Here is a 57671-nt window from a genome sequence, read left to right as displayed (position 1 = left end):
AAAGCGCTTGGCGAAAATTACAGCCGCTAAATGCCGAACAACGTGCCGAAGTCGCTGCAACAGCTGCAAAAAATGGTGGAACGACCATCCTACCTGCTTTTGATCCGACCAAATACCCGGAGGGTCTAGTGACCAAAACAAACTGGATGGATGAAGTTTTTAGAAATGCAGCACTACAGGATTACAATGCTGCAATTAATGGTGGTAGCGAAAAATCTAGTTTTTACCTCAGTTTCAATTACCGCAACGCCGAAGGTATTGTCCTAAATACGAAAACCAAGCGTTATAACTTCCGTATAAATTCAGAACATCAACTTACCCCCTGGTTGAAAGTTGGTGAAAACTTATCCTACAGCAGTACCAATGGAAATGGTGCCAATACGAGCAGCGATTATACAGGAGCGCTATTATCGGCCATCTATTATCCAACCAATGGAACCCCTTACAATGCTGATGGCAGCTTTGCCGGTCTACCAGGGCCATTCCCGGGCGATTACGGTGATATCATTAACCCTGTTGCCGAACTGATGCGCATCGACATCAACAATCCGGTCAATGTCCTTGTTGTCAATCCTTATGCGAGCATCCAATTGGCAAAAGGCTTAACATTCAGATCCAACTTAAGTATTACTAAATCAAACGCTAGATATAAAAGTTTTACACCACGACGTCCGGAAATAGGCAAACCCGTTTTGAGCAATAGTCTGGTTGAACGAGCTGATGATGCAAACGATATCCTAGCAGAACAAGTTTTAAATTACAAAACTTCTTTCGACAAGCATCAACTTGACCTAACCGGTGGTTATACCTTTCAAAAGACAAAAAACACCTATCTATATACTTCCGGAGCAGGTTTTGACGATGAGTCCAAACAATACCGTTATTTAACAAATGCCAATACCATTCAACCTTCAGAAAGTGGCTACGCTTCAACAGCAATATCCTCGCTATTCTTACGAGCAAACTACAGTTACAATGATAAATATTTATTATCGTTGATTGGTAGACGCGATGGGTCATCCATGTTGACAAAGGAAAATAGATTTAAAAACTACGCTTCTGCATCAGCAGGATGGGTAATCAGCAAAGAAGAGTTTTTAAAATCAGTAACCTGGTTAGATCAATTAAAATTACGCGGTAGCTATGGTATTTTAGGTAATCTCGGTAGTTTGTCAGCTGCAGCTGTCAACCCGCTACTAGCATCGACACAAAGTTATTTCGGTCAAACACCGACCTTACAAAAAGGATACGTACAAACGATTCTGGCCAACAAGAACCTCACTTGGGCTGAAAGTAAACAGACTAATATAGGTTTAGATTTGGGAATTTTCAACCATTTTAACTTAGTCGCCGATTATTTTATTAAGGAAACAAATAAAATGATCTTAACCCGTTCACTACCAGGTACAGCAGGCTTAAATAGTCAAACGATCAACGCGGGTTTAGTCAAAGACAGGGGTATCGAGCTAGGATTGACCTATAATAGTTCAAGAAATTCCGACTTTACATATTCCATCAATGCAACCTTAACCAAATTAAACAACAAGGTTGAAGAATTAGCACCGGGCTTGAACACCATTGCTGTGGGTACTAATTTCAGAAATGAATTGGCTCCGCTCTCTATTACCGTCGGTCAACCGCTCTACAGCTACTATGTGCTCAAAACAGATGGTATCTTCCAGAGTCAGGCCGAAGCTGATAATTACAAAAACGCCAATGGACAAAAAATTCAGCCGAATGCAAAAGCAGGAGATTTCAAATTTGTAGACATCGATGGCAATGGTTCAATCGGACCTGAAGATCGTTATTTTGCGGGCAGTGCATACCCGGATTTCTCCTATGGATTGAGCTTTAATGCGAATTATAAGGATTTTGATTTCAATATTTTTGCTCAGGGCGTTCAAGGCAACAAGCTTTTCAACGCTATCAAAAGAACAACGTATAGTGCAAGTGGCCCTTCTTACAATAAGTTAACGGGTATTTTGGACGCCTGGTCTCCAGAAAATCCAAATGGTAAAGTGCCAATCATTTCCACCTCAGATGCGAACGGAAACTTCAATGCATCCGATTTTTACATTGAAAACGGTTCTTACCTCCGCATTCGTAACGTTACATTAGGCTACACTTTACCAAAATCAATTGCAAGCAAATTTAAGACGGGTAACGTACGCATTTATGCAACAGCCAATAATCTGTTCACCATTACAAAATATACAGGTTTTGACCCAGAAATTGGGATGGATAACAATGGTCTTGATGTCGGCCGTTATCCACAAGCCCGAAGCTTTATTGTCGGTTTAAATGTCAATTTCTAATCTTAAAACAATGCAGATGAGTTATACTTATCAGCCCTAAAAAATAAAAAAAAATGAAAACGAATATAAAATACCTTGCAATAGCTGCACTAGCATTTTTTGCATCGTGCAACAAACAGTTAGATATAACGCCAGAGGGCTCCCCGTCTGCACAGAATTTCTGGAAAACGGAACAAGATGCGATCAAAGCAGAAGCTGGTATGTATGAAAAGTACAACGAAGAGGATTATTATGGCCGTGGAATGTTCTGGTTTATTAATGCCAGTGACGACATGGTGACCGGACGTAACAAACCCGAAGCGGACAATATCAAAAATTTCAACCGCAATTACATCGGTGGCGGTTATACAGAATCGCAATGGAGCATGCGTTATGCGATTATAAAAAGGGCCAACGATATTATTATCAATGTTCCCAATATCTCCATGGATGAAGCTCGAAAAAAACAAATCATTGGTGACGCCTATTTCAATGCAGGCCTGGTTTATTTTCAGCTGGCAGCAAACTATGGTAACGACAAGGCAGGTGTGCCTATTGTTACGCCTGAAACAGATGCTTCCGTTCCGGTAGCCAGAGCAAACAACGTTAACGAAAACTACGATTACATCATTTCACTGCTATTAAAAGCGGCCGACAACCTTCCTTATTTTTCTGAGATGAAGGATACCGATTATGGTAAAGCCCACAAAACAGCTGCATGGGCCTATTTATCAAAAGTATATCTGTACAAAAAAGATTATACCAATGCAGCGAAGTACGCGGATATGGTGATCAGTTCGGGCAAACATGAATTATTGACCAACTTTGTGGATGTGTTTAAAGCCGCCAACAACTGGTCCAAAGAATATATCTGGTCGGTGGTCTGTACGCCAAATGGTGGTGGTACTGGCTGGGGCAGCAAACTTCCAGGTGTGATGTTGACCAACAAAGCTTGGGGAATTTACAACGGCTGGGGTTACTATCTGCCGACAAAAGAACTTTACGATTCTTTTGAAACAGGTGACTTGCGTCGTGAAGCAACAATCTTGAAACCAGGAGACAAATTCCAGTTTTTTGGCGCAGAACGTACATTTACTAAAGACGGTGGCGCGACTTCGAACTATCAGTTCAAAAAGTACATGGAACCATTTTCATATGCCAACCCTATTCCAACACATGTCAATCCAAATGGTGACAACGGCACTACAGACCTCAATGTACCCTTGATGCGTTATGCCGAAGTATTATTGATTAAAGCTGAGGCGGCCATTAATTTAAATGGCGCTGGTGCTGGTGATACCGAATTAAATAAAATTAGAAAAAGAGCTGGTTTAATCGCAAAAAGCGGAATGACCCTCGTAGACCTAAAACGTGAGCGCCGCAATGAGCTTGCTGGTGAATGGGCAGACCGTCACCGCGATTTGGTCAGATGGGGCGATGCGCAAGCTACCTATGCCAAACCGCTACACGATTTTGATGGTGCTGTAATTTGGCCGGCTAGAAATTTCAATCCGCAAGTACATGATGTCTGGGCTGTTCCACAACGCGAGATCGACAACAGTTCCGGTGTCATTAAACAAAACGCAGGATGGTAAAAAACACTAAATTAATGTGGCTGTTATTTGCCGGCCTAAGCATTCAGTCAGTTTCTGCACAACAGAAACTGACTGCCAATGCAGGTCATAGCCACAATGATTACAAACAACAAATCCCGCTGTTGGAGGCTTACTATGCTGGAATGGGCTCTATCGAAGCGGACGTCTTCTACCGCAATGGGGAGCTTTACGTTGCCCATGAAAGCAGCGAAATCAAACCAGGGAAGACGTTGAAAAAACTTTACATCGACCCTTTAATTGCTTTCTTTAAGGAGAACGGCAATAAACCTTATGCCAAACCTGAGCAAACCTTGCAGCTTGTGATTGATATTAAGGAAAATTACGAACAGGTATTGTCTAAATTGTTAGCCGATTTGAAGGGCAACGAATCTGTATTCGACCAGCAGAAAAATCCTTCCGCCATTAAAATTGTCGTCAGCGGTGAAATCCCACCGCCCGAAAAGTTCGACAATTATCCATCGATGATTTATTTTGATGGTAGGCCGGAAAAAGACTATACGCCGGCACAGCTCAAACATATTGGGATGATCAGTCAGGATATTAAGCAGTATTCTGTCTGGAATGGCAAAGGAACTCCCACTCCGCCCGACCTTGAAAAGATGAAATCTGTAATAGACAAAGCGCATAAATTAGGTAAACCCTTTCGTTTTTGGGCTACGAAAGATAGTCCCAATAGTTGGAAAGAGCTTGGTCACATGGGGGTAGACTGGATCAATACAGACCACCCTACTGCACTTAAGAATTTCTATTTAAACAACGCTAAAGTCGAATACGCAAATCCAAAGGCCTACATTCCCTATCAGCCAACCTATAAAAATGATGGTGCAACGAGCAAGGTCAAGAATGTTATTTTACTCATTGGTGATGGAATGGGCTTAGCCCAAATACAAGCAGGTTTAAGTGCCAATTTTGGTCAGTCCAATATCATCAATATGAAACATATTGGTCTTTCGCGCACCGAAGCATCCAACTCGGATTTTACAGACTCCGCTGCGGGTGGGACAGCTTTGGCTACTGGACATAAAACCAATAACCGTTACATTGGCGTGGATGCAGACGGTAAATTGTTGAGCGCTATTCCTGATACACTTGCTCAACACGGGATCAAAAGCGGTATAATCAGTGCGGGAGATATTACAGATGCCACTCCGGCTGCATTTTACGCACATCAGATCGATCGGACCATGTCACAGGAAATTGCGGCAGATTTCAAAAATAGCCATGTGGATATTCTCGTTGGATCCCGTCGCGAAAGCTTCCTCAACAACAAGGATAACACGCTGATGAAACAACTGACGGCAAAAGGTTATCAGCTTCAGCAAAATTTAAGTGATTTTGAAAAAGCGACATCAGGCAAACAGCTCGTACTCCTGGCGGATTCTGCGACAAGAAGAATACTCGATGGACGGGGAGAAATGCTAAAAACTTCCCTCTCAAAAACGATTGAGCTTTTGTCTAAAAATAAAAATGGCTTCTTTATCATGGCCGAGGGTGCACAAATTGACTATGGAGCCCATGCCAACGATCTTCCCTATGTTGTTACCGAACAACATGACTTTGATCGGCTTGTCGGGGAAGCCCTAAAATTTGCGGACCAAGATGGTGAAACACTCGTCATTGTCACTGCAGATCACGAAACTGGCGGACTTTCCGTGTTGGATGCCAATTATAAAAAGGGAACTGTTAGGGGCAATTTCAGTAGCGATGACCATACCAATATTATGGTACCTGTCTTTGCTTATGGACCAGGTGCGCAAAATTTTATTGGCATCTACAACAATACAGCAGTTTTTAAAAAGATTATCCAGGCCTTTAACTTGAAATAATCGCGTTAAAGCTTCATACTAAACAAAGACCCTTCGTTTAAATACGAGGGGTTTTCTCTTTTTTACAGACGACATTTTATCCTTCACAGCCACTTCAAAACCCAATTTAAGGATCGATATTCGATTTTTTGCCTATCTTGTAAGTCAAAAAACAGAACAACCTTTATGATACCATCAATCAAGCGACTACTGATTCTGTCATTATTGCTATTCAGTATTTCAGCCAAACTATTTGCACAAACTTCTGAAAAAGCCTCATGGTTTAAAGATGCCCGCTTTGGCATGTTCATTCATTGGGGGCTGTACAGTGCAGCTGAAGGCATGTGGAAGGGCGAACCTTTGCGTTATATGAATAACTATGCCGAGTGGTTAAGATATCGCAACCGCGTCTCCAAAGAAGAATACGGTACCTTGGCAAAACGTTTCGACTGGAGTAAAATAGATCCTGAGCAATGGGTTCTTCTAGCAAAAGAAGCTGGGATGAAATACATTATCATCACCGCCAAACATCACGATGGTGTTGCTCTTTGGGACACAAAAGTTGGTCATTATAGCCTTCCACAATTGAGTGGTTCCAATCGGGATGTCATCAAAGATATTGCAGTAGCCTGTAGAAAGCACGGTATGAAATTGGGTTTTTATTATTCACATTGGATTGACTGGGAACATCCATACGGCTGGAACCATCAACAGGAGCTGTCGGGACATGTTACCGATGCCCAATACAATCAATATTGGCAAGAAAAAGTCATCCCTCAACTGCGCGAACTGATGACCAATTATGGCGACATTGCCTTGATATGGTTCGACATGTGGATCCCTTATCAAAAATCTATTATTAAAAAAGAACAATTACTTCAGGTTGTCAAACTTATCCGTGAACTACAACCTAATTGCTTGATTAATTCACGTCTAGGTCTTCCTACGGATGCTGAAAATGTGGATTTCGAAACATTAGGTGACAACCAATTTGGTAGCAATTACATTAACCATCCCTGGGAAACCCCTGGAACAATTGCCCATTCTTGGGGTTACAATGGTCAGGAAAATGAGTGGAAGTCAACCAGTCAAATTTTCCAGTCCTTAATCTCCAATGTAAGTCTCAACGGCGGGTTCACCTTAAATATCGGGCCACGTGCCAATGGAACAGTGCCCTACGAAAGTGTCAGTCGTCTGCACGAAGTCGGAAATTGGCTAAACACATACGGAGAGGGCATCTACGGCAGCACCGGCCTTGATCTAAAAAACAACCAGTTCGATTGGGGTTACCTGACAACTAAAAAGGAAGGGCAAAAAACACTCGTGTATGCACACGTCTTTAATTGGCCCTTAGACCATACACTTCGGATTACAGGAATCAAATCGACACCAGAACAGGTTTCCCTGATGAAGGGAAGTGTATCAACGGCACTAAAATTTGATCAAAGTCTCAGTTTAATCCATATCCAATTGCCTGACGCGCAGCCGGATCATTATGTTTCAGAAGTTAAATTAACCTTTAATGGGCCGGTGGAACTAGACAAAAATACGGTCCCAGAATCAACCTTTGGTGGCTTTTCATTGAAATCAACCAATAGCCTCAACCAAGGACTCAAAATTGTACGCTATAACGGCAAAAACCCAACGCATGCGATCCTGACGGGGGATACGAAGATCGATTGGGAGGTAACCATCCCTGAAGCGGGCATCTACTCACTCGATTTTTCAGCACATAATCCCAATAAAGAAAACAGTGTTTTTGAAGTCAGTACGACCAATCAGCGGTTGGAAGGAAGTTTTGCTTCGACCAACAAAATGGTGGTCGAGCCCAATGAAAACAATTATACAGAAGAATTTGTCGAAAACCGCATCGGCAAATTTAAATTCGATAAGCCCGGAAAGTATATCATAACCTTTAATAGTAAACAAGTACAACCACTTTGGTTCAACTGGATGTGGCTAGAAAAAATTAAGAATTAGACAGAAGGTCTTAGGCACAGAAGAGGTAAAATACTAGTAGGTATATTGTTATGCATACATAACAATATACCTGCTAGTATTTTATATAAAAAGTTACATATTTTAATATTTATTTATTATTTTGGGGTAAAAGTTACCAATTTTGCAAATTAAGTACTCAATGAGTTGCTTATACTTTTAAATGAGAAAATTAACCCTAAATATGGTTGAATAATGCATCAGCAGCGGGACTCTTTATCTATGCTTTTTGATCAAACTGTAAATACAAGGTTGGAGGGAACAATCACGACCACAGATGATGGCACTATTCTACTATTCAACAAAAGGGCTCAAGAACTTTTAGACTTCGATAGTACGGCAGATAGCTACAAAATACAGGAATTAATAACGTTTTACACAGCAGATGATCTTTCGGTATTGTCGCCTACAGAAACGCCATTTTTTACAGCTCTTTCCAAAAACCAAGACCAAAATGAAATTATCCTAGGAAGAAAAAAGGATCAAGAGTTTAAATGGTATCAATTCGATGTTCATGTTATGATAAAAGACAATAAAAAAGGTCTTTTAATTTCATTTATGGATGTATCGAAATTGGTCAATAAAAACCGCGTCCTGGAAGATAAACAACACCAACTTCAATTGCTTGTTGCCTCATTGAATGATCTCGTATTTGAAGTAACCGATGCTGGTGTATTTAAAAACTACTGGACCAACAATCCAGATCTCTTGTTCTACAGTCCCGAAGAATTTCTAAACAAGAGTCTCACAGAACTCTTTCCGCCGGATCTTGCTGTACCCACTGTCCAATTGATACAAAATTCATTAAAATTGGACCGCGAACTTAAGATGGATTTTCAATCCAATTTAAACGAGCACAAGGACAAATGGTATCGTTTACAGATTAAACCTATACATAGGGCTCAGAACCGGGTAGCCCTGGTTATTTCCGACATTACAAAACAAGTCGAGTCCAATGAAAAAAGTAAATTCAATGAACACAAGTTTAATCAAGCATTTTATTTATCAGGTCTGGGAATTTCATTGACGAGTCTCGAAGGCTACTCCATAGAATCCAATAATATGTTAACCAAAATTCTTGGTTATTCTCACGAAGAAATGTCGAAAACCAAGTTTACTGATAGAACGCACCCCGACGATATAAACAAAGATGTTGAACTTAGAGAAAAACTTGTCAGGGGTGAAATCGACGCATTTACGCTTCAAAAACGCTATATACATAAATTAGGACATTTTGTCTGGTGTTCTGTAACGGTTGCGGCAGTTTTTGATAATACCAATACCGCACAATTTCTCATCGTCCAGGTGCAGGATATTTCCGAATCAAAAAAGAATATCGAAATCCTAAAACGGCAAAAAATTGAATCGGATTTAGTCAAAATAGATCTTGAAACCAAAATACGGCAACTGGAAGAATTTGCGAACATACTTGCTCATGATCTAAAAGGCCCACTCAGCAATATACAGATGCTTATTGCTGAAATTAAGTTAACACATGATGAAAAAATAAAGGCTGATTTTGTGAACCTGCTGCATACGAGCAGTGACGATCTGACTGAAACGTTACATAATTTGGACGGAATACTTGATATTAAATCAAACAATTCACTGATTTATGAACAATGTAATTTTTTAGATATATTCAAAAAAGTGCAGCAGCAATTTATGGAAGAAATACAGCAAAAAAATGCAACTATTTCCATCGAATTCAATGTAAAAGACATCTATTATCCTAAGATTTATCTGGAAAGTATTTTCAGCAACCTCATCAGTAATGCGCTCCGATTTACAGCGACAGACCGAGCCCCTAAGATCGAAATACATACACATCAGGAACAAGAAGGAACGTTATTAACGGTTAGAGACAACGGGCTGGGCATTAACCTGCCAAAATACAAATCGGAGCTGTTTATGTTCAAAAAGGTTTTTCACCGTGGATTTGAGAGTAAAGGTGTCGGATTGTTTCTCATTAGATATCAGATCGAATCATTGGGTGGAAAAATCGATGTACAAAGTAAAATCGATTCGGGTAGCACCTTTTATGTCAAATTTTTAGAAAAAGCATATACAGATCCGCTGATACAGCTATAATAAAAAAATCAGCGTTCAATCCTGAAGCAGAAAATAACTGCTACAATCCTGGACAGCGTGATCTCATAAATAAAAGAGTGAAAGAAAAACTGCGCTGTCAATCAAAACCAAGATGAGGGTTATTGACACGATGAAAACAATTATTAATCAAAAAGACCATGACTCCTGAAACCAAAAGAACGATCATTCTCATTGATGATAATGCCATTTTACGGACTATTTTCGCCCATATGCTACAGGGATTTACCGAATATGAAATTGACTATCATTCTTTCAAAAATGCACTGGATGCATTGGATTATTTGGAGAACAATGACATCAGCCAGTCGTTGATGCCAGCAATACTCTTTGTGGATATCAATATGCCATTTATGACTGGTTGGGAGTTAATGGATGTACTTGAAAACCGGACCGATTTCATCAAGCAAACCAAGATTTTTATCGTCAGTTCCTCCACGAGCAAAAACGATCAGGAGCAACTGGCAAATTACCCTTTTATAAGCGGTTTCATTCTGAAACCTTTTGGAAAAGAATCCATTTATGAGATTTTGAAAAAACCCGATTAAAAAAACGGTCCCCCAACTTTTCTGCCTAAGTATTGGGGGACCGTTTATGTTGACAACTTCGTGTTGTGCGCAGCGGATAACCACTGTTGTTATTCTTTTTGGATTAAATCGCCTGACACTTGTCTGCCAACCAATTCTTTTCCTCAGCAGTAAGATGAGTCGATAATTGATCAAACACCCACTGATTATAGTTATTCAACCAAGCAATGTGTTTTTTATCCAATAGGGATTTTTCGATTAAATCGGTTGCGATATAACATATTGTTAGTGTCTCAAAATCCAGAAAGTCTCCAAATTCAGAAGAACCTGCCTTACGGGTCAACACAAGATTTTCAATGCGGATACCATGTTTGCCTACGCGATACAATCCGGGTTCTATCGATGTAATCATCCCTGGTTCAACAGCAACATCTATTGCAGCTGCATTGAACACTTGCGGACCTTCGTGTACGTTTAGGAAGAAACCGACGCCATGTCCTGTACCATGTCCATAATTGCGCAATGTTTCCCACAATGGACGACGCGTAATGGCATCGATCTGATAGCCGCGCGTTCCAGTAGGGAAAATGGCCTGAGAGCCTTCTATTGTTCCCTTGAGTACAAGCGTATAATCCTCTTTTTCCTCCTGCGTAAGACCACCAAGCGTTACCACCCTTGTAATATCCGTTGTACCAGTAGTATATTGTCCGCCAGAATCGACCAATAGTAAACCTTTAGGTTGTAATATATAGTTCGATTTTTCATTGGCTGAATAATGCGGTAGGGCACCGTGATCCAAGTATCCCGCAATTGTCGTGAATGAGACATCGACAAAACCCTCTTGACTTTCGCGAAATCCACGTAATTTCTCCGCAATAGATAATTCAGAAAGCTCACCAGAGGAGACATTCTCTTCCAACCATTTGAAGAAACGCGTCAACGCTATACCGTCTTTCACAAAGGTATGGCGGTTATTTTCAACTTCAACCTTATTCTTAATCGCTTTTAAACTTGTCGAGGGGTTTATTTTTTCGACAATCTTAACCTCTTTAGGTATGCTGTCGTAAACAGCAAAACAGGTACGTTTAGGATCAATTAAAATTGAAGCAACATCCAATGAAGGAATCGCTTTAAAAATATCTTCATAAGCCGAAACACCCACACCATAGCCTTTAAGTTCTTCAGTCGCCTGAGTTGTCAGCTTCGAAGGTTCGATATAAAGCGTTGCATTTTCTGGGGTAATCAATACAAATCCCAAAACAACAGGATTACATGGTACATCTTGACCACGGATGTTTAATAACCAGGCCAAGTCATCCAAAGATGAGATCAGATGAGCTTCCGTTCTATTCTTTTTCATCTCCGCACGAACAGCTTCAATTTTAGAAACCGTTGACTGTCCCGTAATATTTTCGTCCAGCAGGTAGGCCTGTGCCTTAGGCAGCGCTGGTCGTCCTTCCCATAATGACGACAACAGGTCAACATGACCATCTACTTTGATCTCCAAAGGCTCCAAAGTATGCTGAACAGATTGAGCCACTAATAAAGAAGCGAGATTGCCGTCAAAAGCAACTTTAGCACCAGCGCCCAACTGTTCGCCCAACCAATCTGCATACTCCGCTGCACCTTGCACTTTCAATTTCACCAATTCAAAGCCTGTTCCCGCCAATTGCTCTGATGCTTGGACAAAGTAACGAGAATCGGTCCAAAGGCCGGCAAAATCCTGTGTGATTGCCAACGTCCCTGCTGATCCGGTAAAACCAGACGCCCAGGCAATACATTTATAACGTTCCGGTAGATATTCACTAATATGAGGATCTGAAGATGGAATGATATATCCATCGATTCCCTGAACCTTCATCGCCTCACGAATGGCAGCTAATTTTTCGATATGCTTCATGTCGTCTATACAATTTTATGCAAGTTAGGATTTTTTAGGGTCGAATGCCTAACTTTAAGCCAAATAAAATAAACGAACTACAGCGAACGCTTTTCCCTAAAATTGGCAGCGTTCCAGGAATTACAATACGTCCAATGGAATATCCATGAGTTCCAAACACGAATAAAAATAACCGTGCCAACAAGCTCATCGAAGATAAGCTGGATATACCATAGGACTATAAAAACATGATATATGAACCAATTTGTGCTAAGTGCCATTGCCTTTTCAGCCTACACGTTAACGACCGTTGCTACGCCAGTATATGCACAGGATCTTCGTAGTAAAATTCAGGATGCATTCACGCAATTTCAAAATCAGGAAAACCTCAGAAATGGTTTGAGCTCATTGACTGTTTTCGACGCAAAAACAGGCCAGACTGTATTCGCAGCAAATGAGAACGTCGGATTGGCGACCGCCTCCACCATGAAGGTCATCACTTCGGCTACGGCCTTGGACTTCCTGGGCAAGAATTTTCAGTTCAAAACAACCCTGTATTATACAGGTGAAATCGACGAGAACGGAGTGTTAAACGGAAATATTATAGTGACAGGTACTGGAGATCCTACCCTCGGCAGCGCCCGCTACCCGGAGACTCAAGCAACAACGATACTGAACAAGTGGCTTACAGCAGTCCAGAATGCCGGTATTAAAAGTATAAATGGCGCAATCATCGCCGATGACCGGCTTTACAATGGCAACCAGCTTCCAGGGGGCTGGATCTGGACCGACATGGGCAATTACTATGGTGCTGGAATTTCTTCCCTCAATTGGTGTGAAAATGCCTTTGGCATAAATTTTCTGCCAAGCACTAAAGTCGGAGCTAAAGCTGAGATCGCCAATTACACAACGCCAGTTCCGTATCTGGAAATCATCAATGAAACAACCACAGGTAAATCGGGAAGCGGAGACAATGTGTACGCCTATGCCGCTCCCTATTCGACCAAGATATTTGTGCGCGGCACCTATGGACAGGACCTAAAGAAAACTATCGAGCTCTCTTCGCCAGACCCGGCCTATGATCTCGCTTATCAATTAAATGAAGTACTAAGTAACAACGGTATCACCGCCAGCGAACTACCAGCTACCGGGACCAAGATGGATTCAGTTGATATTTCAAAAAAACAGACCCTCGATATCCATTTATCTCCAACCTTAGACAAAATTGTCTTCTGGTTTAACCAAAAGAGCATCAACCTTTATGGAGAGGCCTTGTTGAAAGCGATTGCTTATACAACAGCTGGTAAAACGGGCACCGACGATGGCGCGTATTATGTACAAAAATATTGGAATGCCAAATTAGGCATAAAATCCAGTGAACTCAATAGTATGGACGGTTCGGGACTCTCGCCTCAAAATCGAGTGACCACATCAGCGATGAATAAGATTATGCAGTATGCACAAAAACAGAGTTGGTATCCTGCCTTCTACGAAAGTCTTCCCACCTATAACAATATGAAGATGAAAAGTGGAACAATTGGCGGCGTACTTGGTTATACAGGTGTGCATACCAATAAAACAGGGCAGTCGTTTACTTATACTTTACTGGTCAACAACTATGCAGGATCGGCGTCCAGCATGCGTCAGCAAATGTTTAAACTATTGGATGTCCTGAAGTAACATATTATTGTCTAATTATAATAAGATATTGGCAAATATTTCCAATTATCAAAAAGAATGATAGATTTGTAGCCTTAAATTAATAAAATCGTAATGAGTAACACTAATCGTAAACAGGCAGCGTTAAACTACCACGCAATGGGTAGACCTGGTAAAATAGCTGTTGTTCCGACCAAACCAACAAATTCGCAAAGAGACTTGTCATTAGCATATTCTCCAGGTGTAGCGGAGCCATGTTTGGCTATTGCTGAGAACAAAGAAGATGCTTATAAATATACCGCAAAAGGAAACCTTGTTGCTGTTATCAGTAATGGTACAGCAGTATTGGGCTTAGGCGATATCGGCGCCCAAGCTGGTAAACCAGTCATGGAAGGTAAGGGTTTATTATTCAAAATTTTTGCCGACATTGATGTATTTGACATCGAAGTGGACACCAAAAATGTCGATGAGTTCGTCAATATCGTCAAAGCATTGGAGCCGACTTTTGGAGGTATCAACCTGGAAGATATCAAAGCACCGGAATGTTTTGAAATCGAACGCCGTCTAAAAGAAGAAATGAACATCCCTGTGATGCACGATGACCAACATGGTACTGCAATCATTTCAGGTGCAGCATTGATCAATGCCTGTGAAATTATTGGTAAAGATATTTCAAAAGTAAAAATCGTCGTCAATGGCGCCGGAGCAGCTGCAATGTCATGTACAGCAATGTATATTTCAGTAGGTGCTAGCAAAGAAAATATTGTGATGCTGGATAGCAAAGGTGTAATCCGTACCGATAGAGAAAATCTAGACAGTATGAAAGCACAATATGCAACAGATCGCGATATTCGCACACTGGCAGACGCTGTAAAAGATTCAGATGTATTTATCGGTCTCTCGGCAGCAGACGTCATGTCGGCAGAGATGTTGTTATCAATGGCTCCGAACCCAATTGTATTGGCGATGGCAAATCCAAATCCTGAGATTGCTTACGATTTGGCGATGGCAACACGTAACGATATTATCATGGGTACAGGTCGTTCAGATTATCCTAACCAAGTAAACAATGTATTGGGTTTCCCCTATATCTTCCGTGGTGCTTTGGACGTACGTGCAACAGCAATTAACGAAGAAATGAAAATTGCTGCAGTGCGTGCAATTGCAGACTTGGCGAAACAACCTGTTCCAGAAGAAGTAAATCAAGCCTATAATACCAGCAATTTAAAATTCTCGGAAGAATATATCATTCCAAAACCTACCGATCCGCGTTTGATCACTGAAGTTTCTATGGCTGTTGCAAAAGCGGCCATCGCATCAGGTGTAGCACAGACCGTAATCGAAGACTGGGATCAATACAGCGATTCCCTACGTAAACGTCTTGGTAAAGATGATGCGATTATGCGCAATTTGACCATGGCTGCTAAAAGAGATCCTAAACGTGTTGTTTTTGCAGAAGCAGACAATTACAAAACGTTACGTGCGGCACAGATTGTTAAAGAAGAAGGTATTGCGATTCCAATTCTTTTGGGTAGAAGAGATAAAATCGAACGTCTAATCAAAGAATATGCTTTTGAACTGGATGGCCTTGAAATTATCGACCCAGTTGCTGAAGTTGATAACGAAACGGAGCGCTCGAAGAAATTTATTGAGCATCTATATGTCAAAAGACAACGTCGTGGTATATCGAAATACGATGCGCGTAAGTTGATGTACGACCGCAACTATTTTGGCGCCTCTTTAGTGGAATTTGGCGAAGCTGATACCCTAATTTCCGGTATGACCAAAAATTATGCAAATACAATCCGTCCGGCATTACATGTAATCGGTGCTAAACCAGGCAGCCGTGTCGCAGGTATGTATATGATGTTAACTAAAAAAGGACCAATCTTCATGGGGGATACAACCGTAAATGAAGACCCTACAGCACAAGAATTAGCAGACATTACGCTGTTACTGGATAAAGCGGTGAGACGTATGAACATTCAGCCACGTATTGCATTACTATCCTACTCTAATTTTGGTTCAAGTGAGGGAAAAACGCCAACAAAAGTGAGAGCAGCAGCGCAGATCCTACACGATCAACATCCAGAGATTATTGCTGATGGTGATTTACAAGCAAATTTCGCCTTGAACAGCGAAATGTTGACAGCAAACTTCCCGTTCAGCTGCTTAAATGGAAAATCGGCGAATACACTCGTATTTCCTAATTTGGAGTCCGGAAATATCGCTTATAAATTATTGCAAGAAGTTGGTGAAGCTGAGGCAGTAGGTCCAATCCTTTTGGGTATGAACAAACCTATTCACGTATTGCAACTGGATAGCTCTGTGCGCGAAATCGTCAATATGGTTACCATTGCCGTAGTAGATGTACAAGCACATCTTAAAAATTTATAGAATAGCTTAAAATCTTCCTATATTCGTATACTATGTACGAATATTTCAATGGAAAATTAGCATATAAAGCCCCCACTCATGTTGTTATCGATGTGAGTGGGATTGGTTATTATGTCCACATCTCGCTCTATACCTTCTCCCAAATCAAGGATCAGGAAAACTGTAAACTATTTATTTCACTTCAAGTTCGGGAAGACTCACACACGCTTTATGGCTTTGCAACAGAAGGCGAGAAAAAATTATTCGAAAATTTGATCTCTGTTTCTGGTATTGGCCCCAATACAGGCCGTATGATCCTATCGTCAAACACACCCGATGAGATCCAGTCTGCCATCGTCAATGGCCAGGTTGCCCTCATTCAAAAGATTAAGGGAATTGGCCCTAAAACAGCACAACGTCTTATACTGGAACTTCAGGATAAATTAAAAAAACAGGGCTTCGAAGCTTTGGCATCACCTATCCAATCCCAATCAGTTCCGGACGAAGCATTGTCAGCACTAGTGATGCTCGGATTCAACAAAGTCGCGGCAGAGAAGGTGTTAAATACCATTTTAAAGACCGAAAGCAATCTTTCCGTAGAGGATATGATCAAATTAGCATTGAAACGACTTTAAATCATAAACATTTGCTGAACATATCCGGTATTAATCATTAGATGACGGATACGTGCTGTTCATGCTGTAGCGTAAAAGATATAAAGGAACCTTCCGGTTCCTTTGTCATTTCCCGAACCTCAGTTTTGCAATACTTCGCGCCTTATTAACAGTGCTTCAAATTTGAAACATCAAAAAGATATTGCTATAAATAATAAGGAGCTGATAGGGACTTTATAGGGACCTCATTCGGACCTTATTCGGATAAAGCCCTATCAGCTCCGTTGAATGTACCTATAAACTAAGCATTAAAAACGCATCAAAAACGACATCATTCAGAAGAAGTTATAAGGTCGTTATCTTCCCTTCACGTGATCGAAATAATCTGTACAACGAAAGAAGGTTTAGTGATAAAGCATCAGCTCACAGGAGATACGAACATTTAAAAAGGCATATTTTTTTACCTAAATTTAGATACTATTCCCCGAAGTAAAATATCCCCTTTAACAGACTAAACAAACGATTGATCTAACCCAAACACGTTATTATCCAAACTACTTCTAAGTGCCCAAAAACACTTTCAACAGTGTTTTCATACCCTATTTGTTACATTTCCTCTTTGCTAAAACGTATTTATTCACCTATTTTTAGAACTTCTTATTTCAGTTATAATCTCACGCATGAAGAAACTATTTTCACTTGCGCTGGCTCTAAGTATAGGAGCAGCAGTATTTGCGCAAGAAAAGAAAGATGCTACCTTGAACATTGTGCCCTTACCGCAACAGGTTCAAATTAAAAATGGTACATTTAAAATCAACGCTAACACCAAAATCGCCTTTGATAGCGAAGAGGACAAAAAAGTTGCAACGCTGTTTCAGGATTTCCTAAAAAGCAACTACAGTCTCAATTTATCCCTAGTGAAATCAGCGAGCAGCAATACGATCTATTTCTCCTCCAAAAACGCAAAATCCACTAATGCTGAAGCGTATGAACTTAACATAAGTTCAGACCGCGCAACTATTAGCGGAAAAGCTGCCGGTCTATTTTATGGTATGCAATCGTTGATCCAGTTGCTACCTGTGGATAAAAAGGCCAGCATAGAAATTCAACAAGCTTCAATCCAGGATGAACCTCGCTTTGCTTACCGTGGATTACATCTCGATGTTGGCCGTCATTTCTTTCCAGTAGAGTTTGTAAAAAAATACATTGATATTCTGGCGTCTTACAAATTGAATACGTTTCATTGGCATTTGACAGACGACCAAGGCTGGCGTATCGAAATCAAATCACATCCAAAATTGACTCAGATTGGCGGTTACCGCAAGCAGACACTACTGGGTAACTACAAGACAGATGGTGATTATGATAACACACCTTATGGCGGTTTCTATACCCAAGACCAAATCAAAGAAGTGGTTGCTTATGCTAAAGCTAAATATGTAACGGTTATACCCGAAATCGAAATGCCTGGGCATGCGTTAGCAGCACTTTCGGCTTATCCAGAATTGGGCTGTGGTGATAAGCCAGGACCTTACACGGCCGCGCAGACTTGGGGGGTCTTTGACGATGTTTTCTGTGCTGGAAAAGAAGAAACATTCAAGTTGTTGGAAGATGTCATTGACGAAGTCATTCCCCTATTCCCGAGTGAATATATCCACATCGGCGGTGATGAGTGTCCAAAAACAAAATGGAAAACATGTCCATTTTGTCAAAAAAGAATCAAAGATAACAACCTCAAAGATGAACACGAGTTACAGAGCTATTTTATCCAACGTATGGAAAAATATATCAATAGCAAAGGTAAACGTATCATTGGATGGGATGAGATCTTAGAGGGTGGTTTAGCGCCTAATGCGACTGTCATGAGCTGGAGAGGCGACCAAGGTGCGATTGATGCAGCCAATCAAGGTCACGATGTGATCATAACGGCAAACAGCTATGGTCTATATTTTGATCACAAACAAGGTCCTGATCAAAACAGAGAACCTTTAAGTATCGGCGGACTTTCCACATTGAGCAAAGTATATGCGTCAGACCCAATGCCTAGCAAAATTGCTGAAAACAACAAGAAACACGTTCTAGGTGTACAAGCAAATATTTGGACAGAGTATATTGGATCATCCAATAAAGTCGAATTTACAGTGTTACCGCGCGTTTTAGCGCTTTCTGAAATTGCCTGGACACAGCCAGAGAAAAAGAATTGGAAAAATTTCTCAGAACAGCGTGCAGCAAATCAGCTGGCTAAACTTGACCAAACCAATACATTCTATCGTGTACCGGAAGTATATGGCATAACAGATACCACCGTATATGCTTCGGAATATACGATCAGAGGCTTGAAACCATCTGTCGAAGGGGCCAAAATTTATTACACATTGGACAACTACGATCCTTCAGAATTGGATTTAGAATATACAGGTCCAGTGAAAATTACGGTTCCTAATGGCAAGGAACGTGTTTTCAAAGCCGTTGTTGTAACGCCTTCCGGCAAAAGAAGCAACTACATTCGGGTGAATATTATCAACACCAAGAAATAATAACATTTGCCTGATAAGAAAGCGCTAATATTCTGTTAACTTTGAACAGCGTATTAGCGCTTTTTCATTTCATGCAGGTTGGGATCCGACATGTTCTGAAGCTTTCTGGGCAGGCAAAACATGTTTGGCATTATAGTCCTGATAGCAAATGCATGATTATTTTTTTACATCGATTTTTATGGCCGAGGATTTACAAATAGCTAAAGGTAGCAAAGAAGAACAATATCAAAATTTACTTCCTCAGATTGGGGGACTATTGCAAGGCGAGCCTAATCAAATTGCCAATCTGGCTAACATCGCTGCTGCATTGAAAGAACAATTCAATTTTTTCTGGGTTGGATTCTATCTTATTGATGGCGAAGAGCTCGTATTAGCCCCTTTTCAGGGGCCCGTTGCATGCACACGCATCAAAAAAGGACGTGGTGTATGTGGGGGTGCTTGGGCAGAGGAAAAAACACTAATCGTTCCTGATGTGGAAGAATTTCCGGGACATATTGCCTGTAGTTCGCTCTCGCGATCCGAAATCGTGCTACCCCTTTTTAAACAGGGGCAGATTATCGGTGTGCTTGACGTTGACAGCAGTGAATTAAATAGTTTTGATGAAGTCGATGAGCAATACCTTAAACAGATATTGCAGCTTTTAGACAGCGAATAAATAAGCTATACTATTTTTTGATCATTTATTTATTTTCAAATTCCCAGACTTTCACTAGTTTGTCATCGCTGACGCTAAAGAAATATTGCCCATTTTCGGACCATGCTCCCGCATTTACAGATAAATGATGGCCATCTTGCATCTTCTCGCGGCTCATATTTTTCAATAGTGCAAAATCGGCTGTGGACCAAAATTTCAACGATTTGTCGCGACTGACAGTAGCAAAAATTGGTGCTTCAGGATGGGGATATATTCCATATACGGTAAACAGATGCGGTACAAACGAAAAATTAGTTGTCAATTGATTGGGGTCTGAAATCACCAATTGCGCATCCCGTCCACCGCTTAGCAATTTATTATGGATAAATGCCAGCGACGTAGCGGGCATGCTATGCAATTTTGCATCAGTAATAACATGAAAGTCAGTACTGTCCAAGGTATAAACTTTCCCATCTTTATCCCCTAATGCTATTCGTCCAAGTCCTTCATCAATTGCAATTGCGCGAATTGTTGTCGGGGATATACGCTTTTCGTAAATACATTTATAAGTTGTCAAATCGATGACATACAATGTTCCTTCTTCACCTACTGCCAGAAGTTCATTTTTCCAGGACATATAAGCCAATGCAAAAATAGCTTTGTTGCTCAGCTGTATACTTGCTCCAAGCTTTTGCTCTTCGACATCTACAAAAAGCAGTTTACCCTCACGCAAGGCTATGGCCAGAATCGGCGTCCCCGGGATCAACCGTAAAGCATAAACCGATGAACTTACCGCACAGAGAATACGCTTAAATGCATTTTGCTCAATATCCCATTCGACAACGCCCTTATCGTTACCAGCCGTAAAAAAAGTATCTGCATAGTAGCCCTTCTCTACACAAAAAATAGGGTTTTGATGCCCTGGTAACGTCGATTTTAATGTAATATCCATAGTAATTCGCTAAAACGCCTTCTCTATTCGGAGCACCTGTTTTAAGCCTATTTTTTTATGTTATAGGACCGAATTCTCCGCTGACTGAGCTGTGATCCAGTAAAGATCAATACAGCAATACGTATTGTTAGTCGGTAGAAACAAGAAGTGCAGTATATCCACAAATATACTGCACTTCTTAGATTATTTTGTCATCTTAGCTTAAAGCCTTCTTTCCGCTTCAGATTTTGTTCAACGCTGATGCCGTCGTCCAAATACCTATTGATGTCTGCTCTCGAGGTTTTTCGCAATTGTTTCCAAAGAAAATCCTTTCTCACGCAACAATACGATCAAATGAAACAATAAGTCTGAAGTTTCATTAATAAAATCAGTATCCGTTTCGGTCAATGCTGCAATGACTGTTTCTACGGCTTCCTCGCCAACCTTTTGCGCAATCTTATTGATACCGCGAGAACGCAGACGATTGACATAAGATTCGTCAGAAGGATGTTCATAGCGATGGTTGACAATACGCTCTAGCTCCAACAGAAAGTTTTGGTTGAAGTCTGTATTAAAACAACTTCTGCTTCCTGTATGACAGGTAGGTCCCATTGGTTCTGCTTTGATCAAAACAGTATCCTTATCGCAATCAACATGGATGCTTTTTACATTCAAAAAGTTTCCACTTTCCTCTCCTTTTGTCCAGAGGCGATTTTTGCTTCGGGAGAAAAACGTAACGCGTTTCTCTGCTTGTGTCTTCTGCCAAGCTTCCTCGTTCATATAGCCTAACATCAACACCTCCAATGTTTGGAAGTCCTGCACAATCACTGGAACAAGGCCGTCACTTTTTGCAAAATCTAACATGATTTTAGTATTTCAATTTTTAATTATTTTCGAAGAGCCATGAGCCCAGTTTAATTTCTCAGGATTTCTTTCAGCAAGTTTATAACTTCCACCCCTTTGATTATCGATCTTTACTCCGCTATCCTATCTTACGACAATACCATTTTGGCGTAAGGTAGCTTTAAGATCGGGGATCAATATTTCACCATAATGGAAGACCGATGCCGCCAGGGCAGCATCCACGTTAGCTTGTTGAAAAACATCGACAAAATGCTGTTGATTACCGGCACCGCCAGAAGCAATCAGTGGAATATGAATCTGGTCGTTTATTGTTTTTAAAAAACCATTGTCAAAGCCATTTTTTGTTCCATCATGATCCATTGACGTCAACAGGATCTCTCCTGCTCCACGTTCTTGCGCTTCAAGGATCCAATCCGCTGTTTCCAATTCCGTCTTAATGCGTCCGCCGCTCAGATGCACAAAATTCTGACCTTCGATCGACCGGGTATCCACAGCAACCACAACAAATTGTGCACCAAAAGCTGCAGCCATCTGGTTGATAAGAGCAGGATTGCGTACCGCAGCAGAATTGATGGATATTTTGTCCGCACCTGCATTCAACAAGATATCAGCATCTCTGATTTCATTGATACCACCGCCGATTGTAAAGGGAATATTCACTTGACGTGCGACTGCTTTGACCAGATCAATTGTCGTTTTACGCCCCTCATGCGTTGCTGTAATATCTAGGAAAACGAGTTCATCAGCCCCTTGTTGAGAATATTCATAGGCCAATTCAACAGGATCACCTGCATCGCGCAGATCCACAAAATTGACTCCTTTTACCGTCCGCCCATCTTTGACATCCAAACAGGGAATTATACGTTTTGCCAGCATTTTAAAATCTGATTAACGATTTTAAATTCCAATCTTTGATTTCATCGATCGAGATTCTATTTTCATAGATTGCTTTACCAACGACAACAGATTCTACACTGCCCAATTCCTGAAGTTTCTGAATATCGTCCATTGAACTGATCCCGCCAGAAGCTATTAACTTGATAATCGGAGAATGGCTCAACAACTTTTGGTACAGTTCAACGCCTGCACCTCCCAATTTTCCATCTTTACTAATATCGGTACATAAGAACCTAAAGAATCCTAAAACCAAGCATTTATCAATATATTCGATCAATTTGATTGGCGAACTTTCCAACCAACCCGAGTATTTGATTACCTCATCCAAAACGTCGATTGCAATAACGATGTGGTCGGCATATTTTACTTTACCTTCGTTCAACGTAGCCAGCTCCTCCAAGAATGAAGGATTGGTGATTGCCTGTGTTCCGACAATAACGCGATAAATCCCTGCATCAACCAATTCCTTAACCTTTTCGATACTTCTTACACCACCGCCATACTGAATTTTCATATCTGTCTTTTGGATGATATCAAATAAATAGGCCTGATTGCTGAAGTCTCCTTTTGCACCATTTAAATCAATGATATGGACGAGTTCCGTACCATTTGCACGGTAGGTTTCGATTTGCTCTTCTAAACTAATCGCATACGTTGTAACGTCATTGTAGTTACCCTCTCTCAAGCGGACAACTTTTTTGTCCAAGACATCTATTGCTGGAATGATATACATAGTCGAATATTTTTAATCAATTTGAATAGTTGAAAAATTGAGCAGCAGCTGCTCTCCTGCTTTTCCAGATTTCTCTGGATGAAATTGTACGCCAAAGAAATTGTCTTTGGAAATTGCAGCCGAAAAAGGCTGTCCATAGACACATTTCGCCGCGGTATATGTCGCATCGAATTCGATAAAGTACGAGTGGACAAAATAAAAATAAGTCTGGTCTTCAATATGTGCAAATAAAGGACTGTCTGCTGGCACGGAAACACTATTCCAGCCCATATGTGGTACTTTACCCGACTTTTCGGCATCAAAATGTAAGGTCTTCAAAGGAAATAGCTTTAACATTTCGGCATTTCCTTCTTCTGAAAAAGCCGTCAGTAATTGCATACCAACACAAATACCCAACACAGGCTTTTTTAGCTTTTTGATATAGGGCACCAATCCCGATTCCTGTAGTTTGTCCATCGCGGCTCCAGCGTGGCCCACTCCAGGAATGATGATACGATCGTATTGATCGATCTCATCGGCAGTATTGACCATACCATAGGTAAGCCCAACACGATCCAGTGCCGCTGTCAAGGAGAAAATATTCCCCGCACCGTAATTAATAATTCCTATCATCTTACAATACTCCTTTTGTACTTGGCAATTGCATATGGTCGGCATCGCGTCTTACCGCTTTCTTGATAGATTTAGCAAAAGCTTTGAAAATCGCTTCGATCTTATGGTGCTCATTGTCACCTTCAGCTTTAATGTTTAAATTCGATCGTGAAGCATCTGAAAACGACTTAAAGAAGTGGAAAAACATTTCCGTAGGCATATCGCCGATCTTCTCCCGCTTAAATGCCGCATCCCACACTATCCAGTTGCGACCACCAAAATCCAATGCAACCTGAGCCAAACAATCATCCATCGGCAACGTATAGGAGTAGCGCTCAATTCCACGTTTATCCCCTAAAACCTTCAAAAAGATCTCGCCCAGCGCAATACCCGTATCTTCGATGGTATGATGTTCGTCGATATGAAGATCCCCTTTCGCCTTAATGGTCAAATCAAGTGCTCCATGTCGAGCCAATTGATCCAGCATATGGTCGAAAAACGGCAACCCTGTTTCGATGTCTGACTTACCCGAACCATCCAGATTCAACTGAATAAAAATATCCGTTTCATTGGTTTTACGATGATGTTCGGCAGTGCGCGTACCCAATTTAAGGAATTCATACACCGTCTTCCAATCCGTTGTCTCTAAAGCTATAACAGTTGAATCTATCGCAAGGTTTTCCAAAGCACCTAATTGATCGTTTGCACGCAGCCAAATTGCCTTTGCACCGAGGTTTTGTGCCAATTTAACATCGTTCACACGATCGCCGATGACGAAGGATTGGCTCAAATCGTATTTCGACACATCAAAATAGGCTCCAAGCATACCAACTCCCGGTTTTCGGGTTTCCGCATTCTCGTGTGGAAAGGTTTTATCAATATGTTCCTCGGCAAACACTACGCCTTCTCCTGCAAACGTATCAATCACAAAATGATGGACTGGCCAGAAATTCTCTTCCGGATGGGAAGACGTTCCTAAACCATCTTGGTTAGAAACCAAGATCAATTCGAAATCCAGCTCCTTTGCGATACGTGGTAGATACTGCAAAGCACCAGGATAGAATTTTAATTTGGCAAAAGAATCGATTTGTTCGTCTTCAGGTTCCAAAATCAATGTTCCATCGCGGTCTATAAACAGTACACGTTTTAAGTTATCAGGCATAGTATTATTTATTGATTTGATTAAGTTTTTCTAACAATGTTTTATTTTCAGCCGGTGTACCGACCGTGATCCGTAGACAGCCTTCACACAGTTCGACTTTGGATCTATCTCTAACGATAATTCCATATTGAACGAGATAATCGTAAACTTCACGTGGCTGCTCCATCTTCACCAAAATAAAGTTGGCATCAGAAGGTGTAATATGCTGCACATAATCCAGTTCAAGCAATCCACGCACTAGTTGCTCACGTTCTGCTACTGTCTCCTTGATCCAGTCATTGACTTGATCAACCTGATCTAAGGCTTCCAATACAATATCTTGTGTCGCTTGATTAATGTTGTATGGTGGTTTTATTTTATTGTAAACAGCGATAATCTCCTTACTGGCAAAAGCCATACCCAAGCGTAAGGCCGCAAGCCCCCAGGCTTTGGATAAGGTCTGCAATACCACTAGATTGGGGTATTCAGCCAGTTCTTGCGTAAATGACTTGACAGCAGAAAAATTAATATAGGCCTCATCCACTACCACAACCCCCTGGAAATTATTCAGGATTGCTTCAATATCCTGACGACGGATTGAGTTTCCGGTTGGATTATTCGGAGAACAGATAAAAATCAGTTTAGTATGTGCGTCTATTGCATTGGCAATACCATCCAAATCCAGCTGGTAATCAGCAGTAAGGTTTACCTTTTTGAAAGCAACATCATTGATGTTCGCCGAGACTTCATACATCCCGTAGGTTGGCGGAACTAATATGACATTGTCAACACCAGGGGTACAAAATGCACGGTATAAAATATCAATAGCTTCATCACTTCCATTTCCCAAAAAGATATTCTCTGATGGTACACCTTTTATTTTAGAAAGTTTTGCTTTAACTTGATGTTGGAGAGGGTCTGGATATCGGTTGTAATCATGGTTTAAGGGGGATCCAAAAGGATTTTCATTGGCATCAATTAATATGGATGCCTCCCCTTTAAATTCATCTCTTGCGGATGAATAAGGTACGAGCTTCTTAATATTTTCCCGTAGTAGGTTGTTTAAGTTGAATGGATTATCCATTATAAAAAAATTAGAGCCGTAAACTTAGATAAATTGTTCATCATATGCAATATAATAAGCAATTATTCATAGGTGTTAACCCGTTTATCGTTGGGATATCAGAGAAAATTCAAAAAAATTAAACGGAAAACCACCGACCTTCCACAGAGAGTTCCGTATTTGGGAATACAGTTCTCGCTTCTTCCAATAGGGGATTTAAATCTCTGTACCGCGCTGAATAATGACCCAATAGCAACTTCTTTGCATGAGTTTCCTGGGCGATCTCTCCAGCCTCCAGCGCTGTGGTGTGAAATGTCTCTTTTGCGCGGTCGACCATATCGTGCAAGAATGTGGACTCATGATACATCAGATTAGCCTTTTGCACATAAGGCAGGTATTCCGGCGTCCGTACGGTATCCGAACAATACACATAACTGCGCGATAAGGGAGCAGGAAGGCTCAGGTCATCTGCAGTATATACTTTACCACTTTCATCGACGTAATCAAATCCTTTTTTGATCATCGGAAAATAAGCGGTGGGTATATTCAGTTCCTGTACGACATCGCCAAGCAATGTTCGTGCACGGGGACCCTCATCAAAACGAAAGCCTGTACAGGCAATACGATGCTTTAATGGAAAAGTGCTTACTTTTAATGTTCTGTTTTCAAAAATGACCCCCGGCTGTTCGGGTGAAATCGGATGAAAAACAAGATTATAGCGTAAAATAGTCTCGGAATGCAAAAATTGCACGTCTAAAATTTCCTTTAACGCAGGTGGCCCATACAAATGGAGATCACTTTTTCGGCCGACAAGGTGCATCGATGAAAGCAGCCCCACCAAACCCAAATAATGATCCCCATGCAGATGGCTAATAAATATATGTCCTAAACGATTGCTTTTGATGCCGTATCGGCTAAGTTGCATTTGTGTACCTTCTCCACAGTCGATCAAAAACAATTGCTCATTAAAGTTCAACACTTGGCTAGTCGGATGACGATCAAACATCGGTGTGGCCGAGCTATTTCCTAATATCAGAACTTCAAACTTCATATTAATCCTCGATTGCCCCCCGATACTCAGATTCCAATTCGTGTGCAAAGATTAAATCTTCCGCCACCTTTAAAGATGGTGCTATTTTAAGCGATTTATCCAAATGCGACACACGAACCATATCCATTAACGTTGGACAAAGATTAACCAAAATAAATATGCCCCCAACAGACTGACATAAACGATGGGCAAGCACACCTAAACGGATACCGACCTCGTCCGTTTGCTTAACGTGGATCATATCCAAAACGATATTCCGTTGTCCAATCGTATTCCGCAACAAAAACTCCCCTTTGAGTTTAGCGGCATTATCCGCGTCAATCACATCGACATGAGGTTCTATGACAATATAGCGATCGTGCTTATCAATGGTATACTTCATTAGTCTATCTCCTTTGTTTGAGGATACAATGTACTAATAATTTAGCGTTTTCAAGGCCTTTGCCACATTTCTTTCCACACGTTCCAGTACGTTTTCCTGATCTGGATACACAAACTTCTCTCCGACGATATGCTCGTAAAGCTCAATATAACGTTCAGAAATGGAAGCGACAATCTCATCCGTCATCTCCGGAACAACCTGACCGTCTTTCCCTTGGAAGCCGTTTTCAATTAACCATTTGCGAACAAACTCCTTCGACAATTGCTTTTGTGCCTCCCCTTTTTCCTGACGTTCCTGATAACCTTCCGCATAAAAATAACGGGAAGAATCTGGTGTATGAATTTCGTCGATCAGCACAATTTTCCCATCTTTTTTTCCAAACTCATATTTTGTATCCACCAAAATAAGCCCTCTTTGTGCGGCAATTTCGGTACCCCTTTGGAACAACGCTTTGGTATATTGCTCCAATTGAACATAGTCTTCTTCGCTTACGATGCCTTTTTTCAAGATATCGACACGTGAAATATCCTCATCATGTCCAACAGCAGCCTTTGTTGTCGGTGTAATAATTGGCTCAGGCAATTTGTCATTTTCTTTCAGTCCTTCTGGCAATGCCTCACCACATACTTCACGTTTACCCGCAGCATATTCGCGCCAAGCGTGTCCTGACAAGTAGCCCCGAATAACCATTTCAACTTTAAACGGCTCGCATAGCTGACCGATAGTTACACTGGGGTCCGGAACAGACACGACCCAATTTGGAATAATATCAGCCGTAGCCTTTAAAAATTTGGCTGCAATTTGATTCAACACCTGCCCTTTATAAGGAATAGGACGTGGAAGTACCACATCAAATGCCGAAATACGATCTGAGGCAACCATCGCCAAATACGTATCGGCAATCGTATACACGTCACGTACTTTTCCCCGGTAAAAAGCAGTCTGGTTTTCGAAATTGAAATTTGTTTCTTTTATAGCATTCATGTTCAACGTAAAATTCAAATGTAAGTAATTGTTCATTTATGACTGCGTTCAACGGCATTCATAAATGCAGCGCATTTATTTAAGAGCTCACTGTACTCGATTTGCCTTTTAATAAGGCTATTTGAACTATATCAGTCGGCACCTTTTGTACCCATGCCAAACTGGGATATCCCAAATCATACGTTTGCAGCATAGACCGATTAAATATCGCCATACGCTTCGAGGATGCGGCGAACCAATTTATGGCGAACCACATCTCCACCGCTGAGGTGGATAATGTCTATTCCTTCGATATTCTCCAATAGGCGAATTGAAGTAGACAATCCAGATTGATTTTTTTTCGGTAAATCTACCTGTGTCATATCACCGGTAACGATAAATTTTGCCGTTGGCCCCATACGTGTCAAAAACATCTTCAGCTGCATATCCGTTGCATTCTGAGCTTCGTCCAGAATCACAAAGCAGTTGTCCAATGTTCGTCCACGCATAAACGCTAGAGGTGCAACTTCAATGGTCCGATTTTCCAGGTAACCTTTTAGCTTTTCTGCTGGAATCATATCGTCCAATGCATCGTAGAGCGGTCTCAAATAGGGGTCTACCTTCTCCTTTAAGTCGCCCGGTAAAAAACCGAGATTTTCGCCGGCCTCGACGGCTGGTCTCGTTAGAATGATCCTTTTGATTTCTTTATTTCGAAGTGCCCTAACAGCTAATGCAACCGCCGTATAGGTCTTTCCTGTACCCGCCGGTCCAATAGCAAATAAGATATCATTTTTCGAAATACTATCCACCATCTTCCGTTGGTTGGCCGTACGTGCACGTACAATAAGGCCATTAGGTCCATACACGATCGGTTCGGATCCAAAGGCTGCATGTTTGGCCGCAAGTTCTTTTTCCTGCTGAACAGCAGAACCTGCACTTGCTCCAAGGAGATTTTCAAAATCCAATAAAGTAATGTTGTTAAATTTCTCCAGATGAGCCATGACTTCCTTAAACGATTGCTCAAACAGGTCTAATTCCTTCGCGTCTCCCAACACCTTCATTTCACTTCCGCGAGCTACAATCCGCAGTTTTGGGAATTGCTTCTTCAAATAATCGAAGTGCTCATTGTCTGCTCCCCATAATATGGGCAAATTCAGACCATCTAATGCAATTAGTAATTCGTTCAAATTTTATCCTATTTAGAATTAATTAGATTGTAGCCATTACACAATATCGTTCCTGTATAATACTATTCAAAATTAACGTATTCTAACGAAACAACCAAGAAGATACGGCGTACAAACGACGATGATTTATAAGCTTATGGAGACAGCCGACAAAGGGGCACAAAGATTTCGTTATGCATAAAATCTTCGCTATGTTTGTGTATATCAATCGAAAAAAGACAGATTCAAAATAAGTTATCCAATTAACTTTATAAATCATCTGATAAATAGTAATTTTGTCCACTATTTAGATAAATTTAAGGGTATATTTAAGGGAATTCGACAGCAATTCGATCTAGGATTTAGATTATAATGGCAGTAATTACATTAACAACAGACTTAGGACACAAAGATTTTTATCAAGCCGCGTTAAAAGGTAGTCTTTTATCGCAGTTGTCCGGTGCCAATATTGTTGATATTACCCATGAAATTCCAGCATTCAATATCCCTCGGGCGGCCTTTGTATTAGGCAATGCTTATCATTATTTCCCTAAAGGAACCGTACATATTATCGGAATTAACACCCTGTTTCATGAGGAGTCGAAATATATCGGCATGAAATACAACGATCATTATTTCGTCGGGGCCGACAACGGAATTTTCAGCTTATTGTTGAATGGCAATGAACCCCAGGAACTGTATGAGCTCAACTTAATGCAGGACCTCCGGTACCTTCACTTTCCGCTCGCAGATATTCTTTCTAAATCCGCCTGTCATATTGCTAAGGGGGGCAAGCTGAAAGAAATCGGTACTTCAATGCAACAGCTCATCGAAAAAGTAACTTTGCAGCCTATCTTTGATAAAGACATGATCCGAGGCAATGTCATTTATGTTGATGCATTCGGCAACGCCATTACCAATATCTCGAAAGATCTATTCAATAAAGTTCAGAAAGGACGTCATTTTGTCCTCTATTTTAAACGTAATGAAACCATTACCAATCTTTCCTGGCATTACAATGAAGTCGGAGAAGGAGAGAAACTTTGTTTATTCGGTATTTCCAACTACCTTGAAATCGCCATCAATAAAGGTAATGCCAGCCAGCTACTCGGACTTCATGATGACGATTCTAATGTTATTCGTATAGAATTTAAAGATTAATTTCATAAATTCATTTGTCGTGCTTTCGCTCCATTTTTTTATCCTTGGTCAAACTGACCACAAGGCTAAAATTGCAGGTGTAGCTCCGTGGCAAAATAAAATTTTACCATCAACGTTAGTTTAACTATAGATTTGATTAAATAGATCGTCCAATTACATGATGAAATTTTTAAAATTCCTACTTCCAATCGCCGTTCTATTTTGCTTCTTTGAACAGGCCAAGTCGCAAAACAACCCAGACTCCAGCTCTTTTGAGGTCCAACGAAGCCGTGTAAATGACCTACTCGATGCCCGTCAACAGAAATTCGGCGCCTATGACACGAGCCTCACTCAAAAAACAGGGCTTTTTGGCCTTTTCAAATCAAAAGGTGACATGCAAAAGAGCATTGATATCCTTAAAGATATTGTTATCACCGACAATAACATTTTCTTAGAGACTCAAAAACTATTGAAAATCAAAGATTTTGAGAAGGATAAATTCCAACAATTGGCAACAGATTACGACAAGCAGGTATCAGCCTATATCGGCACCATAAGTAAGCTTCAAAAAGAGAACGAGAAACTGCGGGCACAGATTGACAAAACATCAGGCAACGGAGGTATAGGCAATATTCTGCTCTATATCGCTTTACTTGTTATCGCCGTATTAGGATATTTACTGTATAAATTTAACGCGCAACTAAAAGCTTCGAAACAACAAAATTTAGGATAAAGCAGCGGCAACAAGCATTTGCAGAAGTACAAGCCACTTAAAACAGCCGTTTAAAATCAGAAAAAGTACGGTTTAGTTCAAAAAATTGACTAAAGTATGATAGCAAAATATTTTTAATCTCTTTACATTTGTCCTCGCAACAAAATTTGAAGTAGCGGATATGGCAAGAGGATTCAACAGCGGTAACAAACAAGAAGAAGATCTACCAAAACCAAAATTGAATAAAGAGCTCCTATTGAGAGCATCTAAATTGATGACCTATTTAAAACCTTATCGTTTTAAATTTGGGATCGGCATGTTTTTCTTGGTATTATCCAGTTTGGCCATGCTCGCCTTTCCGGCTTTGCTTGGTGCCATGATTGATGCCGCGCAAGGCAAGCAAACTTATCCATGGCTTGCACCACATGTTTATTATATTGGTGGAATTGCCTTTATTATTCTGTCTTTTCTGTCAGTCGTTTCTTTTTTTCGTATCCGAATTTTTGTTGAGATTGCTGAACGTACGCTATCCGCGTTACGCAAGGATACTTATCTTAAGCTGATTTCTTTGCCAATTGAATTTTTCGCCAATCGTCGTGTTGGGGAATTAAACAGCCGCCTGTCTGCAGACCTTTCACAGATCCAGGATACGTTAACAACAACTCTGGCTGAAATCTTAAGACAGTTGATTAGTCTTTGTTTCGGTGTGTTCCTTTTGGTTTGGGTATCGCCCAAACTTGCCCTCATGAACCTTTGTATTTTACCGATTATCGTTGTAGCGGCCATTATTTTCGGAAAATTCATCCGCGAATTGTCCAGACAGGCACAGGATAAAATGGCCGAGTCAAATAGTATCGTTCAAGAAACATTATTGGGGATAAGCAACGTAAAAGCCTTTGTGAATGAGTACTTCGAGTTTAATCGCTACAGCAATCAAATGGATTCAGTGGTAAAGTTGGCAGTCAAAGGAGCTACTTTCCGTGGTGCATTTGCCTCTTTTATTATTTTCTGTATTTTCGGTGCGGTGATTGCTGTCATCTGGTACGGCGCAGCATTGGTTTCTATCCATGAAATGACTGTAGGCGACCTGACTACTTATATCTTGTATTCGATGTTTGTTGCAGGCTCCATGGGCAGTTTCCCCGAGCTCTATGCCAATATCCAACGCTCTTTGGGTGCAAGTGAGCGGATCTTGGAAATTTTAGATGAGCCCCAAGAACACCTCAATGTAAAACCAACTTGCAAGGAAGTGCACAAGACCATGACCGGAAAACTAAGCTTCAATCATGTTTCCTTTGCCTATCCAAGCCGCCCCAATATTGAAATTCTGAAAGACATCAACTTTACAGCCAATGCTGGCGATAAAATAGCCATCGTTGGACCGAGTGGAACCGGAAAATCAACAATAGCTTCATTGATTCTTCAATTCTACACAGCCAATAAAGGGGAAGTATATTACGATGACAACCCGGCATCCGATTTTGAACTTTGCGATATCCGCAACCAGGTCGCTATCGTGCCGCAAGATGTTTTGCTGTTTGGCGGAACAATACGTGAAAATATAGCCTATGGTAAGCTCGATGCCACGGAAGATGAAATAATAGCGGCTGCAAAACGTGCCAACGCACATCAATTTATATTAAATTTCCCCGAAAGCTATGACACCTTAGTTGGTGAACGTGGCGTTAAACTCTCTGGTGGTCAGCGCCAACGAATCGCCATTGCGCGTGCACTATTAAAAGATCCTGCAATCCTTATCTTGGACGAAGCCACTTCTTCCCTAGACTCAGAATCAGAAAGACAAGTGCAGGAGGCGTTGGAAGAATTAATGCGTGGACGCACCTCGATCATTATTGCACACCGACTATCGACCATTATTGATGCCGATAAAATTATCGTTATCGAAAATGGAATCGTGTCTGAGAGCGGTACGCACTTTGAACTGCTCCAAAAAGAAAGCGGTCTTTATCAGCACCTCTATAATCTGCAATCAAAGCAGCAGAAAATTGATATGTAAAATTTTGTTAATTATTGATTCTTTTTAAACAAATTCACCCTGGGATTGTTCATTTGGTATCATACTTGATTATCATTTGAATATATAACAAAATAGAAGAATTATGAAAAATAGCAAAAATGGATTAGTGGCATTTGCTTTGGTAGGATTAGCTGCGGGAGCTGCTGCATGGTATCTTTTAGGAACTGATGATGGGAAAAAACAATTAGATCGTGCAAATGACGGCATTAAAAGCTTAACTAAGTCATTGAAAGATCTTTCAAAAAAAGAAGCTAAAAAGGCACAAAAACTAGCGAACAGAGCTTCGGCTGAATTAGACAATTTGAAATCAAAAGCACAAGCAGCTTTCAGCAAAGCATCGGATGATGCAGATGCACTGAAAAACAAAGCAAAAGAAGCCGGCAGAGAAGCTTTGGACCACGCTAACAATGCCGCTCAAAATTTGGCAAGCAAAATCGACAATACAACTGATGCTGCAAAATCCAAAATTTCTAACGCATAAGTAAAAAAACAGCTTTTTTAAGAATTGATGGTTTTGGTCACTCCCGTGGTCAAAATACATTTGTATCTTTGCTGCATATGACTTTGCTGCAACAGGTAAAAACTTTAATTCTTAAAGACATCATTCTGGAATGGCGTTCAAAATATGCTATTAACGGAATTCTACTATATGTCGTATCAACTGTTTTCGTCTGCTATCAAGCGTTCAAATCAGTTGATACGGCTACATGGAATGCATTATTTTGGATCATTATGCTCTTCGCTTCGATCAATGCAATCAACAAAAGCTTCGTCCAAGAAAACCCAAACCGGCAACTTTACTACTATTCACTGGTTGATCCCAGAGCGATCATTTTAGCGAAAGTCATTTACAATATGATGATGATGACCCTGCTGGCGATCATTGCATATTTTGTCTATTCGACGATATTCAGAAACCCTGTCGGTGATCCAACACTTTACTTCATTTCGGTCATCTTAGGCAGCATCAGTTTCGCCACAGTCTTTACCATGATCTCCGGGATCAGCTCCAAAGCAGGCAACAACAGCACCTTAATGGCCATCTTGAGTTTCCCTGCCATCATCCCACTGTTAATCGTATTAATCAAGCTATCCCGCAATGCAATAGAAGGCCTGGAAAGGGCTTCCAGCAGCAAAGAAATAATCGTATTACTTGCAATTAATGTAATCACCATCACTATTTCTTTATTGTTATTTCCGTACCTTTGGCGAGATTAAGTGTCAGAATTGAGAACAAACTAAATTCAATTTATCCATGAGAAAAAAATGGTGGAAAATATTAGCGGTAATGATTATCTGTGCGGTCATTATCAATGGTCTTTTGGGACCTGTTCCCCGCCTATTCATCCTTCACGAAAGCATACGCAACGTTTATTTTCATGTCCCAATGTGGTCGGCTATGTTCGTTATGTACCTGGTTTCTGTTATTTATAGTATCAAATACCTCAATACGGGCAAACAGGAGTATGATTTAATGGCCATTGAAGCCGTTAATACCGGAATAACATTTTGTTTTCTTGGACTTGCAACAGGTATGCTTTGGGCAAACATCACCTGGGGAGAACCTTGGCCAAACGACCCGAAGCTTAATGGCTCTGCCATAGCAACACTGATGTATCTAGCCTATTTGGTGCTCCGCAATGCGCTGGAAGAAGAACAAAAAAGAGCCAAAATATCGGCTGTGTACAATATCTTTGCATTTCCGATTATCATCGTGTTACTTTATATTCTGCCAAAGATGACAGACTCTCTTCACCCTGGAAGTGGAGGAAACGCAGCCTTTGGCGATTTAAAAATGAGCAGCGAGCTACGCCCTACATTTTATGCCGCGATGATCGGCTGGCCAATGATTGCAGCTTGGATTTGTTCACTTCGCTATAGAGTACGCCTGCTCGAAAAGAAAGACTTGAACGCATAATATTGAACGGCTAATACCGTACTTTATTTCTAAAATAAAGAAATCCGGTAAAACCCAATCAGTAAAAAACAGAATATTACATAAATCAAATAGCGTGTATCGAATCATACATAACAATGAAAACGACACGAATAATATTTTAAACAAATGAAAAAAATAACATTGTCAATCGCCTTACTACTCTTATCAACTTTGAGCACATTTGCACAGGATGATGTCGAGATGGCGACTGGATTACGTAGCGAAGGTAAGATCTACGTTGTTGTATTGGTCATGTTGGTCATTTTTCTAGGTTTGGCTTTCTTCCTTTTCTTGCTCGATCGCCGTATCAGCAAATTGGAAAAAAAGAATAAATAGCATTTTATTGATTGCATACGATGATTATAAGTCAGTTTAGAAATTATTCACCCATCAATATTTTATTTCTATCCATCGTGGGTTTTGTTTTATGTTTAGGCATATTTCTTCACCTTCCGGACAAACTTGATTCTGTAATCTTTGAGCCTGCCTTGGGGAATCTTTTGGGAGAAAATAACTTAATCAACCTCTCTCCTTCGACCAATGTTTTTATCACACTGATCCTGACGATTTCTCAGGCAACGATACTCAATCGCATCACAAGCCATTTTAACCTGCTGGGTAAACCCAGTTTCTTGGTTGCTTTGATGTACATGACACTGGCCAGCCTGTTTTTACCATTTTTGGTACTTTCACCCACACTGATCTGTAATTTCATTTCGATATGGATGTTAAGCAAATTGCTCTCCCTCTATCGGCAGACAGATGTTAAAGCCGAAATGTTTGATCTCGGTATGATTGTAGGTATAGGAAGTCTGATCTACTTCCCTTTTCTGAGTATGTTCGCCTTACTATGGATAGGCCTACTCATTTTTAGGCCATTCAACTGGCGCGAGTGGATCACACCTTTACTTGGCCTAGCAACGGTCTATTTCATCTTAGCGGTTATCTACCTTTGGATGGGTAAAATGGAGCAGTTTTATACCATTTGGCTACCGTTTACCTACAAATTCCCTACTGCTATTCGCATTCAGTTAGTCGATTATCTGGTACTCGTCCCAGTAATCTTTACGTTAATACTCTTCCTCTTGGTATTGAAAGACAATTTTTTCAAAAGTGTCGTGCATATTCGCAAGTCATTTCAACTGTTGTTTTTTATGTTATGCCTTGCGATAGTTTCTTTTTACTGGAATAAAAAACTAACGGAGGCCCATTTTTTACTTTGTGCCCCCTCCATCGCTATTTATATGGCTTATTATTTCACTTATGCCAAAAAGAAATGGTTTTTTGAAGTTGTATATGCCATCATAACACTGACCATAATCTACTTTCAGTTTTTCTAAACGACTGTACAATAAGTGTTTAACCTTTTTTAACAAAATCGGCTTAACAAGCTCGCAAAAATTGAATAGTTTTGTATGCGATTAAAAGCAAAGAACATTTAATATAAGAGTCAGATAACTCGAAAATTTCACTAAAACTAAATAAACATTAGTTTCTCAATTTTATAGATTGACCATGCAGAAACGCTTTACAAGCTCTCTAAGAAATAAATCACTCCAACTGTTGTTAGCAGGTGGAATTTTAGCTAGTTCTACTACCGCATTTGCACAAAAAACGACATCCGCATCACCTTATTCTCAATTTGGACTTGGTCAGATGCGTGAAGATTTATTGCCACAATATAGAGGGATGGGAGGTGTCAATACCGCTGTCCGGAGAATCAATGGCGTGTATAATACCAACCCAAGCAACCCTGCATCTTATTCTGCTACACAGTTTACGACCTTTGATGCTGGTTTATACGGGAACTACACGCAGTTAAATTCGACAACAAGATCGGATAATACCGCTGACTTTGCCTTTAGCCACATCACCATGACATTCCCAATGAAACGATTTGGTGGTATCAGCTTGGGTATCCTTCCCTATTCAGATATAGGCTATCGGACATCTTCAACGGGAACAGTCAATTCTGATCCCTATACAAAAGTTTTCACCGGCGAAGGTGGTTTAACTAAAGCCTATGCAGGTTGGGGGGTACGCATTGTAAAAGGTCTGAGTATTGGTGCCAATATGTCTTATCTATTTGGAACCCTAAATGATTATAGCCGTGTAGAGTTTTTGCCTTCATCCGGAGCATTAAATACACAACAACAAAATAAGCGCGAAATCCAAGGGATTATCTTTGATTATGGTCTGCAATACGAACAACCTTTAAATAGAGAATACTCGTTGATCGTTGGTTATTCAGGGTCGCTCAATAATGATATCAAAGAAAGAGCAACAATTTTTAATACACGGGTTACACCTTCAACGGATCCAGACAACCAAAATATCCCGTTGGATAGCACCTATGTTTCGGACCGTAGCAGCAGGCATTTGACGCTTCCGTTGCGACATAATGTAGGTATTACCCTTGCACGTAACAACCGATGGTTAATCGGGGCCGATTTTAAATATGCCGATTGGTCAAGATTTCAGACCAGAGCGGGTGAAAACGAACTACGGAAGAATTATGGCGTAGCGATTGGTGGTCAGATTACACCAGATGTTACTTCGCTTAAATATCTGAACCAAGTAGACTATAGAGTTGGTTTCAGGTATAATAAAACACAATATTTCTTAAGCGACCAGAATATCAACGATATGGCGGTTACTGTAGGTGTGGGACTGCCGTTGGCAAGAAATCAATTTTCAGGAGCTTTCTCTAAAATAAACTTCTCTGCAGAATTTGGCCAAATGGGCAAAATCAGCAACAGTCTCCTACGTGAACGCTATATTAACTTTAATATCGGCTTTACCCTCAATGACCGCTGGTTTAGAAAACCGCCTTTAGATTAATTAATACGATGGTACGCAAGACATTTGCTTCATCCATATTCCAAAATATATCGCCCCTAGTATTCTTATTTTTACTAGGGGCGCTCTCATTGACCTCTTGCGAACCGGATCTAAAAGAGGTAGACCGCATTGCCAATATGAAAAAGGAAGAGGCGGTCGACATTTCGCGTCATGTCGATATTATTTATAGCGATTCCACACGGGTAAAAGCGAATCTCACAGCCCCTGAAATGCGTATCAAACACGATAGCACCGAAGTATACGAATTTCCAAAAAGCATAAAAATCATCTTTTACGACGACAATTTAAAGGAAACTCAGCGAATTACTTCCGACCATGCTATTCGGCGGGAAAAAGAAAAGACCACCGTATTTACCAAAAATGTGGTGGTTACTATGGCTGACGGTTCTGTCATCAAAACAGAAGAGATCATCTATGACGAAAGTAAAGCCGATAGCAACAGCAACATGACCTTTTATAATCATGTTCCCATTACGGCATTCTTTCGGGATAATCGCGGTAACTTACAAGGTTCATCATTTACTTCGGACAAGGATTTTAAACACGTCAATATAGCCAATGCAACTGGTTATACGGTGATCACCAACAACAGTCTTTTCCCTTCCTTAGGTAAATAACTATTTGCAGGCCATAAACCAGATTCAGGTTTAGCTTAACAGCAGGTATAGATCCGAGACAATACCTCCAGGCAGTTTATTTATACGATTAAGTTGTTCAAAACGAATCATTTGAACTAAAAGAGCACAAAAAACTCCACTTTATACAAATAGTTTTCAAATTTGTTTTGTTACATTCAGGAAAATATTCCGTTTTTTTTTATAAAAATTGTATCTTGCACCGCATTTTGCTATGCTATGCATAAATTAACGAAATACAAGTATTTACACAATATAAACACAATAAGCAGACTATGGGATTAATGGGCTTTTTGCGTAACAAAGCTGGTGTCATCTTGACCGCAGCTATGGCTATCGCAATTTTAGCATTTTTACTAGGCGATGTCGTTCGAGGGGGAGCTCCTTTTTGGGCGAGACATCAAAATCGTGTAGGGGAAGTCAACGGAACTGAAATTGAATATCCTGAGTTCAGTAAGCAAGTTGAACAAACAGAGGAAATGTTCAAACAACAAATGGGCGGTGCAGTGACCCCTCAAATGCGGACCTACGCTGTTCAACAAGTATGGAATCAATTTTTATCAAGAGAAATCTTGAAAAAGGAAATTGAAAAAATCGGTTTGACTGTCGGTAAAGACGAATTAAATGATTTAGTGCAAGGTAACAACCCTTCACCTCAAATCGTTCAAGCGTTTACCAACCCACAAACAGGACAATTTGACCCGAGTCAACTGCGTGCTTTTATCACCCAAATGAACACATCAGGTAACCAACAAGTGGCTGAACAATGGGAGGAACTACTGAAAGGCGTTAGAGATGAGCGTTTAAGCAGCAAATATGGCGAATTGCTTTCTAATAGCGTATATGTTACTTCTTTGGAAGCAAACGAAGAATACCAAGAGCGTAATAAACTAGCAGACTTCAAATACATTCTTTTGGATTACGCTTCTGTTAAGGATGCTGATGCCAAATTGACTGATGCAGATTACCAAGAATATTATAATGAGCATAAAAGTATGTTCAAAACACAAGAGGAAACACGTGCGATCCAATACGTAATGGTGGATGCAAAACCTCTTGCAAAAGATTCATTGGCCGTAAAAGAGACGATCAATAAATTGAAACAAGATTTAATCGTTGCTAAAGATGACTCTTTATTTGCTTCGATCAATTCAGACAACAAATTTCCGTTTACTTATGTGAAAAAAGGACAGTTGAGTCCTTCATTGGATTCCGTTGTCTTCAATGTTGCGGCCGGAACAACTGTGGGACCTTTCTTAAACAACAATGCGTATGAAATTGCAAAAGTTGTTTCGACGATCGTAAGCCCTGACTCTGTGAAAGCATCACACATACTATTGGATCCTGCTGCCGAAGGTGGAATGGATAAAGCATTGGCGAAAGCAGATTCGATCAAAGGATTGATTCAAAAAGGAGACAATTTTGCGGCATTGGCGGTTCAATTCAGCAAAGATCCAGAGAGCAAAACCAACGGTGGCGAGCTGGGTACTTTAACAAGAGGCCGTATGGCTCCAGATCTTGAGACAGCCATCTTCGAAAGTAAAACAGGCGATATCAAAGTTGTAAAATCACAATATGGTGTCCATGTCATTAAAATTGAAAAACAATCAGGAAGTTCAAAATATGCAAAAGTTGCTATCATTGACAAAGTGATCAACAGCGGAAAAGAAACGTTGAACAATGCACATAGCAAAGCAACAGCATTCTTATCTGCAGCTACAGCACAGAACTTTGCTCAAGAAGCGAAAAAACTTGGTCTGGAAGCAAAAACAGCCTCACGCGTAACAGCGATGGACAATGTATTAGATGGCGCCGAAGCTCCACGTGATTTAATCAAATGGGCTTTCGAAGCTAAAAAAGGCGATATTTCAGATAAAGTTTTCGAAACTGAAACCTCTTATATCTTAGCAAACTTGGTCGACATACAGCCTAAAGGAACTCTTTCCTTGGATGCTGTTAAGAAAGATATCGAACCTGCAGTAAGAAATATGGTTAAAGCTAGAATCTTGAAAGATAAATTTGACAAGGCTTTAGCAGGTACATCTTCTATTGATCAAGTAGCACAAAAAGTTGGTAAAGCAGCTATTCACGTTGAAAATGTTGTCTTCGCAAACCCAGTTATTCCTGGTGTTGCATTAGAAAACAAAGTGGTTGGTACTGTTTTTGGGCTACAGCCAAACAAACCTTCCAAAGCGATTGAAGGCAATACCGGTGTATATGTTGTACAAGTAAATGGTTTTACCAATCCTGCCGCGATTTCGGATATCAACGGACAAAAGAAACAAATGCTTGCAGCTAAAGCACAACGCGCTTGGGGATCTATTTTCCGCGCTTTACAAGACAAAGCTGAAATCATTGACAATAGAGTGAAATTCTTTTAAAAGATTTTTAAGTAAATTTGTAGCCGGACGAATTATCGTCCGGCTTTTTTTTTGATGTAAATATGGATATTCAAACAGATATTGTCAACAAAGTTGCGCAAAGTGGGTTAGTCACAGTTGACCTGGCCAACTACCATCCTAAAGCAGACAATGTAGTCTATGATATTAAGGATAATCTCTTCCATGGCTTGATTCTTAAAGAAAAGGATTTCCGAGAATTCATTAAGACACACGACTGGTCGCAATACGAAAGTAAACATGTCGCAATTACGTGTACTGCCGATGCTATTGTTCCGACCTGGGCTTATATGTTATTAGCCAACAAATTGGAACCCTATGCGAAGACAGTTATTTTTGGGGATTCAGAGGAGTTGTTGCGTATGCAGTATGCTGCGGCAATCGAACAGATTGACATGGAACAATTTCGAGATCAACGTGTGGTTGTGAAAGGTTGTGGTGATATTTTTATTCCGGAGTCTACCTTTGTGCAGTTTACGGTAAAATTGAGTAAGGTAGCAAAGAGTATTATGTATGGTGAACCCTGTTCTACGGTCCCCGTATTTAAGCGGACACAGCCTAAATAACTCAGCTTAACATAAGTATAAGTCATCGTCCATGAAGGTCTCATTAACTCCAAAAGTTAAATTTATTTGAATGAAATTAACATTTCTTTTTCAAACAAATTTCGTAAACTTACGTACATGAAACTTATATCGACTTTGCTCCTTTACTTATCCGTTATCGTAAGTACTGCTTTCGCTCAAGATTTACCGCATTTAAAAGAATCGGCATTTAAAGGTGGCGAGAAATTAAAATATAAACTCCGTTATGGCTTTATTTCAGCCGCAACAGGGACATTAACCGTTGAGGATACCAAGGATGGAGCCGGAAACCCTTCCTTTCATCTATACGCTGCCGGCAAAACAGCTGGCGCCTTTGCCATATATACGGTGAGAAATGAATACAACTCGTATATCAATAGCAAGACATTTTTACCGTATTACTATACGGAAAACATTCGTGAAGGAGGATATAGACGGAACGATAAGGTGCGCTTCAACCAGGAGACAAATAGTGTTGTAGGCAACAAAGGGACTTTCAATTCGAAGGTAGATCAGACTTTCGACTTGCTTTCTTCCTATTATTTCGCCCGAAATCTAGATCTGTCGACTGTTAAACCAGGAGAATCTTTTAAGCTGACTTATTTTTTGAATGATGAGATTGCCACCTTAGGCATACAATATATTGGAATAGAAAAAATAAAAACGGAATTAGGCACTTTAGAATGTCTCAAATTCAGTCCTGAGATTAAACCAGGACGTATCTTTAAAAAAAATAGCAAGCTTTATCTGTGGGTAACCAATGATGGCAACCGTATTCCGGTCAAAGCCAATGTAGATATTCTAATCGGTTCGGTAACACTGGAATTACTCGAAGCCAGTGGATTGAAATACAAATTGGGACAGAAAGCAAGCTACTCAAAATAATTAGAATGATTGAAGTAGGAAATGTATTGGTGCACGAAGATCTAATCAACAATGACTTTGTGTGTAATTTATCAAAATGTAAAGGAATTTGTTGTATTGAAGGCGATTCAGGCGCACCTTTATTGGAGAGTGAAAAGGCTATATTGGAGGAGATTTATCCCAAAGTAAAGCCCTATATGACCGAGAAAGGTATTGAAGCGATTGAAGAGCAAGGGAAGTATGTTGTCGATATTGATGGCGATCTAACGACCACTTGTGTTGATGGGAATAAAGAATGTGCCTATGTGACCTGGGAAAATGGCATTACAAAATGCGCTATCGAAAAAGCTTACGAACTTGGCGAGGTGCATTGGCGAAAACCCGTTTCGTGTCACCTCTATCCTATCAGGACAACACATTACCCCGAATTCGACGTACTTCACTATGACCGTTGGCATATCTGTAAAGATGCATGCTCATTTGGTAAAGAATTACAGGTCCCTGTATTTAAATTTTTAAAGGATCCTCTCATCCGAACCTATGGTGAGGAATGGTACAAAAATCTTGAGAAAGCAGTCGAAGAGTTGTAACAAAATCACTATCTTTAAGCTTTAACTATTTTGGTATTTCACCCCAATTCATGTCAAAATTAAGAGAGATCCAACGTCCTATTGCCCATGAACTTGAGGCTTTTGAAAAAAAATTCAAAGCTTCAATGAAAAGCTCCGTCCCCTTGTTGGATCGCATTACACAATACCTGATCAAACGTAAAGGCAAACAAATGCGGCCCATGTTTGTGTTCTTTTCTGCTGGGATATGCAACGGAATCAATGAATCCACCTACAGAGGAGCTGCTCTCGTAGAATTGCTGCATACCGCATCACTCGTACATGATGATGTGGTAGACAACTCCTACGAACGCAGAGGTTTTTTTTCCATCAATGCTTTGTGGAAAAATAAAATTGCTGTTTTGGTGGGTGATTTTCTGCTGTCAAGGGGCCTGCTCCTTTCTGTAAAACATCAGGATTATCACTTACTAAAAATTGTATCGGAAGCTGTTGATCAGATGAGCGAAGGTGAATTGCTTCAAATCGAAAAGGCCCGTAAACTGGATATCGAAGAGTCTATTTATTTTGAGGTCATTCGAAAGAAGACAGCTTCGCTGATTGCCTCTTGCTGTGCCTGTGGATCGGCTTCTTCGAATGCAGATCAGGAGACAATCGATAAGCTCCATCAATTTGGTGAAAAGATCGGAATTGCATTTCAAATCAAGGACGATTTATTCGACTTTGGTTTAGATGACGTTGGCAAACCACTCGGCAATGACATCAAAGAGAAGAAAATGACCTTACCGTTAATCTATGCCTTGAATCAAGTGACTTCAAGTGAAAAGCGAAGGATCATTAATTTGATTAAAAACCATAATGAAGACACACACAAAGTGGCTGAAGTCATCGACTTTGTCCGCCAGAGTGGTGGGCTCGAATACGCTACAAATAAGATGCTGGAATACCAACAAGATGCTTTCCGGATCTTGGAAGACTTTCCCGACAGTGAATACAAATCGGGGTTGGAGCAACTGGTAAAATATACAACAGAAAGAAAAAAATAAAATGAGTCACGAATTAATGTTTTTTGGCGGATTCCTCATCTTTATTGCACTTATGCTAGCAATAGATCTAGGCTTATTCTCCAAAGGCGACAAACCTGTTAGCCTAAAGATGGCTAGCGTCATGAGCGCCATCTGGGTCTTATTCTCCTTGGGTTTCTATTGGCTTCTCCGTCACTATGGATTTGAATTGCATAATATCCATGACTTGGACCACCTTCAAGAAATCATTACCAAACACCACCACGATATTAAAATCATTCCCGGTGATTTAGCGGCGAGTCTCGAGCTCTACAACAAAAACCTTGGTCTGGAATATATCACCGGTTACGTTGTGGAATATGCCCTATCCGTAGATAATATCTTTGTGATGGTATTATTATTTACTTCTTTTGGCATTCCGGAGCGCTATTACCATAAAGTTTTGGTGTGGGGAATTTTGGGCGCAATCATTATGCGTTTCTTGTTTATTTTCCTTGGTGCAACCCTTATTGCTAAATTCGGCTGGATCCTCTATGTTTTTGGCGCTTTCTTGGTCTTTACAGGGGTCAAAATGTTTATCAACCGTAACCAGGACGAAGAAGTGGATCCACAGAATCACCCGGTCGTTAAATTTGCTTCCCGATACTTTAAGGTAACCCCCAAATTAGATGGTGGACACTTCTTCCATGTAGAGAACGGCGTGAAATATATGACACCGCTATTTCTTGTACTGCTGGTCATAGAATTTACGGATTTGATTTTTGCTGTGGATTCTATCCCTGCAATTTTCTCGGTTACCAAAGATCCCTATGTTGTATTTTTCTCCAATATTTTTGCAATACTTGGATTGCGGTCGATGTTCTTCCTTTTGGTCAATATCATCCACAAATTCCAATACCTCAAAGTAGGTTTAGCATTTTTGCTGGTCTTCATTGGTTTAAAAATGCTGCTGCATCATTGGTTGGCCGAAGTAGGTTTTACAACAACACATTCGTTGATCGTTATTGTCGGCATACTTGCATTGAGTATCATTGCTTCGCTGCTTTTTCCGAAAAAAGCTGAACCGACTGATTAAACGACTATTGAAAGCGTACCGACGGTCATTATTCGGCGAGAAACTCCGGTAATCCGCGCGAAATTACAAACGATACAGAACACCATGGTCAGAAAGAAATTTCTGACCATTTTTATGTGATATTATGCTTTATGCATATCCTATTCTCCAGCAAAAGATTGCAGAAAAACAGCAGATTTTTAAGAACAATTATTTTACAGAGGAATTTACCTTACTAAATTTTATTTATTTAATTTAGCACCACACTAAATTAACAAAATACTAACAATGAATTGGAATAAAACGATTGTACTAGCTGCTTCACTTTTCGCAGCTTCATTCCAAGTACAAGCACAAGACAATTTGATCAATGCGCTAAAAGCAAATCAAAATGACAATAGCAAATCTGGATTTACATTTACTGAAGTTATCAATCTTGGTAACACATCCATCAAAAACCAAGGTTCATCTGGTACTTGTTGGTCTTATTCAGGTAACTCTTTCCTGGAGTCAGAAATGATCCGTATGGGTAAAAAACCAGTGGAGATCTCACAAATCTATACCGCGCGCAACACGTATTTAGATAAAGCACGCACGTATGTACGCCTTCATGGCGGATTGTCATTGGGTGAAGGTGGTCAATTCCATGATGTGTTGAACTCTTTCCGTAAATATGGTACAATGCCGCAATCGGCTTACACAGGTCTTCACTACGGTACTACACGTAACAACTTTGGTGAAATGACCAATATGTTGGATGCGATGTTAGGAGCAGTAGTAAAGGGTAAAACGTTAACGCCAAACTGGGAAAAAGCCTATACCGCTGCGATGGATTCTTATCTTGGGGAAGTACCTGAGAAATTTGACTATAACGGTAAATCCTATACACCGCGCACCTTTGCAGACCAGGTAATCGGTATCAATCCGGATGATTACGTGGGTATTGCTTCGGTAACTGACCATCCATACTACAGCCAATTCGTATTGTTGATTCCAGACAACTGGTCATTCGACCGTTTCTATAATGTTAAGATGAACGATTTAACGGACATTATTGACAACGCTTTACAAAAAGGTTATACGGTAGCTTGGGCTACTGACGTATCAGAAAAAGGTTTCTCTTGGAAAAACGGTGTAGCTTATGTACCAGAAAAACCTTTCGAGGAAATGACAGATCAAGAAAAGTCAACAATGTTTGTTGGTCCTAAACCAGAGTTAAAAGTAACACCGGAAGAAAGACAAAAAGCTTTCGACAACTGGCAGACTACAGATGACCACGGTATGCATATCGTAGGTCTTGTAAAAGATCAAAACGGAAAAGAGTATTACATCGTTAAAAACTCTTGGGGTACAACAAATGACTACCATGGTTATTTATATGCATCAAAAGAATTTGTACGATATAAAACAACTTCTTTGATGTTACATAAAGACGGTCTAACAAAAGATTTAAAATCGAAGATAAATATCAAATAAGCGATTTATCAGTCCACGAAAGCACCTCTGAAATTAATACTTCAGAGGTGTTTTTGTTTTCAGATTAATTTAATAACTTAAACATAATTATGAATCTTTTGTTGAGTGAGTATGAGAAGTATAATCGCGTTATGCCTTACAATTTTATTCGGGAATTTGGCTCAAGCCCAGACTAAGGGAGTGAAATTTGTAGAAGGGTTGAGTTGGAAGCAGATAAAGGAACGGGCACAAGCTGAGAACAAGTTTATCTTCGTAGAGCTATTTGCAACCTGGTGTGGCCCATGCCAATATATGAGCAATGAGATCTTTCCCCTAGAGCAGGTGGGGCAGCCAATCAATCAGAACTTCATTAGTGTAAAAGTGCAAATGGATTCGACAGAGTCCGACAATGCCAATGTCAAAAAGTGGTATGCTGATGCGCGTGCTATTTCCAATGAATACAATATTCAATCCTTTCCCACATTTCTTATCTTTAATTCCGATGGGCAGGCGGTACACCGGATTGTCGGTGCAAATGATGCTCCCGAATTTGTTGGGCATGTGATGGATGGACTAAATCCCGAAACACAGTATTACACGCTGTTAAAAAAATTCGAGAAAAGACCCCAAGATATTTATACGGCCAAGCAGATGCTGAAAGCAGCAAATATCGCTTACGATGAAAATACTGCACGAAAGGCAGAAAATACCTTAGCGAATTCATTGGGTACGGATGAGTTATTCAAAAAAGAAAATGTCCATATTTTATTGGCAGCTGCCAAATTCACCAATTCAAAAGCTTTTAATCTTATTCGCAACAATAAAGAGAAAATCGATATTCTATTAGAGTCACCAGGTATTGCCAACCGCACCCTGGCTAATGTTGTCGTCAACGAATTATTTCAGATTAAGATTGATGCCAAACATGAACCCAACTGGGATAGTTATCAGAATGAACTCGCTGCAAAATATCCAGACATCGATTTCATCCCGATGTTCAAGAAAATAAAAGCACACTATTACCTTCAGGTGAAGAATTACGTCGCCATGAAGAATACCATCAATGATTACCTTTCGTCAGAAGATTTTACCCCACACCAATTAAATACCTTTGCCTGGACTATTTTTAATAATAGCAGTGATACTGCATGTATTGAATCCGCGTTAAGCTGGAGCAAGAAATCCATCCTTGAGGATCCAAGCAGTGCATTTTTGGATACCTATGCAAATCTGCTCTATAAGAAAGGAGAAAAAGAAAAAGCCATAAAGTGGCAAAACAAAGCGATCGAAATGGCCAGTGAGGACGATCGTCCTATCTATCAAGAAACACTGGACAAAATGATGAAAGGAATAAAAACTTGGGAAAACTAAACCTATCCCGACCAATACGAACGATTAAATTAAAAATCCAAAATACCAACATTATGAAAAAATTGATTTTAATGCTATTTCTAATTCCAACCCTCCTATTTGCGCAGAGCGAAGGGGTCAAATTTGAGCATGGGCTCAATTGGAGTCAGATTAAAGAAAAAGCGGCTAAAGAAAACAAATTCATTTTTGTAGACTGTTTTACAACCTGGTGTGGCCCCTGTAAATATATGTCCAGTACCATCTTCCCACAAGCCAAAGTAGGCGATTTTTTCAATGCTAAATTTGTCAATGCAAAAATTCAGATGGATAAAACTAAGAATGACAATGAAGATGTAAAATCATGGTACGAAGAGGCCGATCGTTTTGCCAAAGAATATAAAGTTAGAGCCTACCCAACTTTTCTGATCTTTGACTCAAAAGGTACCCTTGTGCATCGTATCGTAGGTGGTGGTGAAGCGGACGATTTTATAGCGAAAGCACAAAAATCACTTGATCCAAATACACAATATGAAACACTATTGGCAAAATTCAATGCCGACCCAACAAATGTAAACATCGCCAAAAGTATGGCTATAGCTGCCAAAGAAGCTTATGATCAAGAGACACAAGCAAAAGCGGAAGGAGTCGTACTGGCGTCCTTGTCTACGGATCAAATCTTTACAAAGGAGAATGTTAGTTTATTACTTTCAGCGGCGAATGTTGTCGATTCTAAGGCTTTTAATTTAATCAAAGACAATCCTGCTAAATTTGATGCCGTTAGTGAAAAAGTGAAAGCAAATGACTTCCTCTCCCAACTGTTGGTTAGTAATGCAGTAAACACCAAAATTCGTGCAAAGGAAACAGTTGATTTTACGAGCATAGAAAAAGAATTGGCGCAAAAATATCCGACTGTGAATACAGAGAAAGCAAGTCTCGAAATGCAACCACGTTATTATGGTTATACCAAAAATTACCCTGGTTTAAGAGATAGCTTCAATAAATACATTGCAAAATATGGTTCAACCATTACCGCTGCAGAACTAAACAACATGGCGTGGTCCATTTTTGAAAACTGCAATGACCCAGCGTGCCTAAAAGCAGCAGCTGAATGGAGCAAATTATCCAACGAAAAAGAAAAAGATGCACCCATGTATTTAGACACTTTTGCAAACATATTATATCGCCTTGGAGAAAAAGAAAAAGCAATTAAAACGCAAGAAAAAGCGATCTCACTCATTACCGATGCTACTCAAAAAGAAGAATATGTAGCAACATTACAAAAAATGAAAAAGGGTGAAAAGACCTGGCAATAAGAAGATATTCGAATAGTCAATGAATAAAAAAAGCCGCAATCAAATTATTGATCGCGGCTTTTTTATGGAGAACAAGACAGACAATATGTTGAGTCTTTGACTGCTGTCCGCTTATTTTAATTCTTTAATACCCATATTCCAAAGGGCAAAAGCATATTTATCAACTGTACTATTGATCAGGACTTCTGTTGACCTTCCCGCACCGTGACCAGCTTTTGTCTCAATACGAATCAATACAGGATTATCACAAGCTTGTTTTGCCTGTAGTTCGGAAGCAAACTTATAGGAGTGCGCCGGTACCACCCGATCATCATGATCTCCCGTAAAGACCATCGTCGCTGGGTAACAAACTCCAGTTTTCACATTGTGCACCGGAGAATATGCTTTCAGATAGTCAAACATTTCTTTGCTATCATTGACTGTACCATAATCATAGGACCAACCTGCACCGGCTGTGAAGGTATGATAACGCAACATGTCCAAAACACCAACCTCAGGAAGTGCGACCTTGGCTACTTTGGGATCTATTGTCATTGTTGCGCCCACGAGCAAACCACCATTGGATCCCCCCGATAAAGCGGTGTACTCGGGTGATGTATAACCATTCTCCTGAAGATAATGTGCGGCGGCAATAAAATCATTAAACACATTCAACTTATTGAACTGTCTGCCGCCATCATGCCATTTCTGACCATATTCGCCGCCCCCACGTAAATTCGGAACAGCATAAACACCGCCATTTGCCAACCACACCGCAACGGAAGTACTAAAGGCAGGTGTCAAGCTGATATTAAAGCCGCCATAACCATACACAATCGTCGGGTTTTTCCCATTCAAGACAATCCCCTTTTTGTACGTAATAATCATCGGAACCTTAGTACCATCTTTGGATGTGTAGAAAACCTGTTTCGATTCATACTGATCGGAATCAAACTTCACCTTAGGTTTGATATAAAGTGCAGACTGACCAGAATTCACGTCAAACTTATAACTTGAAGAAGGCGTAATGTAATTTGAAAAACCAAAATAAATTTCTTTTTCCTTTTTCTTGCCCGAAAAACCACTCGCTGTGCCTACACCTGGCAATTCTATTTGCCGAATCTTTTTACCGGTATAATCATATTGAATCACCACTGAAACCGCATCTTTCAAATAATTTGCAAAAAGATAACCACCTCCGGTGCTGATCGAAAGCACATTTTCAGTCTCTGGAATAACATCTTTCCAGTTCTCCTTTGCAGGATTCTTCAAATCAACTCTTACCAAACGGTTGTTGGCAGCCTTGTAGTTTGTTTCCAATAAGAAACTATCCCCAATATTGTCAACGACACCTGTATTGGCATCAAAATGATCTTGTAGGCAGACAATCTTGCTATTCGGTTGCTGGAGATCCTGATAATAAAGTTCATTTCCTGTTGTCGTATTTGCAGCTGAAATAATCAGGTAACGTTGATCGTCTGTTAATGAAGCACCGACATAACGTCTCGGTGTTGCAGCACCGCCAAAAACCAATTTATCTGTAGACTGAGCTGTTTTAAGTTTATGGTAGTATAATTTATGTTGGTCTGTTTTTTCAGAAAGTTCAGATCCCTTTGGCTTATCGTAACTCGAGTAATAAAAACCATCGTTTCCTTTCCAAGCAATACCAGAGAATTTGACATCTACTAATGTTTCTCCCACAGGCGCCTTATCTTTGGCATTCAGTACAATGACTTTCCGCCAGTCCGATCCCCCTTCAGAAATAGAATAGGCGACTAAGCTCCCATCCTTTGAAAACGAAACATCGGCCAATGAAGTCGACCCATCTTTCGAGAACGTATTTGGGTCCAAGAAAACTTCTTCTGCTCCTCCCTCCCCTAGTTTACGGTAGAGGACAGCATGTTGCTGCAAGCCATTATTCTTAAAAAAATAAGTGTACTCGCCTTCCTTAAACGGGGTTCCTATTTTTTCATAATTCCATATTTCGGTTAATTGATCTTTTAATTTTGTACGGAATGGAATAGCATTCAAGTAGTCAAAAGTCACTTTATTTTCTGCCTGTACCCAGCTTTTTGTTTCAGCTGAACGATCATCTTCCAACCAGCGGTAAGGATCGGCTATCTTTTCACCCCAAAATTCATCCACGACGGTTCCTTTATTTGTCGTCGGATATGTCAACTGTTGTCCATAACCAGTCGTCGCTGTACCTGCCATACCTATCATCATTAGGATAAGACCAAAATTCTTATTTATCATAAAACCTTATACTTGTTTCAACCAATCTAAGTTTTATTCACTTAGCATTTGAAAATTCAATTTGAGTTGAATATAAACAAATTTATCGACCTCTTACCTACCTCAGGCAGTTTTTTCTCTTCCTCGAATAATAACTAAAAAGCCTAGATTCATCACTTCCCGCTTGTCCTTTACGTTAGCATCCAAACTACCTACATCAAAGCGAATAAATAAACAAAACATGGGCCGCTCATAGTAGCATTAGACACATTTCTGCAGCGTATATTTTTATCACAACCGAAATTTCTTTAGATTTATTTAAATCTTGAAAATACTATAACCATGTTTAAAAAAGTCATATACCTTTCTTTGTCGATTTCCATTCTTCAAATCGGAATAAGCGAAGCACAACAATTACCTATAGATCAGCAATATCGAGCCACCCCTACCAAGATCAACGATCTTGTCCACACCAAACTCGATGTACGTTTTGACTATACAAACCAATTTCTGAATGGCAAAGAATGGGTCACTTTACAACCCTATTTCTACCCAACAGACTCCCTCCGCCTTGACGCAAAAGGCATGGATATTAAACAGGTATCTTTGGTCAATGGCACACAAATGATTCCCTTGAAATATACCTATGATGATCACTCTCTACTGATTAAGCTCGACCGGAATTACCTTGCAAAGGAGCAATATACAGTATACCTCGATTATACCGCAAAGCCCAATTTATTGAAGGCGCGGGGCAGTGCAGCAATCAACGATGCTAAGGGGCTTTATTTTATCAATCCAGATGAACGCACACCCAACAAACCTCGTCAAATTTGGACACAGGGCGAGACTGAAGCATCATCAGCCTGGTTTCCGACAATTGATCGCCCCAACCAAAAGACGACGGCTGAAATCTCCATGACCGTTCTTGACAATTACGTCAGTTTATCGAACGGTGCATTGAGCAATCAACAGAAAAATAGTGATGGCACACGTACAGATACCTGGAAAATGGATTTACCACATGCCCCATATCTATTTATGATGGCCGTTGGTGATTTTAAAATCTATCAGGACAAATACAACAATATCCCCGTTGACTACTACCTTGAACCGAAATATGCACCCTATGCCAAAGATATCTTCGGAAAGACACCGGCCATGATGGATTTTTACAGCAAGACTCTAGGCGTTCCTTACCCTTGGAATAAGTATGCACAGATTGTCTGTCGCGATTATGTCTCAGGCGCCATGGAAAATACAAGTGCAACCCTACATGGCGAACATGTACAAAAGACAAAACGCGAATTGTTGGACGATAATCAGGAGGGAACGATTGCCCATGAACTGTTTCACCAGTGGTTTGGCGATTTGGTAACAGCAGAATCTTGGTCCAATTTGACCATGAATGAATCTTTCGCTACTTTCGGCGAGGTTATCTGGCGTGAGCACGATGGTGGTAAAGATCGTGGCGATAAATCTAGATTTGAAAAACTCCAGTCTTATCTCAAATCGACAAAAAATGGAAAAAGTCCGACTTTAGCCCGTTATTATTATCATGATAAAGAAGATATGTTTGATAATATCAGCTATGCAAAAGGTTCATTGATTCTCTATGCTTTAAAAGAACAAATGGGTGATGAAGCGTTCTATCAATCGCTGAAAAAATATTTGACAGACAATTCCTTTAAAACCGGCGAACCGCAACAGCTCCGTCTAGCGATGGAAGAGGTGACCGGAAAAGACTGGGCTCCGTACTTCAATCAATGGTATTACCAAGGTGGGCATCCAATTTTGAAAATCACGACAAGAAACGGAGAGAACAGTATCATCCTGAATGTAGCCCAAATTCAAGATTCAACCGTGCAGACATTCCAGCTTCCCTTAGCCGTCGATATCTATACGAAAAATGGGAAGATCAGACAGACCTTTCAACTCAACAAGCGGAATGCCCAATTTATGATTCCTTTACCTGCTGCTGTTGAATTTATTGATGTCGATCCCGAAAAAACACTCGTTGGTCAAATTCAAATCGATAAGTCAGATGCCGACTATCTGTATCAATATGAGCATGCACCTTCATTTGCTAACCGCGTCGGTGCGATTGCATACGCCTCAAAAAATCCGACAAATACCATCAGCCAGCAAATCTTAACAAAAGCATTGGCGGATACCGATGCGGATCTTGCTGCAACAGCAATTCAAGGGCTCGATTTAAGCAATCCCACGGTTCGCAAATCAACAGAAAAAACAATCTTGACACTTGCAGAGAAATCCGAAGCCTCTGTCATCCGCGCCTCTGCGATTCAAAAGCTCGCACAGACAAAAGATAAAAAATACAAAAGTCTAATTCTGAACGCTGTAAATGACAAATCTTATATGGTTATCGCAAGTTCAATCATGGCGATAAAAAGTGCTTATCCCGATCAACTTCAGCAGTCTTTGAAGCGCATTGATCCCGATGCCACGGAATATCTAAAGGCGCTCATCACCGAATTATCGAAATCATAGCAAATTATATTGTGGCGGCGAATTTTGTATTCGCCGCCATTTTTTTTAGTTTTGGCCACATGTCAACAAGAACAAAAATTTATTTTGCCTCCGACTTTCATCTTGGATCTTACCCCTTGGAACGTTCACGGGAAAGGGAGCTGCAAATTACACAGTGGCTGGACCAGATCAAAACAGATGCTGCACAGCTCTATCTTGTTGGTGATATTTTTGATTTCTGGTTTGAATATGCCACGGTTGTCCCGAAAGGCTATATCCGCTTTTTGGGTAAATTAGCCGAAATTTCGGATCTCGGCATTCCCATTACTTTATTTAAAGGAAACCACGATATGTGGATGTTTGACTACCTCAAAAAGGAATTAAATGTTCAGATCATCGACAATGAGCTGGAATTAAAACTCAACGGAAAACACTTTTATATTCACCACGGCGATGGATTAGGTTCGGGTGATTACAAATACAAGGTACTCAAGAAAGTATTTCGGAGCCGTCTCTGCCAATGGTTATTTGCGCGGTTGCACCCAAATTTTGGAATCGGAATCGCGACACGCTGGTCCAAACATAGCAGGCTTTCGAATAATGAGGACGAAAAGTTTTTGGGTGAAGACAAAGAATGGCTGATTGGCTATGCAAAGGAGCTGGAGTCAACCCAACATCACGACTATTATATCTTTGGCCATAGACATCTTCCCTATGATGTTGAACTCAACTCCAATAGCCGTATTCTAAATTTAGGGGAATGGATCAATTACCATACCTATGCAGTATGGGATGGTGAAACTTTACGTTTGGAAAAATGGGCGAGCAAATCCTAATTTCTTTATCCGATTGCCTGAACGGTTACCACTTTCTAACGCCTGAAAGTGCTGTAAAATTGGAGCAGGTCAGTAAGAAAATCACAGCGAAAAGAAATAGCCTGCTGATCGAACAGGACAAAATTCAAAAAAATCTCTATTTTCTGGCTTCCGGATTAGCCCGCGTTTACTACGAGACGGCCAACCGTCAGATTACCCTGGATTTTGTTTCACCCGGTGGAACGCTCATATCCATGAATAGTTATGTCCATGATACCCCAGGTTATGAAAATATAGACCTGTTGGAGGACAGTGTTGTTTATCAGATAGACCAAAAGCAACTTTTTGATCTCTACGAAAGTGATATTGCCATTGCCAACTGGGGAAGAAAGATGGCTGAACTTGAATTTATCAAGGCCGAGCAACGAACCATGTCCAAGCTCTTTAATACTGCCCAAGAGCGCTATGCCGAGTTACTTCAAAAATACCCTCAATATATTCAACGGATCAAACTTGGTTACATCGCCTCCTATCTCGGTGTCAGTCAGGTTACCCTAAGCCGGATTCGCGCAAATATTCACACAAATTTTTAACATTTGTAAAAATTATTATCGCCCTAAAGCCGGATCTTTGTATCGAAACAAAAAATCAAAAAAGATATGAACTGGGTATTTTTAATATTGGGTGGATTATGTGAAATCGGCTTTACGACCTGCTTAGGTAAAGCCAAAGATGCGACCGGAAATGCGCAATGGCTCTGGTACGGTGCCTTTGTCGTATTCTTATTTGCAAGTATGGGCTTATTGATCAAAGCTACACAGACACTTCCCTTAGGCACAGCTTATGCTGTTTGGACCGGAATAGGTGCAGTAGGTACCGTTTTAATGGGAATCATCTTCTTTAAGGAGCCCGCAGATTTTTGGCGCATATTCTTTATTTTCACGCTGATTGCTTCCATCGTGGGACTAAAAGCAGTTTCCTCTCATTAATAGCAGGCTAGGTTGTTTAAAAGCAACAAAATTTCCTTACTTTTGTACACTCAATAGTAATCTAGGTCATACATTCCTAGAAGAAGCATTTTTGATATATGTTAGATAAATTACAAGCGATAAAAGAAAGATGGGAAGAAGTGGAAGCTGAATTGAGCAACCCTGATACCATGCAAGATATGAAACGTTTTGCCAAATTGAATAAAGAGTACAAAGATTTGGGCAAAATCGTGGATCAGTACCATATTTACAAAAATATGGTGAGTAATATTGATACCAATAAGGACATCATCATGAACGAGAAGGATCAAGAACTTCGTGAGATGGCTAAAGAGGAATTGGATCTTTTATACGTAGCAAAAGAAGAAAAAGAAGAAGAAATTCGCTTAATGTTGATTCCTAAGGATCCTGAAGATGCGAAAAATGCCATTATCGAAATTCGTGGTGGATCAGGTGGTGATGAAGCAGCCTTATTCGCTGGCGACCTTTACCGCATGTACACACGTTATTTCGAAACCAAAGGCTGGCGCAACGAAGTAATGGACGTTACCGAAGGAACTTCTGGCGGTTATAAGGAGGTGATCTTAAAAGTCATCGGTGAAGATGTTTACGGACAATTGAAATACGAATCAGGTGTACATCGTGTACAACGCGTTCCGGATACGGAGACACAGGGTCGTGTACATACTTCTGCAGCATCTGTTGCAGTTCTTCCTGAAGCTGAAGATGTCGATGTTGAGATCAATCCGGGTGATATCGAATTACAGACATCCCGTTCAGGTGGTGCTGGTGGACAGAACGTCAACAAGGTTGAAACAAAAGTGCAGTTGACGCATAAACCAAGTGGTATCGTTGTGGTTTGTCAGGTAGAACGTTCCCAATTAGCCAACCGTGAGTTAGCGATGGAGATGTTGCGGAACAAACTTTACGAGCTCGAGTTGAACAAAAAGAACGGCGACATCGCTGCAAAAAGAAAAACTTTGGTATCTACTGGAGACCGTTCGGCAAAAATTCGTACCTATAACTACCCACAAGGTCGCGTAACGGAGCACCGTATTGGAATGACGATGTACAACTTACCGGCAATTATGGACGGTGATATTCAAGGTATTATCGATGCATTGCAGTTTGCGGAGAATGCAGAGAAGATGAAAGACGGTCAAGTAGATTAGTTTTTTTTCAAAAAATCTTTGCAGATACGTAAACAAACGCTATATTTGCACACCTTCTGAGGAGAAGGGTTGAGGTCTGGTAGTTCAGCTGGTTAGAATACATGCCTGTCACGCATGGGGTCGCGGGTTCGAGTCCCGTCCAGACCGCTTCAAAAGAGAGAGAAATCTCATACGTTCTTTAACAAATAAGTTTTTAAGATTTTTAGGTCTGGTAGTTCAGCTGGT

At 40.4% G+C, this 57671-nt stretch carries 48 protein-coding genes and 1 tRNA gene (1 of these 49 cut by a window edge); 36 read left to right on the top strand and 13 right to left on the bottom strand.

The window, feature by feature from the left end; all coding sequences use genetic code 11:
- From B3600_RS04765 to B3600_RS04740, 6 genes are all read left to right on the top strand, one after another.
- A protein-coding gene (locus B3600_RS04765) for a SusC/RagA family TonB-linked outer membrane protein (RefSeq protein ID WP_286752263.1) crosses the window boundary here: on the top strand, positions 1-2315 show its 3' portion. 1030 nt of this gene lie to the left of the window's left edge; 2315 of the gene's 3345 nt are visible here — the last part of the coding sequence; its start codon lies off the left edge, out of view; the stop codon is at positions 2313-2315.
- A 53-nt stretch (positions 2316-2368) separates the two neighbouring features.
- Positions 2369-3889, top strand: coding sequence for a RagB/SusD family nutrient uptake outer membrane protein (locus B3600_RS04760; RefSeq protein WP_286752262.1), 1521 nt, complete (start codon positions 2369-2371; stop codon positions 3887-3889).
- The gene (locus B3600_RS04755) at positions 3883-5736 is read left to right on the top strand and encodes an alkaline phosphatase (RefSeq protein WP_286752261.1); all 1854 of its coding nucleotides are present in this window, start codon (positions 3883-3885) and stop codon (positions 5734-5736) included. Before B3600_RS04760 ends, B3600_RS04755 begins: the two co-directional genes overlap by 7 nt.
- A gap of 165 nt (positions 5737-5901) precedes the next feature.
- Complete coding sequence (locus B3600_RS04750; RefSeq protein ID WP_286752260.1) at positions 5902-7695, top strand: alpha-L-fucosidase; 1794 nt, start codon at positions 5902-5904, stop codon at positions 7693-7695.
- 213 nt (positions 7696-7908) lie between these two features.
- On the top strand, positions 7909-9804 hold the full coding sequence (locus B3600_RS04745) for a sensor histidine kinase (protein ID WP_286752259.1): 1896 nt from the start codon (positions 7909-7911) through the stop codon (positions 9802-9804).
- Positions 9805-9962: 158 nt separating this feature from the next.
- Positions 9963-10370 carry a response regulator gene (locus tag B3600_RS04740; RefSeq protein ID WP_286752258.1) on the top strand — a complete coding sequence of 136 codons (408 nt, stop codon included), beginning with the start codon at positions 9963-9965 and terminating at the stop codon, positions 10368-10370.
- Positions 10371-10473: 103 nt separating this feature from the next.
- Here B3600_RS04740 and B3600_RS04735 read toward each other — a convergent pair whose 3' ends face one another.
- The gene (locus B3600_RS04735) at positions 10474-12249 is read right to left on the bottom strand and encodes an aminopeptidase P family protein (protein ID WP_286752257.1); all 1776 of its coding nucleotides are present in this window, start codon (positions 12247-12249) and stop codon (positions 10474-10476) included.
- Positions 12250-12483: 234 nt separating this feature from the next.
- Between B3600_RS04735 and dacB the strand changes: the two genes are divergently transcribed.
- The 5 genes from dacB (at position 12484) to B3600_RS04710 (ending at position 20069) form a co-directional block, all read left to right on the top strand.
- Complete coding sequence (dacB, locus tag B3600_RS04730) at positions 12484-13908, top strand: D-alanyl-D-alanine carboxypeptidase/D-alanyl-D-alanine endopeptidase (protein WP_286752256.1); 1425 nt, start codon at positions 12484-12486, stop codon at positions 13906-13908.
- A gap of 93 nt (positions 13909-14001) precedes the next feature.
- Positions 14002-16284 carry an NADP-dependent malic enzyme gene (locus B3600_RS04725; protein ID WP_070563373.1) on the top strand — a complete coding sequence of 761 codons (2283 nt, stop codon included), beginning with the start codon at positions 14002-14004 and terminating at the stop codon, positions 16282-16284.
- A 32-nt stretch (positions 16285-16316) separates the two neighbouring features.
- Positions 16317-16898, top strand: a complete 582-nt coding sequence (gene ruvA, locus B3600_RS04720; RefSeq protein WP_046672352.1) for a Holliday junction branch migration protein RuvA — start codon at positions 16317-16319, stop codon at positions 16896-16898.
- A gap of 659 nt (positions 16899-17557) precedes the next feature.
- Positions 17558-19414 (top strand): beta-N-acetylhexosaminidase, encoded by a 1857-nt coding sequence (locus B3600_RS04715; RefSeq protein ID WP_286752255.1) that lies wholly within the window; start codon positions 17558-17560, stop codon positions 19412-19414.
- Positions 19415-19592: 178 nt separating this feature from the next.
- Positions 19593-20069: a GAF domain-containing protein gene (locus B3600_RS04710; protein WP_286752254.1), complete on the top strand. Its 477-nt coding sequence runs from the start codon at positions 19593-19595 to the stop codon at positions 20067-20069.
- Between the two features lie 25 nt (positions 20070-20094).
- Here B3600_RS04710 and B3600_RS04705 read toward each other — a convergent pair whose 3' ends face one another.
- The 11 genes from B3600_RS04705 to B3600_RS04655 form a co-directional block, all read right to left on the bottom strand.
- A complete protein-coding gene (locus B3600_RS04705; protein WP_286752253.1) occupies positions 20095-21000 on the bottom strand; it encodes a WD40 repeat domain-containing protein in 906 nt (301 codons plus the stop codon).
- A gap of 258 nt (positions 21001-21258) precedes the next feature.
- The gene (gene hisIE, locus B3600_RS04700) at positions 21259-21843 is read right to left on the bottom strand and encodes a bifunctional phosphoribosyl-AMP cyclohydrolase/phosphoribosyl-ATP diphosphatase HisIE (RefSeq protein ID WP_046672346.1); all 585 of its coding nucleotides are present in this window, start codon (positions 21841-21843) and stop codon (positions 21259-21261) included.
- Between the two features lie 123 nt (positions 21844-21966).
- Entirely contained in the window at positions 21967-22719 is a 753-nt protein-coding gene (gene hisF, locus B3600_RS04695) for an imidazole glycerol phosphate synthase subunit HisF (RefSeq protein ID WP_286752252.1), read from the bottom strand.
- Position 22720: 1 nt separating this feature from the next.
- Entirely contained in the window at positions 22721-23473 is a 753-nt protein-coding gene (locus tag B3600_RS04690; RefSeq protein WP_046672344.1) for a HisA/HisF-related TIM barrel protein, read from the bottom strand.
- Positions 23474-23485: 12 nt separating this feature from the next.
- Positions 23486-24085 carry an imidazole glycerol phosphate synthase subunit HisH gene (gene hisH / locus B3600_RS04685; protein WP_286752251.1) on the bottom strand — a complete coding sequence of 200 codons (600 nt, stop codon included), beginning with the start codon at positions 24083-24085 and terminating at the stop codon, positions 23486-23488.
- Between the two features lies 1 nt (position 24086).
- The gene (hisB, locus tag B3600_RS04680; protein WP_286752250.1) at positions 24087-25226 is read right to left on the bottom strand and encodes a bifunctional histidinol-phosphatase/imidazoleglycerol-phosphate dehydratase HisB; all 1140 of its coding nucleotides are present in this window, start codon (positions 25224-25226) and stop codon (positions 24087-24089) included.
- 4 nt (positions 25227-25230) lie between these two features.
- Positions 25231-26289 (bottom strand): histidinol-phosphate transaminase, encoded by a 1059-nt coding sequence (hisC, locus tag B3600_RS04675; RefSeq protein ID WP_286752249.1) that lies wholly within the window; start codon positions 26287-26289, stop codon positions 25231-25233.
- Between the two features lie 118 nt (positions 26290-26407).
- Complete coding sequence (locus B3600_RS04670) at positions 26408-27319, bottom strand: ribonuclease Z (RefSeq protein WP_046672340.1); 912 nt, start codon at positions 27317-27319, stop codon at positions 26408-26410.
- A gap of 1 nt (position 27320) precedes the next feature.
- A complete protein-coding gene (locus tag B3600_RS04665) occupies positions 27321-27701 on the bottom strand; it encodes an STAS domain-containing protein (protein ID WP_046672339.1) in 381 nt (126 codons plus the stop codon).
- Positions 27702-27734: 33 nt separating this feature from the next.
- Positions 27735-28685: a phosphoribosylaminoimidazolesuccinocarboxamide synthase gene (locus B3600_RS04660; RefSeq protein ID WP_286752378.1), complete on the bottom strand. Its 951-nt coding sequence runs from the start codon at positions 28683-28685 to the stop codon at positions 27735-27737.
- A gap of 200 nt (positions 28686-28885) precedes the next feature.
- A complete protein-coding gene (locus tag B3600_RS04655; protein WP_046672338.1) occupies positions 28886-29851 on the bottom strand; it encodes a PhoH family protein in 966 nt (321 codons plus the stop codon).
- 351 nt (positions 29852-30202) lie between these two features.
- Here B3600_RS04655 and B3600_RS04650 point away from each other — a divergent pair, with 351 nt between their 5' ends.
- The 19 genes from B3600_RS04650 (at position 30203) to B3600_RS04560 (ending at position 49766) form a co-directional block, all read left to right on the top strand.
- A complete protein-coding gene (locus B3600_RS04650; RefSeq protein ID WP_046672337.1) occupies positions 30203-30991 on the top strand; it encodes an SAM hydrolase/SAM-dependent halogenase family protein in 789 nt (262 codons plus the stop codon).
- 157 nt (positions 30992-31148) lie between these two features.
- Positions 31149-31703, top strand: a complete 555-nt coding sequence (locus B3600_RS04645) for a hypothetical protein (RefSeq protein ID WP_286752248.1) — start codon at positions 31149-31151, stop codon at positions 31701-31703.
- A gap of 160 nt (positions 31704-31863) precedes the next feature.
- Entirely contained in the window at positions 31864-33699 is a 1836-nt protein-coding gene (locus B3600_RS04640; protein WP_286752247.1) for an ABC transporter ATP-binding protein, read from the top strand.
- A gap of 103 nt (positions 33700-33802) precedes the next feature.
- A complete protein-coding gene (locus B3600_RS04635) occupies positions 33803-34201 on the top strand; it encodes a hypothetical protein (RefSeq protein ID WP_070563336.1) in 399 nt (132 codons plus the stop codon).
- Between the two features lie 77 nt (positions 34202-34278).
- Positions 34279-34938 (top strand): heme exporter protein CcmB, encoded by a 660-nt coding sequence (locus B3600_RS04630; protein ID WP_046672334.1) that lies wholly within the window; start codon positions 34279-34281, stop codon positions 34936-34938.
- A gap of 37 nt (positions 34939-34975) precedes the next feature.
- The gene (ccsA, locus tag B3600_RS04625; protein ID WP_046672333.1) at positions 34976-35638 is read left to right on the top strand and encodes a cytochrome c biogenesis protein; all 663 of its coding nucleotides are present in this window, start codon (positions 34976-34978) and stop codon (positions 35636-35638) included.
- A 147-nt stretch (positions 35639-35785) separates the two neighbouring features.
- Positions 35786-35995, top strand: a complete 210-nt coding sequence (locus tag B3600_RS04620; RefSeq protein ID WP_046672332.1) for a CcmD family protein — start codon at positions 35786-35788, stop codon at positions 35993-35995.
- A 20-nt stretch (positions 35996-36015) separates the two neighbouring features.
- The gene (locus tag B3600_RS04615; RefSeq protein WP_070563329.1) at positions 36016-36999 is read left to right on the top strand and encodes a DUF6427 family protein; all 984 of its coding nucleotides are present in this window, start codon (positions 36016-36018) and stop codon (positions 36997-36999) included.
- A 175-nt stretch (positions 37000-37174) separates the two neighbouring features.
- Positions 37175-38500, top strand: coding sequence for a membrane protein (locus tag B3600_RS04610; protein ID WP_046672330.1), 1326 nt, complete (start codon positions 37175-37177; stop codon positions 38498-38500).
- 8 nt (positions 38501-38508) lie between these two features.
- A complete protein-coding gene (gene lptC / locus B3600_RS04605) occupies positions 38509-39138 on the top strand; it encodes an LPS export ABC transporter periplasmic protein LptC (RefSeq protein WP_286752246.1) in 630 nt (209 codons plus the stop codon).
- A 293-nt stretch (positions 39139-39431) separates the two neighbouring features.
- Positions 39432-41537 (top strand): peptidylprolyl isomerase, encoded by a 2106-nt coding sequence (locus B3600_RS04600; protein ID WP_070563322.1) that lies wholly within the window; start codon positions 39432-39434, stop codon positions 41535-41537.
- 62 nt (positions 41538-41599) lie between these two features.
- The gene (locus tag B3600_RS04595) at positions 41600-42121 is read left to right on the top strand and encodes a DUF2480 family protein (RefSeq protein ID WP_286752245.1); all 522 of its coding nucleotides are present in this window, start codon (positions 41600-41602) and stop codon (positions 42119-42121) included.
- Positions 42122-42238: 117 nt separating this feature from the next.
- A complete protein-coding gene (locus tag B3600_RS04590; RefSeq protein WP_070563318.1) occupies positions 42239-43024 on the top strand; it encodes a DUF3108 domain-containing protein in 786 nt (261 codons plus the stop codon).
- A gap of 5 nt (positions 43025-43029) precedes the next feature.
- Complete coding sequence (locus tag B3600_RS04585; protein ID WP_070563316.1) at positions 43030-43593, top strand: DUF3109 family protein; 564 nt, start codon at positions 43030-43032, stop codon at positions 43591-43593.
- A gap of 50 nt (positions 43594-43643) precedes the next feature.
- A complete protein-coding gene (locus tag B3600_RS04580) occupies positions 43644-44615 on the top strand; it encodes a polyprenyl synthetase family protein (RefSeq protein ID WP_070563314.1) in 972 nt (323 codons plus the stop codon).
- A 1-nt stretch (position 44616) separates the two neighbouring features.
- Positions 44617-45669, top strand: a complete 1053-nt coding sequence (locus B3600_RS04575; RefSeq protein ID WP_286752244.1) for a TerC family protein — start codon at positions 44617-44619, stop codon at positions 45667-45669.
- Between the two features lie 267 nt (positions 45670-45936).
- Positions 45937-47124, top strand: a complete 1188-nt coding sequence (locus B3600_RS04570) for an aminopeptidase C (protein WP_286752243.1) — start codon at positions 45937-45939, stop codon at positions 47122-47124.
- A 111-nt stretch (positions 47125-47235) separates the two neighbouring features.
- Positions 47236-48474: a thioredoxin family protein gene (locus tag B3600_RS04565; RefSeq protein WP_286752242.1), complete on the top strand. Its 1239-nt coding sequence runs from the start codon at positions 47236-47238 to the stop codon at positions 48472-48474.
- A gap of 53 nt (positions 48475-48527) precedes the next feature.
- Positions 48528-49766: a thioredoxin family protein gene (locus B3600_RS04560; protein WP_286752241.1), complete on the top strand. Its 1239-nt coding sequence runs from the start codon at positions 48528-48530 to the stop codon at positions 49764-49766.
- Positions 49767-49877: 111 nt separating this feature from the next.
- Here the strand turns inward: B3600_RS04560 and B3600_RS04555 are convergent, their stop codons facing one another.
- On the bottom strand, positions 49878-52001 hold the full coding sequence (locus B3600_RS04555) for a prolyl oligopeptidase family serine peptidase (protein ID WP_286752240.1): 2124 nt from the start codon (positions 51999-52001) through the stop codon (positions 49878-49880).
- A gap of 321 nt (positions 52002-52322) precedes the next feature.
- Between B3600_RS04555 and B3600_RS04550 the strand changes: the two genes are divergently transcribed.
- The 6 genes from B3600_RS04550 to B3600_RS04525 all read left to right on the top strand — a co-directional run bounded on the left by B3600_RS04550 (position 52323) and on the right by B3600_RS04525 (position 57593).
- Positions 52323-54491 (top strand): M1 family aminopeptidase, encoded by a 2169-nt coding sequence (locus tag B3600_RS04550; RefSeq protein WP_286752239.1) that lies wholly within the window; start codon positions 52323-52325, stop codon positions 54489-54491.
- Between the two features lie 59 nt (positions 54492-54550).
- Complete coding sequence (locus B3600_RS04545) at positions 54551-55306, top strand: UDP-2,3-diacylglucosamine diphosphatase (protein ID WP_286752238.1); 756 nt, start codon at positions 54551-54553, stop codon at positions 55304-55306.
- A complete protein-coding gene (locus B3600_RS04540) occupies positions 55288-55878 on the top strand; it encodes a Crp/Fnr family transcriptional regulator (RefSeq protein ID WP_083295835.1) in 591 nt (196 codons plus the stop codon). The genes B3600_RS04545 and B3600_RS04540 overlap by 19 nt, the downstream gene beginning before the upstream one ends.
- Positions 55879-55944: 66 nt before the next feature.
- Complete coding sequence (locus B3600_RS04535; RefSeq protein WP_070563291.1) at positions 55945-56274, top strand: DMT family transporter; 330 nt, start codon at positions 55945-55947, stop codon at positions 56272-56274.
- Positions 56275-56372: 98 nt separating this feature from the next.
- Complete coding sequence (prfA, locus tag B3600_RS04530) at positions 56373-57446, top strand: peptide chain release factor 1 (protein ID WP_070563288.1); 1074 nt, start codon at positions 56373-56375, stop codon at positions 57444-57446.
- Positions 57447-57519: 73 nt separating this feature from the next.
- Positions 57520-57593: transfer RNA gene (locus B3600_RS04525), tRNA-Asp, on the top strand.
- Positions 57594-57671 lie beyond the last annotated feature (78 nt).

It is taken from the genome of Sphingobacterium sp. UBA2480, from assembly GCF_002341965.1.
GTDB classification, from domain to species: domain Bacteria; phylum Bacteroidota; class Bacteroidia; order Sphingobacteriales; family Sphingobacteriaceae; genus Sphingobacterium; species Sphingobacterium multivorum.
This window is presented reverse-complemented; position numbering and strand designations above follow the sequence as displayed.

Bases quoted from the DNA above. Each gene is read 5' to 3' on its own strand.
- B3600_RS04760 (WP_286752262.1), top strand. From the start codon at position 2,369: ATGAAAACGAATATAAAATACCTTGCAATAGCTGCACTAGCATTTTTT.
- B3600_RS04755 (WP_286752261.1), top strand. From the start codon at position 3,883: ATGGTAAAAAACACTAAATTAATGTGGCTGTTATTTGCCGGCCTAAGC.
- B3600_RS04750 (WP_286752260.1), top strand. From the start codon at position 5,902: ATGATACCATCAATCAAGCGACTACTGATTCTGTCATTATTGCTATTC.
- B3600_RS04745 (WP_286752259.1), top strand. From the start codon at position 7,909: ATGCATCAGCAGCGGGACTCTTTATCTATGCTTTTTGATCAAACTGTA.
- B3600_RS04740 (WP_286752258.1), top strand. From the start codon at position 9,963: ATGACTCCTGAAACCAAAAGAACGATCATTCTCATTGATGATAATGCC.
- B3600_RS04735 (WP_286752257.1), bottom strand. From the start codon at position 12,249: ATGAAGCATATCGAAAAATTAGCTGCCATTCGTGAGGCGATGAAGGTT.
- dacB (WP_286752256.1), top strand. From the start codon at position 12,484: ATGAACCAATTTGTGCTAAGTGCCATTGCCTTTTCAGCCTACACGTTA.
- B3600_RS04725 (WP_070563373.1), top strand. From the start codon at position 14,002: ATGAGTAACACTAATCGTAAACAGGCAGCGTTAAACTACCACGCAATG.
- ruvA (WP_046672352.1), top strand. From the start codon at position 16,317: ATGTACGAATATTTCAATGGAAAATTAGCATATAAAGCCCCCACTCAT.
- B3600_RS04715 (WP_286752255.1), top strand. From the start codon at position 17,558: ATGAAGAAACTATTTTCACTTGCGCTGGCTCTAAGTATAGGAGCAGCA.
- B3600_RS04710 (WP_286752254.1), top strand. From the start codon at position 19,593: ATGGCCGAGGATTTACAAATAGCTAAAGGTAGCAAAGAAGAACAATAT.
- B3600_RS04705 (WP_286752253.1), bottom strand. From the start codon at position 21,000: ATGGATATTACATTAAAATCGACGTTACCAGGGCATCAAAACCCTATT.
- hisIE (WP_046672346.1), bottom strand. From the start codon at position 21,843: ATGTTAGATTTTGCAAAAAGTGACGGCCTTGTTCCAGTGATTGTGCAG.
- hisF (WP_286752252.1), bottom strand. From the start codon at position 22,719: ATGCTGGCAAAACGTATAATTCCCTGTTTGGATGTCAAAGATGGGCGG.
- B3600_RS04690 (WP_046672344.1), bottom strand. From the start codon at position 23,473: ATGTATATCATTCCAGCAATAGATGTCTTGGACAAAAAAGTTGTCCGC.
- hisH (WP_286752251.1), bottom strand. From the start codon at position 24,085: ATGATAGGAATTATTAATTACGGTGCGGGGAATATTTTCTCCTTGACA.
- hisB (WP_286752250.1), bottom strand. From the start codon at position 25,226: ATGCCTGATAACTTAAAACGTGTACTGTTTATAGACCGCGATGGAACA.
- hisC (WP_286752249.1), bottom strand. From the start codon at position 26,289: ATGGATAATCCATTCAACTTAAACAACCTACTACGGGAAAATATTAAG.
- B3600_RS04670 (WP_046672340.1), bottom strand. From the start codon at position 27,319: ATGAAGTTTGAAGTTCTGATATTAGGAAATAGCTCGGCCACACCGATG.
- B3600_RS04665 (WP_046672339.1), bottom strand. From the start codon at position 27,701: ATGAAGTATACCATTGATAAGCACGATCGCTATATTGTCATAGAACCT.
- B3600_RS04660 (WP_286752378.1), bottom strand. From the start codon at position 28,685: ATGAATGCTATAAAAGAAACAAATTTCAATTTCGAAAACCAGACTGCT.
- B3600_RS04650 (WP_046672337.1), top strand. From the start codon at position 30,203: ATGGCAGTAATTACATTAACAACAGACTTAGGACACAAAGATTTTTAT.
- B3600_RS04645 (WP_286752248.1), top strand. From the start codon at position 31,149: ATGATGAAATTTTTAAAATTCCTACTTCCAATCGCCGTTCTATTTTGC.
- B3600_RS04640 (WP_286752247.1), top strand. From the start codon at position 31,864: ATGGCAAGAGGATTCAACAGCGGTAACAAACAAGAAGAAGATCTACCA.
- B3600_RS04635 (WP_070563336.1), top strand. From the start codon at position 33,803: ATGAAAAATAGCAAAAATGGATTAGTGGCATTTGCTTTGGTAGGATTA.
- B3600_RS04630 (WP_046672334.1), top strand. From the start codon at position 34,279: ATGACTTTGCTGCAACAGGTAAAAACTTTAATTCTTAAAGACATCATT.
- ccsA (WP_046672333.1), top strand. From the start codon at position 34,976: ATGAGAAAAAAATGGTGGAAAATATTAGCGGTAATGATTATCTGTGCG.
- B3600_RS04620 (WP_046672332.1), top strand. From the start codon at position 35,786: ATGAAAAAAATAACATTGTCAATCGCCTTACTACTCTTATCAACTTTG.
- B3600_RS04615 (WP_070563329.1), top strand. From the start codon at position 36,016: ATGATTATAAGTCAGTTTAGAAATTATTCACCCATCAATATTTTATTT.
- B3600_RS04610 (WP_046672330.1), top strand. From the start codon at position 37,175: ATGCAGAAACGCTTTACAAGCTCTCTAAGAAATAAATCACTCCAACTG.
- lptC (WP_286752246.1), top strand. From the start codon at position 38,509: ATGGTACGCAAGACATTTGCTTCATCCATATTCCAAAATATATCGCCC.
- B3600_RS04600 (WP_070563322.1), top strand. From the start codon at position 39,432: ATGGGATTAATGGGCTTTTTGCGTAACAAAGCTGGTGTCATCTTGACC.
- B3600_RS04595 (WP_286752245.1), top strand. From the start codon at position 41,600: ATGGATATTCAAACAGATATTGTCAACAAAGTTGCGCAAAGTGGGTTA.
- B3600_RS04590 (WP_070563318.1), top strand. From the start codon at position 42,239: ATGAAACTTATATCGACTTTGCTCCTTTACTTATCCGTTATCGTAAGT.
- B3600_RS04585 (WP_070563316.1), top strand. From the start codon at position 43,030: ATGATTGAAGTAGGAAATGTATTGGTGCACGAAGATCTAATCAACAAT.
- B3600_RS04580 (WP_070563314.1), top strand. From the start codon at position 43,644: ATGTCAAAATTAAGAGAGATCCAACGTCCTATTGCCCATGAACTTGAG.
- B3600_RS04575 (WP_286752244.1), top strand. From the start codon at position 44,617: ATGAGTCACGAATTAATGTTTTTTGGCGGATTCCTCATCTTTATTGCA.
- B3600_RS04570 (WP_286752243.1), top strand. From the start codon at position 45,937: ATGAATTGGAATAAAACGATTGTACTAGCTGCTTCACTTTTCGCAGCT.
- B3600_RS04565 (WP_286752242.1), top strand. From the start codon at position 47,236: ATGAGAAGTATAATCGCGTTATGCCTTACAATTTTATTCGGGAATTTG.
- B3600_RS04560 (WP_286752241.1), top strand. From the start codon at position 48,528: ATGAAAAAATTGATTTTAATGCTATTTCTAATTCCAACCCTCCTATTT.
- B3600_RS04555 (WP_286752240.1), bottom strand. From the start codon at position 52,001: ATGATAAATAAGAATTTTGGTCTTATCCTAATGATGATAGGTATGGCA.
- B3600_RS04550 (WP_286752239.1), top strand. From the start codon at position 52,323: ATGTTTAAAAAAGTCATATACCTTTCTTTGTCGATTTCCATTCTTCAA.
- B3600_RS04545 (WP_286752238.1), top strand. From the start codon at position 54,551: ATGTCAACAAGAACAAAAATTTATTTTGCCTCCGACTTTCATCTTGGA.
- B3600_RS04540 (WP_083295835.1), top strand. From the start codon at position 55,288: ATGGGCGAGCAAATCCTAATTTCTTTATCCGATTGCCTGAACGGTTAC.
- B3600_RS04535 (WP_070563291.1), top strand. From the start codon at position 55,945: ATGAACTGGGTATTTTTAATATTGGGTGGATTATGTGAAATCGGCTTT.
- prfA (WP_070563288.1), top strand. From the start codon at position 56,373: ATGTTAGATAAATTACAAGCGATAAAAGAAAGATGGGAAGAAGTGGAA.